At 58.7% G+C, this 56,216-nt stretch carries 57 protein-coding genes and 6 pseudogenes (1 of these 63 only partly in view); 34 read left to right on the forward strand and 29 right to left on the reverse strand.

The window, feature by feature from the left end; translation table 11 throughout:
- The 3 genes from EPK99_RS25635 to EPK99_RS04745 form a co-directional block, all read right to left on the reverse strand.
- A partial coding sequence (locus tag EPK99_RS25635; RefSeq protein WP_245455654.1) for a DUF2269 family protein occupies nt 1-187 on the reverse strand: 187 nt, incomplete at its 3' end.
- 22 nt (nt 188-209) lie between these two features.
- Nucleotides 210-425, reverse strand: coding sequence for a hypothetical protein (locus EPK99_RS04740; RefSeq protein ID WP_128441565.1), 216 nt, complete (start codon nt 423-425; stop codon nt 210-212).
- Nucleotides 425-2,356 carry a DUF4139 domain-containing protein gene (locus tag EPK99_RS04745; protein ID WP_128441567.1) on the reverse strand — a complete coding sequence of 644 codons (1,932 nt, stop codon included), beginning with the start codon at nt 2,354-2,356 and terminating at the stop codon, nt 425-427. Before EPK99_RS04745 ends, EPK99_RS04740 begins: the two co-directional genes overlap by 1 nt.
- 1,171 nt (nt 2,357-3,527) lie before the next feature.
- Between EPK99_RS04745 and EPK99_RS04755 the strand changes: the two genes are divergently transcribed.
- Nucleotides 3,528-5,558 carry a putative bifunctional diguanylate cyclase/phosphodiesterase gene (locus EPK99_RS04755; protein WP_128441569.1) on the forward strand — a complete coding sequence of 677 codons (2,031 nt, stop codon included), beginning with the start codon at nt 3,528-3,530 and terminating at the stop codon, nt 5,556-5,558.
- Between the two features lie 914 nt (nt 5,559-6,472).
- Nucleotides 6,473-6,832 (forward strand): PIN domain-containing protein, encoded by a 360-nt coding sequence (locus EPK99_RS04765; RefSeq protein WP_205909047.1) that lies wholly within the window; start codon nt 6,473-6,475, stop codon nt 6,830-6,832.
- 178 nt (nt 6,833-7,010) lie between these two features.
- Here the strand turns inward: EPK99_RS04765 and EPK99_RS04770 are convergent.
- Nucleotides 7,011-7,840 (reverse strand): annotated as a pseudogene (locus tag EPK99_RS04770) (PhzF family phenazine biosynthesis protein).
- A gap of 187 nt (nt 7,841-8,027) precedes the next feature.
- On the opposite strand from EPK99_RS04770, the gene EPK99_RS26045 reads away from it, so the two are divergent.
- Entirely contained in the window at nt 8,028-8,531 is a 504-nt protein-coding gene (locus tag EPK99_RS26045) for an Lrp/AsnC family transcriptional regulator (RefSeq protein WP_128441571.1), read from the forward strand.
- A gap of 2 nt (nt 8,532-8,533) precedes the next feature.
- A pseudogene (locus EPK99_RS25640) lies at nt 8,534-8,909 on the forward strand (recombinase family protein); the annotation flags it as partial.
- 141 nt (nt 8,910-9,050) lie between these two features.
- On the opposite strand, the gene EPK99_RS04785 reads toward EPK99_RS25640, so the two are convergent.
- The 3 genes from EPK99_RS04785 to EPK99_RS04795 all read right to left on the reverse strand — a co-directional run bounded on the left by EPK99_RS04785 (nt 9,051) and on the right by EPK99_RS04795 (nt 12,291).
- On the reverse strand, nt 9,051-9,680 hold the full coding sequence (locus EPK99_RS04785) for a TetR/AcrR family transcriptional regulator (protein WP_128441573.1): 630 nt from the start codon (nt 9,678-9,680) through the stop codon (nt 9,051-9,053).
- 24 nt (nt 9,681-9,704) lie between these two features.
- The gene (locus tag EPK99_RS04790; protein ID WP_128441575.1) at nt 9,705-11,231 is read right to left on the reverse strand and encodes an FAD-dependent oxidoreductase; all 1,527 of its coding nucleotides are present in this window, start codon (nt 11,229-11,231) and stop codon (nt 9,705-9,707) included.
- 160 nt (nt 11,232-11,391) lie between these two features.
- The gene (locus EPK99_RS04795) at nt 11,392-12,291 is read right to left on the reverse strand and encodes a LysR family transcriptional regulator (RefSeq protein ID WP_128441578.1); all 900 of its coding nucleotides are present in this window, start codon (nt 12,289-12,291) and stop codon (nt 11,392-11,394) included.
- A gap of 88 nt (nt 12,292-12,379) precedes the next feature.
- Between EPK99_RS04795 and EPK99_RS04800 the strand changes: the two genes are divergently transcribed.
- Both EPK99_RS04800 and EPK99_RS04805 read left to right on the forward strand, forming a co-directional pair.
- The gene (locus tag EPK99_RS04800; protein ID WP_128441580.1) at nt 12,380-13,306 is read left to right on the forward strand and encodes an NAD-dependent epimerase/dehydratase family protein; all 927 of its coding nucleotides are present in this window, start codon (nt 12,380-12,382) and stop codon (nt 13,304-13,306) included.
- A gap of 2 nt (nt 13,307-13,308) precedes the next feature.
- Nucleotides 13,309-14,049: an SDR family NAD(P)-dependent oxidoreductase gene (locus tag EPK99_RS04805; protein WP_128441582.1), complete on the forward strand. Its 741-nt coding sequence runs from the start codon at nt 13,309-13,311 to the stop codon at nt 14,047-14,049.
- Here EPK99_RS04805 and EPK99_RS04810 read toward each other — a convergent pair.
- Genes EPK99_RS04810 through EPK99_RS04825 form a run of 4 tightly spaced genes read right to left on the reverse strand, consistent with a single transcriptional unit; the run spans nt 14,043 to nt 16,281 of the window.
- Nucleotides 14,043-14,459 (reverse strand): hypothetical protein, encoded by a 417-nt coding sequence (locus tag EPK99_RS04810; RefSeq protein WP_128441584.1) that lies wholly within the window; start codon nt 14,457-14,459, stop codon nt 14,043-14,045. The genes EPK99_RS04805 and EPK99_RS04810 overlap by 7 nt on opposite strands.
- A 17-nt stretch (nt 14,460-14,476) precedes the next feature.
- Nucleotides 14,477-14,866 carry a limonene-1,2-epoxide hydrolase family protein gene (locus EPK99_RS04815; RefSeq protein WP_128441586.1) on the reverse strand — a complete coding sequence of 130 codons (390 nt, stop codon included), beginning with the start codon at nt 14,864-14,866 and terminating at the stop codon, nt 14,477-14,479.
- Nucleotides 14,867-14,888: 22 nt separating this feature from the next.
- Nucleotides 14,889-15,542, reverse strand: a complete 654-nt coding sequence (locus EPK99_RS04820) for an NADPH-dependent F420 reductase (protein WP_128441589.1) — start codon at nt 15,540-15,542, stop codon at nt 14,889-14,891.
- Nucleotides 15,523-16,281: an SDR family oxidoreductase gene (locus EPK99_RS04825; protein WP_128441591.1), complete on the reverse strand. Its 759-nt coding sequence runs from the start codon at nt 16,279-16,281 to the stop codon at nt 15,523-15,525. Before EPK99_RS04825 ends, EPK99_RS04820 begins: the two co-directional genes overlap by 20 nt.
- Before the next feature lie 110 nt (nt 16,282-16,391).
- Between EPK99_RS04825 and EPK99_RS04830 the strand changes: the two genes are divergently transcribed.
- The gene (locus EPK99_RS04830; protein ID WP_128441594.1) at nt 16,392-17,321 is read left to right on the forward strand and encodes a LysR family transcriptional regulator; all 930 of its coding nucleotides are present in this window, start codon (nt 16,392-16,394) and stop codon (nt 17,319-17,321) included.
- Between the two features lie 53 nt (nt 17,322-17,374).
- On the opposite strand, the gene EPK99_RS25465 is transcribed toward EPK99_RS04830, so the two are convergent.
- Together EPK99_RS25465 and EPK99_RS04835 are read right to left on the reverse strand one after the other, a co-directional pair.
- On the reverse strand, nt 17,375-17,620 hold the full coding sequence (locus tag EPK99_RS25465; protein ID WP_205909049.1) for an alpha/beta fold hydrolase: 246 nt from the start codon (nt 17,618-17,620) through the stop codon (nt 17,375-17,377).
- Nucleotides 17,595-18,116, reverse strand: a complete 522-nt coding sequence (locus EPK99_RS04835) for an alpha/beta fold hydrolase (RefSeq protein WP_205909050.1) — start codon at nt 18,114-18,116, stop codon at nt 17,595-17,597. Before EPK99_RS04835 ends, EPK99_RS25465 begins: the two co-directional genes overlap by 26 nt.
- Before the next feature lie 98 nt (nt 18,117-18,214).
- Here EPK99_RS04835 and EPK99_RS04840 point away from each other — a divergent pair.
- A pseudogene (locus tag EPK99_RS04840) lies at nt 18,215-18,547 on the forward strand (MBL fold metallo-hydrolase); the annotation flags it as partial.
- 86 nt (nt 18,548-18,633) lie between these two features.
- Here the strand turns inward: EPK99_RS04840 and EPK99_RS04845 are convergent.
- The gene (locus EPK99_RS04845) at nt 18,634-19,518 is read right to left on the reverse strand and encodes a LysR family transcriptional regulator (protein ID WP_128441596.1); all 885 of its coding nucleotides are present in this window, start codon (nt 19,516-19,518) and stop codon (nt 18,634-18,636) included.
- A 116-nt stretch (nt 19,519-19,634) separates the two neighbouring features.
- On the opposite strand from EPK99_RS04845, the gene EPK99_RS04850 reads away from it, so the two are divergent.
- Nucleotides 19,635-20,096 (forward strand): VOC family protein, encoded by a 462-nt coding sequence (locus EPK99_RS04850; protein WP_128441598.1) that lies wholly within the window; start codon nt 19,635-19,637, stop codon nt 20,094-20,096.
- 85 nt (nt 20,097-20,181) lie between these two features.
- Complete coding sequence (locus EPK99_RS04855) at nt 20,182-21,015, forward strand: oxidoreductase (protein ID WP_128441600.1); 834 nt, start codon at nt 20,182-20,184, stop codon at nt 21,013-21,015.
- 136 nt (nt 21,016-21,151) lie between these two features.
- On the opposite strand, the gene EPK99_RS04860 is transcribed toward EPK99_RS04855, so the two are convergent.
- The 6 genes from EPK99_RS04860 to EPK99_RS04885 all read right to left on the reverse strand — a co-directional run bounded on the left by EPK99_RS04860 (nt 21,152) and on the right by EPK99_RS04885 (nt 28,429).
- Nucleotides 21,152-21,556 (reverse strand): carboxymuconolactone decarboxylase family protein, encoded by a 405-nt coding sequence (locus tag EPK99_RS04860; RefSeq protein WP_128441602.1) that lies wholly within the window; start codon nt 21,554-21,556, stop codon nt 21,152-21,154.
- Between the two features lie 17 nt (nt 21,557-21,573).
- Nucleotides 21,574-23,088, reverse strand: a complete 1,515-nt coding sequence (locus EPK99_RS04865) for a sugar ABC transporter ATP-binding protein (protein WP_128441604.1) — start codon at nt 23,086-23,088, stop codon at nt 21,574-21,576.
- A gap of 1 nt (nt 23,089) precedes the next feature.
- Nucleotides 23,090-24,145 (reverse strand): NHL repeat-containing protein, encoded by a 1,056-nt coding sequence (locus tag EPK99_RS04870; RefSeq protein WP_128441606.1) that lies wholly within the window; start codon nt 24,143-24,145, stop codon nt 23,090-23,092.
- A complete protein-coding gene (locus EPK99_RS04875; RefSeq protein ID WP_128441608.1) occupies nt 24,142-26,265 on the reverse strand; it encodes an ABC transporter permease in 2,124 nt (707 codons plus the stop codon). Before EPK99_RS04875 ends, EPK99_RS04870 begins: the two co-directional genes overlap by 4 nt.
- Before the next feature lie 106 nt (nt 26,266-26,371).
- Nucleotides 26,372-27,391: a sugar ABC transporter substrate-binding protein gene (locus tag EPK99_RS04880; RefSeq protein ID WP_128441610.1), complete on the reverse strand. Its 1,020-nt coding sequence runs from the start codon at nt 27,389-27,391 to the stop codon at nt 26,372-26,374.
- 54 nt (nt 27,392-27,445) lie between these two features.
- Nucleotides 27,446-28,429 (reverse strand): ABC transporter permease, encoded by a 984-nt coding sequence (locus EPK99_RS04885; protein WP_128442164.1) that lies wholly within the window; start codon nt 28,427-28,429, stop codon nt 27,446-27,448.
- A 423-nt stretch (nt 28,430-28,852) separates the two neighbouring features.
- On the opposite strand from EPK99_RS04885, the gene EPK99_RS04890 reads away from it, so the two are divergent.
- From EPK99_RS04890 to EPK99_RS26050, 8 genes and pseudogenes are all read left to right on the forward strand, one after another.
- Complete coding sequence (locus tag EPK99_RS04890; RefSeq protein ID WP_128441613.1) at nt 28,853-29,794, forward strand: MurR/RpiR family transcriptional regulator; 942 nt, start codon at nt 28,853-28,855, stop codon at nt 29,792-29,794.
- The gene (locus tag EPK99_RS04895) at nt 29,787-30,431 is read left to right on the forward strand and encodes a cysteine hydrolase family protein (RefSeq protein WP_128442165.1); all 645 of its coding nucleotides are present in this window, start codon (nt 29,787-29,789) and stop codon (nt 30,429-30,431) included. Before EPK99_RS04890 ends, EPK99_RS04895 begins: the two co-directional genes overlap by 8 nt.
- Nucleotides 30,428-31,747 (forward strand): glutamine synthetase family protein, encoded by a 1,320-nt coding sequence (locus EPK99_RS04900; protein ID WP_128441615.1) that lies wholly within the window; start codon nt 30,428-30,430, stop codon nt 31,745-31,747. The genes EPK99_RS04895 and EPK99_RS04900 overlap by 4 nt, the downstream gene beginning before the upstream one ends.
- Nucleotides 31,744-32,496 (forward strand): N-formylglutamate amidohydrolase, encoded by a 753-nt coding sequence (locus EPK99_RS04905; RefSeq protein ID WP_164901694.1) that lies wholly within the window; start codon nt 31,744-31,746, stop codon nt 32,494-32,496. The genes EPK99_RS04900 and EPK99_RS04905 overlap by 4 nt, the downstream gene beginning before the upstream one ends.
- Nucleotides 32,497-32,556: 60 nt before the next feature.
- The gene (locus EPK99_RS04910) at nt 32,557-32,760 is read left to right on the forward strand and encodes an ABC transporter ATP-binding protein C-terminal domain-containing protein (RefSeq protein WP_245455659.1); all 204 of its coding nucleotides are present in this window, start codon (nt 32,557-32,559) and stop codon (nt 32,758-32,760) included.
- A 75-nt stretch (nt 32,761-32,835) separates the two neighbouring features.
- Complete coding sequence (locus EPK99_RS25645) at nt 32,836-33,123, forward strand: ATP-binding cassette domain-containing protein (protein ID WP_245455661.1); 288 nt, start codon at nt 32,836-32,838, stop codon at nt 33,121-33,123.
- Nucleotides 33,124-33,150: 27 nt separating this feature from the next.
- Nucleotides 33,151-33,378 (forward strand): hypothetical protein, encoded by a 228-nt coding sequence (locus EPK99_RS25650; RefSeq protein ID WP_245455663.1) that lies wholly within the window; start codon nt 33,151-33,153, stop codon nt 33,376-33,378.
- Nucleotides 33,379-33,407: 29 nt separating this feature from the next.
- Nucleotides 33,408-33,476 (forward strand): annotated as a pseudogene (locus EPK99_RS26050) (hypothetical protein); the annotation flags it as partial.
- A gap of 298 nt (nt 33,477-33,774) precedes the next feature.
- Here EPK99_RS26050 and EPK99_RS04920 read toward each other — a convergent pair.
- The 4 genes from EPK99_RS04920 to EPK99_RS04935 all read right to left on the reverse strand — a co-directional run bounded on the left by EPK99_RS04920 (nt 33,775) and on the right by EPK99_RS04935 (nt 38,418).
- Entirely contained in the window at nt 33,775-33,957 is a 183-nt protein-coding gene (locus EPK99_RS04920; RefSeq protein WP_128441619.1) for a hypothetical protein, read from the reverse strand.
- Between the two features lie 844 nt (nt 33,958-34,801).
- The gene (locus EPK99_RS04925; RefSeq protein WP_128441626.1) at nt 34,802-36,436 is read right to left on the reverse strand and encodes a GMC family oxidoreductase; all 1,635 of its coding nucleotides are present in this window, start codon (nt 36,434-36,436) and stop codon (nt 34,802-34,804) included.
- Nucleotides 36,437-36,450: 14 nt separating this feature from the next.
- Entirely contained in the window at nt 36,451-36,981 is a 531-nt protein-coding gene (locus EPK99_RS04930) for a sugar dehydrogenase complex small subunit (protein ID WP_128441628.1), read from the reverse strand.
- Nucleotides 36,982-37,020: 39 nt separating this feature from the next.
- Complete coding sequence (locus tag EPK99_RS04935) at nt 37,021-38,418, reverse strand: c-type cytochrome (RefSeq protein WP_128441630.1); 1,398 nt, start codon at nt 38,416-38,418, stop codon at nt 37,021-37,023.
- 347 nt (nt 38,419-38,765) lie between these two features.
- Between EPK99_RS04935 and EPK99_RS04940 the strand changes: the two genes are divergently transcribed.
- The 5 genes from EPK99_RS04940 (at nt 38,766) to EPK99_RS25890 (ending at nt 41,536) form a co-directional block, all read left to right on the forward strand.
- On the forward strand, nt 38,766-39,674 hold the full coding sequence (locus tag EPK99_RS04940; RefSeq protein WP_128441632.1) for a LysR family transcriptional regulator: 909 nt from the start codon (nt 38,766-38,768) through the stop codon (nt 39,672-39,674).
- 139 nt (nt 39,675-39,813) lie between these two features.
- Nucleotides 39,814-40,014 (forward strand): L-alanine exporter AlaE, encoded by a 201-nt coding sequence (alaE, locus tag EPK99_RS26055; protein WP_425374176.1) that lies wholly within the window; start codon nt 39,814-39,816, stop codon nt 40,012-40,014.
- Nucleotides 40,015-40,104: 90 nt separating this feature from the next.
- Nucleotides 40,105-40,431, forward strand: a complete 327-nt coding sequence (locus tag EPK99_RS25660; protein ID WP_245455668.1) for a hypothetical protein — start codon at nt 40,105-40,107, stop codon at nt 40,429-40,431.
- A 57-nt stretch (nt 40,432-40,488) separates the two neighbouring features.
- Complete coding sequence (locus EPK99_RS25885) at nt 40,489-41,028, forward strand: Tn3 family transposase (RefSeq protein WP_281033439.1); 540 nt, start codon at nt 40,489-40,491, stop codon at nt 41,026-41,028.
- Nucleotides 41,021-41,536 (forward strand): Tn3 family transposase, encoded by a 516-nt coding sequence (locus EPK99_RS25890; protein ID WP_281033451.1) that lies wholly within the window; start codon nt 41,021-41,023, stop codon nt 41,534-41,536. Before EPK99_RS25885 ends, EPK99_RS25890 begins: the two co-directional genes overlap by 8 nt.
- 243 nt (nt 41,537-41,779) lie before the next feature.
- Here EPK99_RS25890 and EPK99_RS04955 read toward each other — a convergent pair whose 3' ends face one another.
- Entirely contained in the window at nt 41,780-42,577 is a 798-nt protein-coding gene (locus EPK99_RS04955; protein WP_128441635.1) for an IclR family transcriptional regulator, read from the reverse strand.
- A gap of 246 nt (nt 42,578-42,823) precedes the next feature.
- Here EPK99_RS04955 and EPK99_RS04960 point away from each other — a divergent pair, with 246 nt between their 5' ends.
- From EPK99_RS04960 to EPK99_RS25975, 10 genes and pseudogenes are all read left to right on the forward strand, one after another.
- Nucleotides 42,824-43,891 (forward strand): ABC transporter substrate-binding protein, encoded by a 1,068-nt coding sequence (locus EPK99_RS04960; protein WP_128441637.1) that lies wholly within the window; start codon nt 42,824-42,826, stop codon nt 43,889-43,891.
- Nucleotides 43,892-43,924: 33 nt separating this feature from the next.
- A complete protein-coding gene (locus EPK99_RS04965; RefSeq protein ID WP_128441639.1) occupies nt 43,925-45,430 on the forward strand; it encodes a sugar ABC transporter ATP-binding protein in 1,506 nt (501 codons plus the stop codon).
- On the forward strand, nt 45,427-46,392 hold the full coding sequence (locus EPK99_RS04970; protein WP_128441642.1) for an ABC transporter permease: 966 nt from the start codon (nt 45,427-45,429) through the stop codon (nt 46,390-46,392). The genes EPK99_RS04965 and EPK99_RS04970 overlap by 4 nt, the downstream gene beginning before the upstream one ends.
- Nucleotides 46,389-47,342, forward strand: a complete 954-nt coding sequence (locus EPK99_RS04975; RefSeq protein ID WP_128441644.1) for an ABC transporter permease — start codon at nt 46,389-46,391, stop codon at nt 47,340-47,342. Before EPK99_RS04970 ends, EPK99_RS04975 begins: the two co-directional genes overlap by 4 nt.
- Nucleotides 47,339-48,280, forward strand: a complete 942-nt coding sequence (locus tag EPK99_RS04980) for an amidohydrolase family protein (protein ID WP_128441646.1) — start codon at nt 47,339-47,341, stop codon at nt 48,278-48,280. Before EPK99_RS04975 ends, EPK99_RS04980 begins: the two co-directional genes overlap by 4 nt.
- 3 nt (nt 48,281-48,283) lie before the next feature.
- Nucleotides 48,284-49,600 carry an alanine racemase gene (locus EPK99_RS04985; RefSeq protein ID WP_128441649.1) on the forward strand — a complete coding sequence of 439 codons (1,317 nt, stop codon included), beginning with the start codon at nt 48,284-48,286 and terminating at the stop codon, nt 49,598-49,600.
- A gap of 51 nt (nt 49,601-49,651) precedes the next feature.
- The gene (locus EPK99_RS04990; protein WP_128441651.1) at nt 49,652-49,996 is read left to right on the forward strand and encodes a RidA family protein; all 345 of its coding nucleotides are present in this window, start codon (nt 49,652-49,654) and stop codon (nt 49,994-49,996) included.
- Nucleotides 49,997-50,057: 61 nt separating this feature from the next.
- Nucleotides 50,058-51,071 carry a succinylglutamate desuccinylase/aspartoacylase family protein gene (locus EPK99_RS04995; RefSeq protein ID WP_128441653.1) on the forward strand — a complete coding sequence of 338 codons (1,014 nt, stop codon included), beginning with the start codon at nt 50,058-50,060 and terminating at the stop codon, nt 51,069-51,071.
- Complete coding sequence (locus EPK99_RS05000) at nt 51,035-52,687, forward strand: N-acyl-D-amino-acid deacylase family protein (protein ID WP_205909052.1); 1,653 nt, start codon at nt 51,035-51,037, stop codon at nt 52,685-52,687. Before EPK99_RS04995 ends, EPK99_RS05000 begins: the two co-directional genes overlap by 37 nt.
- Nucleotides 52,688-52,752: 65 nt before the next feature.
- Nucleotides 52,753-52,830, forward strand: a pseudogene (locus tag EPK99_RS25975) (transposase); the annotation flags it as partial.
- Between the two features lie 54 nt (nt 52,831-52,884).
- On the opposite strand, the gene EPK99_RS05010 reads toward EPK99_RS25975, so the two are convergent.
- Nucleotides 52,885-54,075: a hypothetical protein gene (locus tag EPK99_RS05010; protein WP_128441655.1), complete on the reverse strand. Its 1,191-nt coding sequence runs from the start codon at nt 54,073-54,075 to the stop codon at nt 52,885-52,887.
- Between the two features lie 379 nt (nt 54,076-54,454).
- Here EPK99_RS05010 and EPK99_RS05015 point away from each other — a divergent pair, with 379 nt between their 5' ends.
- On the forward strand, nt 54,455-54,988 hold the full coding sequence (locus tag EPK99_RS05015; RefSeq protein WP_128441657.1) for an SDR family oxidoreductase: 534 nt from the start codon (nt 54,455-54,457) through the stop codon (nt 54,986-54,988).
- 361 nt (nt 54,989-55,349) lie between these two features.
- Here the strand turns inward: EPK99_RS05015 and EPK99_RS05020 are convergent, their stop codons facing one another.
- The 3 genes and pseudogenes from EPK99_RS05020 to EPK99_RS05025 form a co-directional block, all read right to left on the reverse strand.
- The gene (locus EPK99_RS05020; RefSeq protein ID WP_281033452.1) at nt 55,350-55,781 is read right to left on the reverse strand and encodes a 4'-phosphopantetheinyl transferase superfamily protein; all 432 of its coding nucleotides are present in this window, start codon (nt 55,779-55,781) and stop codon (nt 55,350-55,352) included.
- Nucleotides 55,758-55,892 (reverse strand): annotated as a pseudogene (locus tag EPK99_RS25895) (4'-phosphopantetheinyl transferase family protein); the annotation flags it as partial. The pseudogene EPK99_RS25895 and the gene EPK99_RS05020, both read right to left, overlap by 24 nt.
- A 296-nt stretch (nt 55,893-56,188) precedes the next feature.
- Nucleotides 56,189-56,216 carry the end of a TetR/AcrR family transcriptional regulator gene (locus EPK99_RS05025; protein WP_128441661.1) on the reverse strand. 623 nt of this gene lie beyond the right edge of the window, so 28 of the gene's 651 nt are visible here — the last part of the coding sequence; the start codon falls outside the window, past its right edge — the gene reads right to left on this strand; it ends in the stop codon at nt 56,189-56,191.

The raw sequence follows: 56,216 nt of genomic DNA on the forward strand, positions 1-56,216 counted from the left end.
GCTGAATAACCACCGCGCTGGCGGTAAAGAGCGTATCCGCCACAACCACTACCCCTGCGGTCCTCGCTACAAATCCGGCGTCTCCGGAGCGGTGCGCCATAAGCATGAAGAACGCGATCCCAGTTCCCGTCCCTAGAAGAACGATTGCGCCGAGGACATGCAAATATTTAAGGAGAAAATAGTCCAAGACAGTGTTCCACTTTCTTTGCTCACACCGAGGTAGGATGCCGGTCCGGGCGCACTGCCATGCGGTCGCGCACCGCCTCGTTCTCAGGGCGAGCGACGCGACGGAAGGTCTCGGTCCAGCGTTTGCGCAGGCTGAACACAGTCGCCCCGGGAATGGTGAGGGTAAGCCAAGACGATTGTTGACGACACTTACTCTGGTGTAATTGCGCCGCGGCCAGTCGATTAGCGACGATACTCATTAGAATGTCCTGATGATCGCTTTAACCTCGGCTGTAAAACCATCAAGAGCCTTGCGCAGCTCAACTCGCTGACCCTCGATTGAACCGAGCCTGTCTTCAAGCACGTTCAGCTGCTTGTCGAACCTGTTCTTCGTATCGCCATCGCCAACGGCGTGAAGATTTTCACGAACCCGCGCCTGCTCCTCTGACGCCCTGTTGTAATCTTGATCCAGCGCCTGCAGCTTCAGCTGAGCATCGTTTTGGCTACTGCGGGCTTTTGCAAGTTCTTCAAGCTTTGTTTTTGTTTCAGCGTCCACCGCCGCCTGCTGCCAGCTCTCCAAGGTGAAAACATCTGCATCGATCAAAGAGATCGTTTCGTCGTTCACCAACTCGAACCGTGTTTCGACAGTCTTCTGTTCACTGGCCATCAGTTTGACCTTGATGCGATAGTCGCTGGCCGTTGCTTCGTCCTGCGCGTCGGCCTTGAATGTCCATCCGCTTCGCTTTGGAACTTCCACAACGACCGTGCGCTCGCCGTCCTGAGCCCCGGTAATGTTGTAAGCCGCTGTTTCGACGGTCATTGACTTGGTGTGGATCATCCCATCGACCACTTTGAGGCTGACGATCCGCTGGTCGGATTTGATAGACGAGCTGACGTTGACCTTCTGATCTACTGCGAAGCTAACCGATTGCTTTTCACCACGCGGCAAGCCGTTGATCTGTGCGTCCCCGACATATCCAGCCGTGCCATCGTAAACGGTCATGATCCCAGGCGGCAGGCTGATCCCCGCATTGTTTTCGATCAGGGCGGCAGCGACCGGATGCTCGCTTGCCATGCCGGCCCGGTAAAGCGAGACCATCTCCGCCTTCACGCTTTGATCTATGATCGGGACTGAGATCGTATCGCCGTTCTTGATGTCATAAGTGCCCTTGAGAGCAAAAATCGAAGTCACATCATGCTCGGCAGCATTGGATTGCTCCCCGCCTGCCATTGCGAAGGGAGCCGGAGCGGGCATGCTATCTGTCATCAGCCTCGCCTTAGGCATGTTCGAAGCGTTGAATTCGCGCCTCGCGTCCATCGGCTCTGCGGTCGCGACCGCTGGCAAGCTCGCCGCCGCAGTGTCGACCAAGACTTCGGTGCGGTCACGCATGAAATGCTGATGCAGAGCTTGTTTAAGCGTGACCGGTTTGCCAGAAGAGAGCGTCACGCCGACGCCGTTCCAGTCTTCGCCCGAAGCATTTTCGAACACGGCCCAAGCCTGTAGCCGAACCTCACCTTCCTTACCGGTGACTAGGCGATATGACGTCTTCCAGATCGGTGCCGGAACGACATAGGAGATGTCGACCTCGCGGGCAGTCGACCCGTCCAGTTTCAGGGTTACGGTTCGTGCGCCATCGGTATTACCTTTGGCGATGACATCCATTGCTGTCCTGAGTTTGGCTTTAACGGTAGCGTCGAGGATTTCGACTTTCGTGCCTGGTACCGGGGCCATGGCAATTTCACCGGCATCTGTCATCAAGGAGAGCTGCCATGTCTTTGCAGTCTTTTCGCCCTCGCTGGCAGTCACTCCGAGGACAATGCCTTCCTTGTCACCGGCCTTGACCCGCGTTCCCTTGATGGCATCCAGCAGCTTTGGCATCGATGACAGGTCCGGCGCTTTGAACGGCAATGTTCGGAAGGTTTCTTCTACCGGATTAGGACCGGCAAGTGACAGGTTCTTGACCCGCCCTTTGCTGTCACGGACAATCAGGCTCTTGAGGACGTCATCAATCTGATCAAGCGGGACCTGAATGGTAATTTCTGAGTCGTTGCCGACCTCGGCCGACCTGACGATTTCGGCAAGGCCGCCGGACGACAGGGTCACGGATTTCACTGGACCATTCACGGCCGCAAAGGCAGTTGTTGAAACGAGGGCGATAAAAATGGCGGTAAGAACGCGCTTGGTAATCATGAGAAATCCCCGGCTGGACCATGGCGAAGCGCCAGGCAGCTCGTGGCTGCCAATTGACGATCATAAGTGTAGTTTTGCGTAATTTGAGGCACCGCCGCTGAACACGCTCCTCTTAAAAGGCATTAGGCGCAGTCTGGACTCGCCATTTTTGTTTGAGTTTGCAAAACCGGCACGACCGTTTGAGCGAACCCGCATAGTTGAAAAGCGGAGCATTCGCTGTTAATTTTCGTGGGAGTTTGATCCATATTCCGCTTCCTCGTGATCCACTTACGCCGAATAAATTGTTGTCGGATAATTCGTTAGACCGGATTTGGTGGGCTAACGCGAAATATAAACCGGGGTTAAATCCTGCTGAAACTCAACAGGCTGGCCGCAAGGTGCACGGCGAACCTGATTTGGACGCATCACCATCATACCAATCCAAGCACTCGTATTCAGTAATTGACCGATGTTCAATTAAAAAGTACAAAACACGAGATCGGAGGGGCAGCCGGCCAAACAGCCGCCTCGATCAACTTCTTTGCCTCTCAGCCGTTGGAGGTTTGGTCACACCAATTGCCCGCATCACGCATCGGTTCGGCAAAGACCATCGCCATCCGCATACTGGCTGAGAGGACGGGATCGTCAGTTCCGCGAAGGCATGAGGGGCGTCCCCGGCATGCTGCCATATCCGCTCCGAAACCACCTTAATCAATACGTCGCCGGCCGCGTGTCCGAAGGTGTCGTGACCAGTTTCAGCTTGTCTATGTCAGCCAGCAGGATCCACTGCTCCCGTAATGAGCCCAGATGCTTCAAGGGCCGTGATAACCGACCCCATCGACTGGGATCGCATACCCTCGGACCTGGCAAGGTTGGAAGTCGTCATTGGACCTCCCCTCTCCAGCCGCAGCGGCACCGATATCTGCGTCAGATCGCCGACATCCGCTTGGTCGCGCAGTCGACGTTTGAGCTTGCTCACGACGCTGCGCGATGATGGCGGCGGGTGGTCGGCTCGATCGTTCAATGGGGAGGATCTATAGCCAGATGTGAACAATGCGACGGCGCAGACATTTAGAAAACGGCAGCTATGACACGCTAAACGCCCCACAGTGTAGATAGAACGACAGCATCGTTGTAATTGCCTTCGCACATACTAGATTTACGTGTATCCGCCCTCTGCAAGGATAGATTCGTGCTCAGTCCGTTTGAGATTATGTTGACGAACACGACACAGGGCGTTGCGCTTCTGGATGCGGACCTGCGGGTCCTCTTTGGGAACGACCGCCTGTCGGAACTGCTGCAAATCTCAAAGTTGGCAGTTGGGGTCGACGCGAAGACGATCGCAGCGCAGATACCCATTTCTGACCAGCAAAAATTGGGGCTGACGAATTGGCTCACCGAAACGAAATCACTGCACCAGGAAATAATGATCGGCGACGGTCTCGTCTCCCTTGCCTTCATTCCTGTAGGTGACGGCGGATGGTTGATCCAGTGCGAGGATATATCGGCACTCGCCCGTCTAAGAAAAGAGCTTTCTGACCAGGGCAGCCTTTTCGATACCGCGTTAGACAACATGCCGCATGGTTTGTGCATGTTCGACGCCGATAAAAACCTGATGTTGTGCAACGCGGCCTATGCGCGCCTATACAATTTGCCGGAGCATCTGACACGACCGGGTACGCCCCTGGAGCAAATTCTCGGCCATCGGGTGACAGCGGGCAATGCGCCTGTTCATCGTGAAACCTATTTCGACGTGGTGGTCGAAGCCGCTTTGAAAGGGTCTACGGCCAACCAGAACACGTTGCTGCTGGATGACAGGGTTATTAAGATTTCACATCAGCCGATGGACAATGGCGGATATGTCGCCACCCATGAAGATGTCACCGAAGCGGTGCGCGCCGAAGAACAAATTAAATACATGGCTGGCCACGATCCACTGACCGGCTTGCCCAACCGAGCGCTGTTGCGGGAGAAGATCGACAGAGAACTCGCCGTCAGTGGAAAGACCACCGCGTTGCTATGTCTTGACTTGGACCGCTTCAAAGAGGTGAACGATACCCTGGGACATGCCGTTGGCGATGTCCTGCTCAAAGCGGTAGCAGACAGGCTTACGGCCTGCTTGCGCAAGGGCGACAGCATCGCACGACTTGGCGGTGATGAGTTCGTCGTCTTCCAGACGGATGTCGAAAGCAGAGACCAGGCCTCAGCCTTGGCCCAGAGGATCATTGACGTCATCGACGAAGTGTTCATCATTGATGGAAAACCCGTTCGCATCGGCGTCAGCATCGGCATTGCGATAGCCCCGGACGATGGCGACGTGGCCGAGTCTCTTCTGAGACATGCCGACACTGCTTTGTATAAAGCGAAGGCAAACGGCCGCGGCACCTATTGCTTCTTCGAAACCGCAATGGATGCCAATAGACAGGAGCGACGCGAACTCGAAATTCTCCTTCAGCAGGCCGTCGAAACCCAGCAGTTTGAAATTTACTATCAGCCGCAGGTAGATACAAACAGCGAACGGGTTGTGGGCTTCGAGGCGCTCTTGCGATGGCACCACCCTGAACGTGGCATAATCTCGCCGACTGAGTTCATCCCATTGGCGGAGGAAACCGGGTTGATCGTGCCCATCGGGGAATGGGTTTTGCGTCAGGCCTGCAAAGACGCCGCAAGTTGGCCGACAGATATCAGTGTTGCCGTCAACCTTTCTCCTGTTCAGTTCAAGAGCCAAACGCTTGCCCACGCTGTTATCTCCGCGCTTAGCGATTCGGGGCTGTCGGCCTCGCGTCTTGAACTCGAGATCACCGAATCCGTCCTGTTGACCGACAATGACACCGCCCTAGCGACCTTGCACCATATCAGGAGCCTGGGTGTGCGGATCGCGATGGATGACTTCGGTACCGGATATTCGTCGCTGAGCTATCTACGGCTCTTCCCATTCGACAAGATCAAGATCGATCAGTCTTTCATTCGCGAACTGGGAACCTCCAAGGATTGCGCGGCCATCGTGAAGGCGGTGGTCGATCTGGGCGCAAGCCTCGGTATTACCACCACCGCCGAAGGGGTCGAGACAACCGAACAACTCAGTCGCGTCAGGGAGCAGGGCTGTGGCGAAATCCAAGGCTACCTGTTCGGGAAGCCGCTGCCCCTGAGCAGTGTCAACGAACTATTGCAGCGGCAGTTGCCGGGGCTGCCTGATATGCTCGATTCCACATTTCGCAATTAAATACTAGGTAGAGGCCAAGGGCAAACGCTCGAACTATCGAAATGGGCTAGTGGTGGCCTTGCTGATCTATCCGGTCCGTTGCCGGCGGGTTTTCGACAAGTTCGGCCTCACGGATGCGGGCGCGGATAACTATGTCGCTCCGACAGAGCGGCAAGAATTTTGTCGTATCAGAGATCAATCCTCGACCCTGATACGAGCTCGTTTGATGGGGTGACGTTGCTCCATCCGCCAGCACCAACAACGGGACAGACTTAGTTTTCCTCTTCAACTAAACCAAGGACCGGAAGCCTCGGCCGGGCCACTCAATTCGTTCGACGTCGAGCCGACTCGCAACCTCCAGAAAGACGCAAGCACACCTTCCACGGGCGCGCGGCACCCGACGTGACCTTGAGTTTTTTCGCGATCATGCCGGCCGGGCCGCGAGATCACAAGCTCGATCAACCCGGCCGCGTGGTCGGAGCCGCCTGCGGATAGGTGGCCCAGACGCGAGTACAACGTGTACTCGGTCGAACCGGTACAGCGGCAAGCCACCATCTTCGGGACCAGTGACCACGCAATGCCAATTCAGGATCAACGCTGGTTGAACGGGAAGCAACCGATAGACTTGAGGCCGCCGGCACCGGCGAGGAGCTCATCGATTGCAGCCTTGCGGCTAGGGACGATGCTTAGGATTTGCGCCAAGCGATCACGCGCACCGGAGATTTCATTGGTGAAGCGGGCGGACAGGTCCTTTAAGGTCGGCGATGCCGGGTCTTGGGAAAGCGCGCGGCTTAGCCAAGTCGTCGACGTCCACATGCCGGCGGCCCCGCGAGGACCGAAAGTCGCAGCATTGCTTTCGTTTTGCAGGAAGCTCGAGTAGGCCTTGTTGGCCGCACTGAACCTTTGGGTAACATATCGCCGTCAAGAGTCGCGGCGTGAAGAAGAAGGCCTCATCCCAGAGGACCAGATCAGGGTATGAAGCGATGAGCGTTTGCGTCATCGATACTTCTGCGATCATGGCCTATCTCAATCAGGAGAAGGGAGCGGACACAAGCGAGGACTGGCTAGACCAAGGTGCTGCGATTTCGGCTCTATGCATCCACGAAACGATGGCGAACTTGGTTCGCAAGAACATTGATCGAGAATCAGCGCTTGAGATGATTGAGGCTCTTGGACTCGATACGTTTCCCTTGGATTTTATACTGGCAGTCGAGGGCGGAGCCCTAATCGCTGTGACGCAATCGAAAGGCTTGAGCCATGGGGACAGCAGATCGGGTATGGGCGGAGATCGCTGATGATGTTGGTGTTGAAGTGGTTTTGGTCCGGTAAACGATCACCGCCTATTTACGCCATTTGTCGCGATTGCCGTTGAAGACGGATCGTTGTCCGATGTCGCCGGACACGAATTTGAAGGGCAAGTTTTGGCCAGGTCAGGAAACGGCTTTTTGGACGTCGCGCGCGGCGGGTCGCACATCACATCGCCACGGATTCGCCGCTGACAAGTACCGGTGTGCCGACCGGTGTGCCGTAACGGACATGGAGCCGTGACGGACGCCCCATATCGCTGCCTTGCAGAATGGTGATCTCACCTTCGGTCAGAATGCCTGTGTCGCGCAACATCCCCGTCAGGGCTGCCGCAGCCGCAACGGTCGCCGGATCCTCGAGGACGCCGCCCGAGGCAAAGGCGTTACGCGCATGAAAAAGCCAGCCCGTCTCGCACCAGACGAACGCCACCGTCACAAATCCATGACGCCGCATAAAGTCACGGCCGGCTCCCAGATCATAGCTCATCGCGCTCAGCCGTTCGCGGCTATTCAGCGGGACGAATAGGTGCTCGGCGCCAGCGTTCATGCGTCTAGGCGGAAGGCTCGTGTCGAGGTCGTCTCTGGAATAGCCGAACAGCGCGAGGGTTTCCTCAATAATGGAATCGGGAACGGCCCCGTTGCGGGTCGGAAGCGATCGAAGCGTAGAATGCCCCCTGCCGCCCTCTTCGTCTGCTTCTACCTCAATCTCGCCCTCTGCCAGGAACAGTCGATAACGTCCGGGTCCGTTCGCTCTCGCGAGCGCGGCACCTAAGGCGATCGTCGCATGTCCGCAGAATGGAACCTCGGTCTCAGGCGAGTAATAACGGGTTTTCCAGCCGCTCCTTGCGGCGCCGCGAATGCGGTTTCGGAAAAGCCGACCTCCGCCGCAATGCGCTGCATTTGCTCAACATCCGGGAGCACGTCGCCGATAACGACACCGGCCGGATTTCCACCTGCTCCATAATCGGTGAGCGCCGCTATCCGCTGGATCGTTGTCATTGAATATCTCCTTAATTTCAAAGAATGATAGTGGTCTCAAACCGAAAAGTACCAACGTAACAAAAGGCCAAATCACTATATTTAGATGATTTTGGAAAGCTTCAGGGCGATAATAGCTTACATGAGCAAATCAGCCCTGGATGACATCGACCGCCGGATCATCGATCTGCTGATCTAAGATTGTCGTATGAGCTTGCGTGCTATCGGGGCCGACGTAGGTCTCACCGCACCCGCAGTGCGCGACCGCATTCTCAGACTGGAAGACATTGGGATCATCGAAGCGTTCAGTGTTCGCTTGAATGCGAGGGCGCTCGGGTTTGTGCTTGAAGCCATCCTGACCGTGGAACCGTTGCCGGGGAAACTTCGAGCGGCAGAACACGCCTTACGCGATATACCGGAGGTTATAGATTGCGTTGTCGTTACGGGCGAGGACTGCTTTGTCGCGCGGCTCGTGCTGAATGACGTGAGCGACCTAGACCGCCTGCTGGGGCCACTGCACGATATCGCCCGTACCAAAACAAGTATCGTGCATCGCAAACCCATACCGCCGCGCCGACCCCCCGTTCTAAGCCGCTCTTCGCCTACAAATCATAAGCGCCCAAACCCAAATCGGCCAGTTGCCCTCGTTGCGGCCGTGCTCCCACCGGTGGACGCGAAATCAATCGTTCAGACAAATCTCGAAGCCAAGTGATGATCTCCTCTGCACAAACCTGGCTCCCGACCGTCCAACTTCGCCCAAAACACAGCTGGGACAATGTCGTACGGGTCGTCAATCGCAGAGGCCATGACTGAACGGTGGAAAGGCTACGTCGCCGGGCATCGTATGGTCCGTGAGACGCTGGCCGAGCCTGAGCTGTTGGTCCGTTCTCCGCGCCGCGCGCCAGAAGATCACCTCATGAAGCTTGTCGCAGCGACTGCCATTGCCGATCCTAGCCTATCATTGCGCGACATTGCCAGCCAGCTTGATCAGATAGGAGAGCGACCGGCGCGGCGCGGACACAAAAGGCAGCCATCGTCCGTTGGTAACCTGCTGGATGAGGCGCATCGGTTCGGTCTTATCCGTCGTTGAGGGCACGGAGCTTTCAGGTGACGGCAAGACTGAAACCGGTCTGAGATTGCCGCCGGTACGAACCAGCTCCAGCAGGAAGATCGAGTATGTCCGCTCCGTTTTTCTGCTCTGTCCTCGAACAAAGGCGCACGCTCAATTCGTTCACGACCTGACGAGTAGGCCATGCAACACCGTTTCGGCATGCTGGGTGGCCAGCATGCCGAGCTCGGGAGCATGCTGGCTGTCCGATCCGAACACCTCCTGGAACAGCACGCCCAGCACCATCGGCCCGACGATCGATATGGCGAACAGGCCCGGGTCCCCAGCTCGCACTTCGCCCCCCGCCTGTGCCGCTGACACCAGCTCCGTCAGTCGTCCGAGGATGCGGGCGACGACCTCGTCGTGCCAGATTCGCGCCAGGTCCGGAAAGGCCCGGCTTTCCGCGAGAACCATCCGTACGATGCCAGGAACGCGCCCGTCACCCATCCGGCCGGCGGCCCGTTTCAGCAGCATGGGCACTAGGTCGGCGATGGAGCCGTTGAATGCGGCCGAACTCTGCTCGAGCGCCTCCAGATTGGCGGTCAGCGCTTCACGCGCCGTGGCGCGGAACAGGTCTTCCTTGGTCTCGAAATAGAGATACAGCGTCCCCTTGGCGACGCCCGCGCGTTTGGCGACGTCGGTCAGCTTGGCGTTGGCGAAGCCGTGTTCAACGAACACGTCCATGGCTGCGTTGACGATCTCCGCCGGACGGGCATCTTTACGGCGGCGCCTTTTGGGTGTCGTGTCAGTCATGTGCTGTCCCCCTGACCTGGAAACCTAAGCTTTCAGGGTGATGCCCCGATCGAACAGGTATTTGTCGAGCGTGGCCGCCGATCCCTGGGGGTCTGCGATGGCCACGTACGTATCGGGGCGTAGCAGATAGGCCGCATTGTGCGCCAGCCCCGCCTTTTTTTGCTCCGGCTGCCAACTGAAGACGTGCAGCGGAATCCCCTGGTCGCGGCACCAGGTGCTGAGATCGGCCTGGGCTTCCCCATAGACGTGCACCTGCCAACCGATCGCCGCGAGTGGCGCGTAGTTATCGGCACCTACAACGGGCGCCCATGGCAGACGATCGCCGCCCTGCACACTTCCCGCCTTGCCCACACTCAACGGGCTGTCGTCATAGCTGAGCGTCGTTTGGGAAACAATCCGGAACATGTATTCGCGCACATTCTCGCTGCGATAGGCAACGCTGATAAAAGTCGGCGCGATGCGCGTCCGCACGAACTCCGCAAAGCTGCCTTCGGCGGTGGCGAAGGTGAACAGCTTGTCGGTGGTTTCGACGAGTTTGCGGGCAAACGCCTGGCGCTCCACCGCGTAACTGTCGAGCAGGCTGTCGGGCGCCTGACCCTTGACCACTGCCGTAAGCTTCCACGCCAGATTGATGGCGTCCAGGATCCCCGTGTTCATACCCTGGCCACCGGCTGGGCTGTGCACGTGGGCGGCGTCGCCGAGGAGGAACACGCGCCCGCGCCGGAACTGGTCCGTGACGCGGTGGTGGACGCGGTACGTCGAGAACCAGTTGACCTTGTCCACCGTGACGTTGAGGCCGCGAATAGCTTCCTGGCCCACGTCTTCGAAGCTCAGCGCTTCAGGGTGCTCGGCACGCTCGCCGCGCACGGTTCCGATCAGACGGTACTGGTTAGCCTCGCCGTAGGGCATGACCAGCACAAAATCGGACTTGTCGAGCGCCACGTGTGCTTCGCCCGCAGGGTTTACACCGCTTGCCACAACGTCGGCAACGTAGAACAGCTGCTTATAGGTACCGCCCTTGAACCCACCGCCGATCTGATGGCGGACGGGGGAGCGTGCCCCGTCGCAGCCGGCAAGATAAGCAGCCGTGCAGGTTTCTTCCTGACCATCACGAAGTCTCAGGATAGAAGTGACGTGGTCGCCCTTGTCTTCAAACGACAGCAGTTCGGTCTGGCGTTCGACCTCAATCCCGAGGGCGCTAAGCCGTTCGACCAGCAGCCGTTCATGCCGGTCCTGGGGGAACACCAACACAAACGGGTAAGGCGAGATCTCCTCGCCCGCGTCAGCCAGCGGGACCTGCGCCTGCCGCTTGCCACGCGCCCACATGTTCATGGCCGGGGTCTTGTAGCCCGCCTTCACGACGGCATCCGCCATGTCGAGCTGGCGGTAGAATTCCAAGGTGCGAGCCTGCACCGCCATGGCCCGTGAAGTTTCGCCCGGCCCGCTGCTCTTGTCGATGATCCGGATTCTAAGGCCCTGCTTGGTGAGCCAGAGTGCAAGGGCCAGGCCGGTCGGGCCTGCCCCGACAATGAGAACGTCTGTCTGTGTCATAGCTTTCTCCATTTAATGACTTTCGGGTCATTAGATGGTTAATCCAGCAAGAGTCAATGTTCTAGGATTGCGCCAGCTGTTTGACTAAGCCCTGTCGCGTGTTTCCGGCGCAGGCCTTAGTGGCAAAGCGAATAAGGAGCTGTATTCTCTCTGGTCCGATCTAACTACTTCCGCTTCCCGCGGCGCCTATGCGATCCAGTAGCCAACGCCCGGCCGGACCAGGCATAGCGTCTGCCTTGTAGATGGCCCGCATTGGAAGAATGCCTGGGCCAGGTCCCTCCAGCTTGATCTGTACCAGTCGTCCCTCCGCCAGATCACTTGCGACCATGGGCAGCGGCATATGCCCCCACCCTAGTCCCGCAACGAGAAATGACTGCTTCGCACCAAGGTCTGAAAGACGCCAGGTGTTCTTGCTTTGAACACCAAGGTCGATGCCTCTGGTCAACTCGGACCGATCCGTCAGCACGAGCTGCGTTTCGGCCTCGGCCAGCTCAAGCGGGATTGGCCCTTGCCATCTGGCGAGTGGATGTCCAGGCGCCACGACGGTCGCCATTTCCACCGCAAACAGACGCTCCGACGTCAGCGAAGGCGGGATCAGGGGGTAGGTGCCCATCACACCAGCACTGCATCGACCGTTGACGACGAGCTCGGCAACTGCGCCGAGCGCCTCGACGTGAAGACGAAGTGGCGTTGTGGGGAATTGAACGGCAAAGTCACCAACCACCTCGGTCAGCAGGGCTTGCGGAAACATCACGTCGATCACGATGGACAAGAATGGCTCGAGACCTTCGGAAAGCCTGCGAGCTGAAGCTTTTAACGTATCTGAGTCGCGGACGATCTGGCGCGCGCTGGCAAGAAGTCCCCGTCCCGCTGGCGTCAGTTCCGGATAACGACCGATCCGCTCAAAGAGGGACAGACCGAGCTGGCCTTCGAGATTGGCGATCGCCTGACTGACGACCGATTGCGCCCTGCCAATCTTTCTGCCAGCCGCAGAGAAGCTTCCCTCGTCAACGGCGGCGACAAAGGTTCGGAGATGATCGAGCTGAAGACCGTCGAGCATGTATCTGCCTTTCCGATAGATGGTATCCAATCATATAGGCTACACGGTGAGACGTGAAACCTCCATCTGTCGGTGGAAGGAGTTTCATATGCCTCAGAAGATTTTTGTCATCGGTGCGACCGGCTATGTCGGCAACGGCATTGCATTGTCCCTGCAGTCGAAGGGTCATGGTGTTAGTGGGCTGGTCCGATCCGAGCGTTCGGCCTCGCAGCTTCAACAAGCCGGCATCAGACCTGTGCCCGGAGACGTGCTGGAAGACCTTCCATCCGTTCTGGAATGTGCAGTGGTTGCCGATACCGTCATCTACGCCGCACAGATACCGCTCGACAGGGAACCCGACGTCATCCGCAGCCTATGCGACAGGCTTGCTGGCAGCGGTAAGACCCTGATCTTTCTGTCCGGAAGCGGCGTCTTGATGCAGCGCACGACCGGCGCCTGGAGTTCGGACAGCTTTGCCGAGGAGGATATGTTCGTCCCCGAGCCGCTGGCGCTGCCACGCGTTGAAGCGGAGGGGCTCGTGCGGGCGGCGGCCCATCATGGCGTCCGGTCGATGGTGGTTCGGCCGCCCGTCATCTGGGGGCCAGGCGACAACGGCCCCGTTGCCAGCACCTATCGCTCGATCGCGACGACCGGCGCCGCCTGCTACATCGGCACTGGCCTGGCAACCTACGCAAATGTCCATAGCGCCGATCTTGCTGAACTCTTCTCGGTCGCCCTTGAACGCGGCAAGGCCGGCGCGCTTTATCATGCCGTCGGTGGCGAAATCCCCTTTCGCTGGATCGCCGAGGCCGTCGCCCGCGATATGAATGTTCCAAGCCGCAGCCTGACCATGGATGAGGCAACCGAGGTCTTCGGGCCGTTTGGCGCCCTGATGCAATCAGCCTCCAGTCGCCTGCGCGACGCGAATACGCGCCAGGAACTTGGCTGGACCCCCACTCATCTCGACATGCTGTCGATGATTGGAGAGCCGCGATTGCGGGCTCTCGCGCAACCATCAATCACCAAGGAGAAATGACCATGAAAACGCATGAAAACAAGGTGGCGATCGTCACCGGGAGCCGGCTGGGCATCGGACGCGGCATCGCGGAGCTTCTCGCCGAGCGAGGCGCGACAGTCGTTCTGGTGAACCGGACGGATAGTACCGAGATCGCCCAATCAATCGGCAACGGTGCGATATCCATTATCGCGGACGTCGCCACCGAAGCGGGTTGGGACGAAGTCGCTGCACAGGTTGGGCAACGCTTCGGCCGTGCCGACATTCTCGTTCATGCGGCGGGTATCTATCCCATGGCCACGCTGGGACAGATGACGCCGGACGAATGGCGGCGGGTCATGGCCGTCAATCTCGACGCCCACGTTCTCGGCGCCCGCGCAATCGTGCCACTGATGCGCAAAGCCGGCGGCGGCTCGATCGTCGCAATCGGCTCCGATGCGGTCGGCATGGTTACCCCGCCGGGCATGGGCTTCTCGCATTACATCACCTCGAAAATGGGTGTGGTCGGTCTGGTCCGGGCATTGGCCAATGAGCTGGCAAGCGACAACATCATCGTCAACGCGGTCCATCCGGGGATCACCGATACCGAAGGCGCAAGCGGGATGCCGAATGAACAAAAGGCTCAGGTCTATATGATGCAGGCGATCAAGCGCCTGGGAACGCCGGCCGATATCGCCGGGCCCGTCGCCTTCCTGACGAGCGATGATGCGCGTTTTGTCACCGGTCAGACGCTTGTCGTCGATGGCGGATTGCTTCGTCACTGATCTGAAGTCGAACAGTGGGTTGCTGGGACTATTGCGACCAGGATGCGACACTCAAGGCGGCCGGCATCTACCCATGTTTCGGTAAATCGCGGCCCATACGAGCCGCGATTTTTTGATATCAACACTGCAGCGTTGGCTAAGCCTGTCTTGCGCATGAATATCAACGACACGGCGCGCGCCGAGTAAGCGCTCCACTTCGCCGTCGTGTCGCCATTGCCGCGGGTATCCGTGGTAATGACGGGGTAGCCGGCCTGCTGCATCTGGGCTGAGGTAGTGATATTCGGAGCGCAGATCGTCATGCCGGGGGATTTCCAGGATAACAGAGCCATCGCCACCGGTATCTTCATCCGCGACGCGGCCGCCTCTGTTTCGATGAACTGTGTGTGTGAAAAAATCGCTAACTGGCTCAAGGAACGCGGGACCCACTTCATTTTTTGATGAGGTCAAGCTGCCGTGCAAAGTCAGCGGGGTCGAAATAGTCCCGCCAGACGGTGATCACACCGCCCTCGACCGTTATTGTGCCCATGACCGGCAGCGTGATCGTGCCGCCGCCTTTACGCGTGAAGATATCGACACGTTCATTGAGCACAACGTTGCCGGCGGCTGCGATATTGATGACTTTCCAATCCACTGTGAACGCCGTTCCGACGCCGAAGTCCCGGTGGAATTTGCGTACGTTCTCACGTCCGACGATGTCAGGGAACGGGACATTGTCGTAGAGGACGTCGTCCGAGAGCATCGCAAGCGCATCGTCGATGCGGTTGGCGCTCCAGTGGTCGAAGAATATTGTTGCGATATCGATTGGGGTTGCGGACATGGTCTGTCTCCAGGCTCGAGGTTCAGGCGAACTTGACGAGATTGATAGCAGGCAACGGCCCGCCGGGAAATTGCGTGAGCTTGGCACCGACCGAGATCGGTCCGAGGTCGATGCCGGCAAAACCCAGCTTTGCGATCAGTGCAGCGACTTCGGCCTTCGCCTTGGCATCGTCGCCGGAATAGAAGAGGACACGTTCTCCGCCTTCGGCATGCGGGTCGGCGGAGAGAAGATTGGCCAGAAGATGATTGAAGGCCTTCACGACGCGCGCACCCGGCACTAGGTCGGTGAAGATCTCCGTCGACAGACGGCCGTTCAGGTCGGCAGGCTTGAACAGCGGCGCCTCGATCGGGTTGTTGGCGTCGATGACGATCCGCCCGTTCCACTCCGACAATTCTGAAAGTGCAGCCGGAAGCTTTGACCACGGTACGGCGACGAGGACGATGTCGGCCTGCGCCGCGGCTTCGATGGATACTGCCGCCGAGATGTGAGGTTCCAGTTCCTTGACGAGGCCGGATAGTGTCTCCGGGCCGCGACTATTGGCGATTGTGGCTGCAATGCCGTTGCGAGCAAGGGCCTTCGCGAAAGCAGAGCCGATATTGCCCGCGCCGATGATACCGATGGTGGTCATGTGTCTTCTCCTTGATATCAGTTGAAATTCAGGCGGATTGGCCGCCATCGACATTCAGCGTAGCGCCGGTAATGTAACCCGCGTCGGGGCCGGCGAGGAATGCGACTGCAGCGGCAATGTCCTCCGGCTGGCCGTAGCGACCGAGCGCTGCGAGCTTGATCAAAGTTTCGGCAAACGGCCCGTCCTGCGGGTTCATGTCGGTGTTGATCGCTCCCGGCTGGATGATGTTGACTGTGATGTTGCGCGGCCCAAGGTCGCGGGACCAACCGCGGGTATAGGCAGCGACCGCGGCCTTGGTGGCGACGTAGTCCGCAGCGCCGGCGAAGGGAACATGCACAGCGCCTGTCGTCCCGATCGATACGATCCGGCCACCATCGCTCATCAACGGAACTGCCGCGCGAACGGCTGCGACCACACCTTTGACGTTGATGTCGATCTGGCGATCGAAGGCTGCGAGATCGGTTTCAGGGTCGCCAACCATGCCGGTGACGAAGACGCCCGCTGAGTTGACGAGGATGTCGAGCCGTCCAAGGAATGCGTGCGCCTTGCGGACCAGCGCGGAAACTTCCGCCGCTACGCCCTGATCCGCCTTGATGGCGAGCGCCCGGCCACCGCTGGCTTCAATCTCTTTCACGAGGCTGTCGGCGCCAGAGGCGGACGCGGCATAGCTGAACACGATATAGGCGCCATCCCTAGCAAGACGCCGTACGATGGCTGCCCCAATGCCGCGCGATCCGCCCGTGACGAGGGCAGCCTTACCGGCCAGTGGTTGGTTTGTTACGGTCATTATGTTCACTCCACACGTCGTTCGATGAAGAGAAGATGGCTTCATTATTCCTCTATGATTAGCCGGTAATGCGGGATATCAATTTCAAGCAATTCTTGAAGGCGATAGTTGTGGAAAGTCTCGCGAATCTGGAATCTTTTGCCCGAAGCGCCGAACTCGGCAGCTTCTCGGCTGCCGCGCGACGGCTTGGACTCACGCCTGCAGCCGTGAGCCGCAACGTGGCCGCGCTGGAGGCGAGCCTGCAACTGCGTCTCTTCCACCGCAGCACGCGCAGTCTGAATCTCACGGAGGCCGGCGAACGGTTCCTACTGTCCATCAGGGATCATCTGGAAAATCTTCAGGGCGCGATCGCCGATATCGCGCACTCAGGGGGAGAGCCTGCGGGCGTTCTGAAGCTTAGCATGGGACCGACGTTCGGGATCGGATACATTCTGCCGATGCTGCCCGAGTTCATGCTGCGATATCCGCTGATCCGCCCCGAATGGATGTTCGAGAACCGGCAGGTCGATCTGATCGCAGAGGGATATGACGCGACGATCGGCGGCGGCTTCGAACTTGCGCAAGGCATCGTCGCCAGGACGCTTGCTCCCGCCCATCTCATCGCCGTGGCTTCGCAGGATTATCTGCGGGGTCGTCCCCTGCCCGCCTCTCCTGCAGACCTTTCAGCCCTGGATGGCATCGCGATGCGGTCCCTGCGCACTGGTCGGATCCCCCAAAGGCTGATGAGAAATGCATACGGGGACGAGCAGGCGGTCTCGCTCAAGGAAACGATTGTGGTGAACGATCCGGCCGCGATGCGGGCCGCATCCCTGTTAGGACTCGGAGTCAGCCTGATCGTCAAGGCGGATGCCCTTCCGCATCTCGAAAGCGGGAAGCTCATACGGCTGCTGCCGTCATGGTGGGTCGATGCTGGGCCGATATCGATCTACTACGCAAGCAGACATCTCGTCCCTTTAAAGACGCGGGTATTCGTCGATTTCGTGGTGGAAGTCTTCCAGCGGGAGAGATATCCGGAACGGTTTGCAGGAAGCCTGGGGTAGAGAACACGAGATGTTTCCCGCCTTGATGAAGAAGCCTGTCTCGCGCATGGCTCTCAACGGGCGGCCACCTCCTTGGCGAAAGCGAGGAGGTGCCTGGCCAGCTGAGCGGGCTGCTCCTGTTGGATCCAGTGACCTGCGCCTTCGATCATCTGGATGTCGCCCATCCTCGTCGTCGCCATCGTCTTCATCTGGTCGAGCGCGCCCGCCCCCTCGATGATCATGGTCTCGGCCTTGAGCTTGTCCGCCAGCATATGGGCTTCGGCGACAGCATCTTTAAAGTCGGGGTCCTTGGTGCCCATGACAATCAGCGCCGGCACGCTGGTCTTTTCCAGTATCGCCGTGGTATGCCTTGGAGAGGCCGATCATCGCGCGCAGGGCATCCATGCGTCCCGGCTCCCGCAGGTTCCGCGTGATTGCGGCCTTGACCTCAGCGTGATCGACGGGCTTTTTGGTCGGAAACAGGCTGTCCCAATACATGGTCCAAAACCCGACACGCCAAGGTCCGGCAAAGCCGACGCCCAAAGCCAACTTCTGAACGAAAGATACTTCGAGATCGCGCACGATCGGCCCAAGCAGTACGACGCCGTTGACCTGTTCCGGCGCATCCTGCGCCGCCCAAAGGGCAGAGCCTGCCGCGAATGAATTGCCGAGGATCGTGGCTGGACCGACACCGAGATGCTTCAGCACGGCGATGGCGTCACGGCCGACGGCACGTGCCGAGTAATCGCTCCACTTCGCCGTCGTCTCACCGTAGCCGCGGGTGATACCGACTTCTGGTTGTCGCCGACAACGCAAGGTAATCCGACATGATGAAGAGCTTCCTGCAAGGCGCAAAGATATCACTGGCCCCGTAGGTCGCGGCAGGCAAAGTCGCGCCGTTCAACGGCGACAAAGAGATCGTGCCAGGAATAAAATCATGGGCGAGCCATGGTCACACGCCAGGTCATTCTTCATATGTGGTCGAAAGCAAAGGGCAGAAACTCGTGGTGGTCGGCGATCTCATTCATGTTGCTGCCGTCCAGTTCAAGGACCCGTCGATTACGATCGATTATGACGCCGACGACAAGGAGGCGGCTGCGCAACGAACCAGGATCTTTACGCAGTTGGCAAAGGAAGGTGGTTGGGTTGGGGCTTCTCACCTCTCCTTTCCAGGCCTTGGACATTTGCGCTCTAACGGCAAATCCTTCGCGTGGATACCGGCGAACTATACGACGCAGTTGAAATAGCTAGACGAACAGGATGCCGCGTCTTTTGGTGCGGCATCCGGGAGGCCGACGTAGGCCTCTCCGCAGAGAAGAAGCCGCGAACGGCACTATACGCGAAGCGCATCGATGACGGCGCGCAGGCCGGCGGACAGATATTTCCGTGTCGGATAATAGAGATAAAGCCAGTCCTCGGGCGCACTCCAGGATGCCAGGCATTCGATCAGGCTGCCATTCTCGATATAGGGGCGCGCCCGTTCTTCCCAGACATAAGCCAGTCCCACGCCCGACAGTGCTGCCTCGACCATCAACTCATGGTCATCCAGCGACAGAGAGCCATTCGGCTCAAACTCGATGATCTTGCCAGCGCGGCTGAACTCCCAGGCATAGGGCTTGCCGCTCGGGTAGATATTGCGGATGCAAACATGGTGACGCAGATCATCCGGGGTCTTGGGGAGCGGATGATGCTCGAAATAGGCCGTGGAGCCCACGACGGCAAACCGCAGCCGCGGTTTGATCTTCACAGCCGTCATGCCATCGCGCAGGCTTTCGCCGCGACGTATGCCGGCATCGAAGCCCTCCTCCACAATGTCGACAAGCCGGTCGGTGGCGACGATTTCCAGCTGGAGACCGGGATTTTGTGCGATGAGCGGACCAATGACCGATCGGAACACGAACGGTGCCACCGAATTGGGCGCGTTGATGCGAACCTTGCCAAACGGCGTGTCGCGAAACTGGTTGAGCGCATCCAACGCGGAGCCGATTTCCCCGAATGCCGGTGACAGTTGCGCAAGCAACATTGCGCCGGCATCGGTCAGCGACACGCTGCGGGTCGTCCGGTTGAGCAGGCGGATTCCGACACGTGCCTCGAGATTCCCCACCGCATGGCTGATCGCCGACGCCGTCACCCCGCGCTCTTCGCCGGCCCGGCGAAAGTTGCGATGACGGGCAACCGCATCGAAGGCGGCCAGTTCCGAGAGATCCGTACTGCGCATTGTCAAATTTCACTCATCATTGAGAGGAGGATTATCTCTCTAATTCTTAATCTCGAAAAGATCCAGATTGCTCCTCGCAAACCGGCGCTGTGCCGGACCAAACAGGAAACAAGACAATGGCCGACTTCATTCCTCCCGCCCGTGACACGACATCGCCCTTCGCTGACATGCGTGGTCATCACGTTGCCGTCCGCACGCCGGACCTGGAAACCGCGAAACGCTGGTATGTCGAGAAGCTCGACTTCCGTGTCGTGGCTGAATGGGACTATGCCGACGAGCATCTTGCCTATCTCGCCCCTGCCACGGACGATCATTTCTATGTGGAAATCCTGGGTGGCGGTGATCCGTCGCCGGCAGACGTCCGCCCCTATACCGATCTCGGCGATAGCCTTAAATATGCCGGCTACCACCATTTCTGCCTGAATGTCGCAAGCGTTGACGCCACCGTCGAGGCACTACGCGCGCGCGGCGTCACCATCGTCACCGAGCCGTTCGAGCTTTTGGCGATCAGCCGGCGCCTTGCCTTCTTCTGCGATCCCTTCGGCAATCTGATCGAGCTGGCAGAAGTCCTGCCATGAGCGTTTTCCACCCGGCTGGCCGCCACGGAATCGCGGTGGCCAGACGTCCCGTCCCTTATCTCCTCGAAAATCAAGGAACATCCTCATGAAAATCTGGTTCATCACCGGCGCCTCGCGTGGCTTTGGCGCCCTCATCACTACGCGTGCTCTTGCACAGGGCGACGCCGTCGTCGCCACCGCTCGCAATCCAAAGGCGATCACTGATCGGTTCGGTGAGCACCCCAACCTGTTACCTGTCGCACTGGATGTCACAGACGACAAACAGGCGGCCGCAGCGGCGAAAGCCGCGATCGATCGCTTCGGCCAGATCGATATCCTGCTCAACAATGCCGGGTTTGGACTGATGGGCGCTATCGAGGAGGCGACGGTGTCGGAAATCGAGGCGGTCTACCGCACCAACGTTTTTGGCCTGCTCAACGTGACCCGCGCCGTGCTGCCCTTCATGCGGCAGGCGCGCTCCGGCCGCATCCTGAATATCTCATCGATCGGCGGCTATCGCGGCGCAGCAGGCTTCGGTGTCTATTCCTCGACGAAATTTGCCGTCGAGGGCCTGAGCGAAGCCCTGCATGACGAACTCGCGCCACTTGGCATCCATGTCACCGTCATCGAGCCGGGTTATTTCCGCACCGATTTCCTCGACAGCTCGTCCTTGTCGGTCAGCGGCAATATCATCGGCGATTACGCAGAAACTGTCGGCAAGGTGCGCACGATAGCGGCCGGGCTCAGCCATAACCAACCCGGCGATCCTCAAAAGCTGGCGGAAGTGCTGATCGCCTTCTCTGATGCCCCCAGTCCGCCGGTACGCCTGCCGCTCGGTAGCGACACGGTCGCCGCGATCGAGAAAAAGCACGCACAAGACGCTGCCATCCTCTCCGAATGGCGCACTGTCTCGGTGTCGACTGACTTCGCCGCTGACTAATGAAGACGGTCGTCCGGTTGAGCTTCGGTGCGACGGGAGGTCGCTGTCGGGCCTCCCTCCGCCTTGAAAGGACCGGAGCCGCAAACCGATTGATCGGGTCGCAGACCCAGATTAAACGACGTCGCCTGCCCGGTGATTAAATCAGGAACTCCACATCGACAGGGATTTGCATTGAGGTAACAAGATGATTTGTCTGGCCCGCCAACCCAATCACCGCCAACAACTCCCCGTGCTGCTGAGGCGTCATCCCTTTCGCCTTGGCCGCGGCGGTGTGTGAATGGACGCAGTACGAGCAGCCGTTGGCCGTCGAAACCGCGATGTAGATCATCTCCCTCACCAGAGGATCGAGCGCACCTTCCACGGTCATGACCGCCTTGAGGGCCTCCCAAGTACGCTTCAACAAGGCGGGGTCGTTTGCAAGACCCCGCCAGAAATTGTTGATGAAATCGGAATTGCGGGTCGCCCGAATGTCATCAAAAACCGACTTAACGGCAGGAATGGCTTCGGCTTCTTCGTTGGTCAGCAACGGAACGGTCGACATGTTTTCTCCAATGGCAATTAGTGAACTGCAGCATACATGATCTTCTCTTCAGTGGACTCACTCGGGGAAAACTCTTCCACGATGCGCCCTTGGCGGCAGACGAGAATGCGGTCCGACAGATTCAAGATTTCCGGCAGGTAGGATGATATCACCACGACGGCGAGACCCTGGTCCGCGAGTTCGTTGATGATCTGGTGGATCTCGGCGATAGCGCCCACGTCGACCCCGCGCGTCGGCTCATCGAAGATCACAAGACGCGGCTTTTGGACCAGCCCCCTGCCGATCACCACCTTCTGCTGATTGCCGCCGGAGAGTTCGACGACGCGTGCGTTCTCATTGATCGCTTTGATATTCAGCTTCTGCGTCCATTCGGAAGACAGCTGGTGCATTTCACTCATGCTGATGACCGAGCTCTTCTCCCGTCCGGCCGCAAGCAGACCTGAAAACAGGTTCTCGGCGATCGACATCGTCTCGAAAAACCCTTCGCTTTTTCGATCTTCCGTCACGTAGACGATACCGTCGTTGACAGCGTCGCGAGGAACGGCATAGCGAACCGGCTTGTCATCGAGTTCAATCGTACCGCCGCGCTTGAAGTCACGTTTGTAGATGCCGGAGACCACCTTGAATGTCTCTGTTCGCCCCGATCCAATCAATCCGAAGACACCGGTGATCTGACCCTGGAAGATCGAGAACGAGTTGTTTCTGACGACATTGCTCATCGACAGGTCTTGTACGGACAATACCTTCTTACCGGCCTTGCGAAGCTGTGTCCCGTCGCGCTGGCGATACAGTTCTCCGGATAGTGTTCGACCAACCATAGCGGATATGATCTTGTTGCGGTCGTAGCTGGATGTCTCGCCCGATGAGACCAGTTCGCCGTCTCGCAGAATCGTAATGCGATCCGAGAGCATCAGCGCTTCTTCAAGCGCGTGACTGATGAAGACGATCGACACGCCTTGCGATTTTAAGCGCCGGATGAGAGCAAAGAAATGGCGCTTCTCCTCCGGCGTAAGCGTGGCCGTCGGTTCGTCGAAGATAATGATTTCGGCATTGTGGTGAACGGCTCGGGCAATTTCGACCATCTGCCTTTTTGCGGCGCCGAGCGTCTCGACCATTGCCGTTGGATCAACCGGGAAATTAAGCGACTGGAGAAATTGCTGTGCCGAGATGTAAATACCGCGCAAGCGATTGAGGAAGCCCTCTGTACCGAGATAGAGGTTCTGAGCCACGGTCATCGACGGAACCAGACTGGTCTCCTGAAACACCATCGCGATGCCCGCATTAAGGGCAGCGTGTGGTGACGCGTAGCTTATCTCCTTGCCGCGGTGGAACATCTTCCCGGAAGTCATTTCGACCACGCCGGCGACGATTTTCGTCAGGGTGGACTTACCCGCCCCATTCTCTCCCAGCAGGGCATGAATTTCGCCTCGGCGTAGATCGAAACTGACATTCTTGACGGCGGGCACACCACGATAGGCTTTCGTGACGCCTTCGAGGCGGATGATCGTTTCTTTGGTAGCATCAACTAGCATGTCAGTGAATCTCCGCGACGTCGATTGCAACGATGCAGTCACCGCCCTTGGAGGCGACGAAGAGCTTTCCATCGACCTCCACTCCACTCGTTGTTCCGTGCCTCAACCCATTGGCTCGGCTATGAAGGCTTGCGAGCGGCTGCAGGTTGGCGTCGAGTTTCACCACGAGCCCATAGGACCGGCTGGGGGACCAGGGTTTGTGTACACCCATGGTTTTGATGCCGCCACACTGAAGCGGCTCCAGGAAGCTTCGACCGGACGACAATGCCGGTGCGATCCAGAACTCCGAGGGAACGTGTTGGATCATGTCGCGCCGGTAATCTGTCTCGGCCAACACGAACTCGATCAGGCGGTTTCGCGGCGCAAACATCGAAAGCCATGCGCCGCCATCCGATGACGGCATCAATCTCGCGGGGTAGCATGGGAGGTGATCTAGAACGACTGTCAGTTCGCCAGACGACGTCAGACGCAGGATGCGATGCTTCCAGCTTTCCGTGAAGGCGACGCCATCCGGCTGCGGGAGAAGACCATATGGGAAAGCCAAGTTACCGACCACCTTCTCAAATGTCGCCTGCCCTCCACTTTCCAGCTTCCAAATGCTTCCGGATGCTCCCTTACCCATGAGATCGGCCGTCCATTGGGAGGGCCGGAGGCCGACAGCGCCATTTGCAAGCCAGAGAGAATTGTCCCGGTCGAAAGCGAGTGCAGTGATGCAGCCAACCTCGGCCGGCATTTTGATATCAACGTCACCAAGCCGCAACTTGCCTGAATCCAGACCGACAGCAAATGTGCCGGCGGCCGACACCGCCAGTGCCGTGATCGGAGAAGCGAATGACTGAAGCAGGACTGGTTGAGTGTCACTCAATCTGATCTCGTAGATACCCGGGCCGCTGCTGCCGACGAGAACGCTCCCTCGCAACGCCAAATTGTCCACTGAGGGAAGACCGACCACGACGTCTGCTTCATCCAGACGCGAATTCGGCCTGAACGCGCCGTCCAGCGGTGGTATCGTGATCGCCTTGCCACGGAAAATATCCAGTATCGGATCGAGGATCATTGTTGGCCTCCCCAGTACGAAGACGGTCCGGTCCACGTTTCGTCGCTTCCAGCGATTTCAAACCGACCGATACGGTTGTTCAGGATACCGCCGACGAAAAGAAATCCCCTATGCTCGCGCATGGAGGTGACCATTGGATGCGAAACGCCGGAGAGATCGGCCATGGCATCTCGAATTTGGCCCTGGTCATCGAACTTGACGACACCACCGGTGTTGATGTTTGGGAACAGCCAATCATCCTGTGGCAGACGGCGCGTCATTCGCTTGCGCATCCCCGGATGCCGCAGCGACAGATCGAAGCTTGGAGTTCTCATGCCGAGCCACGCCATCCAATAGGTGCCGTCCGAGGCCCTATTTATGTTGTCTGGATATCCGGGCATATCGGAAATGACGCATTCAGCGATGCCTGCCTTCGGGCCGCTCAGCCAATACCGATGAACGCGGCACGCCCAACTCTCGGCGAAGAAGAGCGAGTTTCCATCGTGGGCGACGCAGACACCGTTCGTATAGCGATATCCATCCAGCAAGGTTTTTGTCGAACCGTCTTTCGGGTCGTAGACGAGGAGGCGACCCGTGGCGCGGTTCTCGATTGAATCCAACGCCCAGTCATGCGCGTCGTAGCGCTTCGTGGAGTCCGTGAAATAAATGCGTCCGTCTGGTGCGATATCACAATCATTGGGATCGCGAAGCCGCGCGTCATCGACGACCGATGTCCATGACCGCGAGGTCTCTGCCGTGAGTTTTCTGACCGACCGGTCCGGCGAGATTGAGTACAGACCCATTGCGCCGACACAACTGATGAGGTTTTCATCCTTGTCGAATGCCAGGCCCAGCGGGAAACCGCCGATGTGTGCGAACACCTCCGATCGCTGGTAGTCGGGCGCGAAGAAACGGACGATCTCGCCATGCCTCGTCCCACAATAGAGGTGATCATTTCGATCGAGGATGACGTCCTCGGGACCTTCGAGCTGTCCCAGTCCAATGTATTCGGTCCGAGAAAGTCGGTCATCCAGCGCATAAGACGTGCCCGAGCCCGGCACGGCAGACTTCGCCTCTCCCATGCGCAGATAAACAGGTGCCACATAGACCTCGTTCAGGACCTTGTGCCGATTTTTGAGCCAGCGAATATCCACGGTCACGGCGACCGCGAGCATCAATCCGAGCACCATCTGGTTGGTACCGGTTCCATAGCCGAGGCGAATGAGCCCATTCGTCATGACCAGGACGATGATCGCCCCCATCAGCCCCTTTACCACCGATCCGCGTCCGCCACCGAGACTGTTGCCTCCGACGACCGCCGCAGTCAGCGCCAGAATTTCAAGGTTCAGCCCGGTGCCAGGCCCTGCGCCGCTCAGGCGGCAAGCGATCAGGAAGCCGGCGATCGAGGAGCAAAACCCGGAGAACACATATGTGAGGAAGACTGTCTGCTTGACCTTGATGCCGGCGTTGTGGGCGGACCGCCTTGAGCCGCCCACGGCCAACACATGCCAGCCAGGTCGAGATCGCGTCAACGCGATGTGGGTTATCACGACGAAGATCAAGGCGGTGAGCACGGAGATCGAAATGTCGAGGAAGGTGCCGTCGCCGACGAAATCCCAGACATCCGACATGGCCATCGACATCTGGATTTGTGCGGCAAAATTCACGACCAGAATGTCATAGACCGCCCTGCCGATAATGAAGGTAACCAGTGTCGTCAGAAATGCCCGGAGCCTCAGGAAGCCGACGAGGTAGCCATTGATCGCACCGAAAGCGACCCCGGTCAGAATCGAGGCCAGAAGCGCGATCCACACGGGTTGTTCGAAGATGAAGAATACCGAAACCGCGGCAAAGCACGAAAGAGCGAAGATCGATCCGACGGAAAGGTCAATGCCGCCGCCGAGCATGACGACGGTGAGCCCAGTCACCACAATCGAAAACTCGCCGAGTTGCCGGGTAGAGTCCTGCAGGGAGGTCAACTTGAAAAAGCCGGGGATCGAAGAGCCAAACCCCGCAACCACGATGACAAGCGCAAGAAAAGGAATGGCGTTGTCAGTCCATCGCTTCGTCAGGATCTCCCCGATGAGATGATCGGGAATGAGATTGTAGCGCCATGCCTGCAGACGGTCTCGAAATGCCATTTATGACCCGAACAAAATTTAGGAAAAGGAAAGCGATGGGCACGAGTACCCCTTCCCCAAACGCGGAGAAGGTCACGTGTCGTTGTTCAAAGAAGCGGTTCAATTGTTACTTGGCTGCGGTCTGAAGTGACTTGAGGTCCCAGCAGCTGTCTGGCTTCAGATCTGCTTTCGTCGTCGCCTTTTCCAACGTGTAGATGTAGGTTTTCGACGTTCCGGCGGGCTGGCCGCTCTGCAGCAAGAACTTGATGATCGCATTGATGTCACGCGACTGGTGGTGAAGGTCGGTCATCACCACAGCGCCGTAGGTGCCATTCTCGAGGTTGTCGCAATCGGCCGCTTTCTCGCCGCCGCCGGTCGTCACGAGAAACACTTTATCCTGCAATTTCGCGTCACGAATTGCCGCCGCTGCTCCCGTGGCATCGCCATCCCAGAAGTCAATGATGCCGCAAACATCAGGATGCTGCTGAAGCATCGTGGTCGTAACATTCCGCGACGTGGTGGCGTCCCAGTTTGAGTCCGGCTTGGCGACAATCTGGAACTGTGGGTTCTTTTCCATCACCTTCATGATGCCGGCATACTGATAAAGGCTGGAGGCGTTGACCTGGTCACCCTGGACCAGGCCGACTTTCTTCGATGACGTCGGGCCGCAGCCTTTGATGACCGCCTCAGCCTCGAGCTGGCCAAGCCGGTCCCAATCGCTTCCGACGAACGCATCTGCGGCAAAATTTGCGGGATTGTCGATCAGGACGACATAGGTACCGGCCGCCTGCGCCTTCTTCAACAGGCGTGCATACGAGTTGAGGTCCGGCGAATGTACAATCAACACGTCCGGCCTGGTGTCCGAGGAAATGGCTTCGGTGATAGCCTGAGCACCCGCCTCGACACTCCAGTTGGGATCGCGTGTCTCGAAGACGCCACCGAATGCCTCGACTTCCGTCTTGATGTAGCTCGACCATCCCTGAGCGAGATCGAAGCCCATCGCCATTGGAACAAGCATCACCCGCTTGCCTTTCAGCGATTGGGAGTAGGCTGCCGGACCAGGATCTTCCTGCGCAGGCGCAGGCAGAGCCAAGAGAGAGATGGAAAGCGTGGCCGCTGCGGCCAAAAGCATCTTTGCGTATTTCATTGGATTCCTCATTGCTGTTGACGGTTCAGATGTTCGCCTGCGCTGGCTGTATGCTTAGATATCTCCCTGCTGGGCGGTCTGCTCGTCACGTGGGTTCAGAAACCCGTCGATGATGATTGCAGCCAGGAGGATCGTGGACTTGATTAGGTTCTGATAGATCAGCGGAATGTCGATAATCGTCATTGCGTTCAGCATGATGCCGATCAAAGCGGCGCCGTAGAGCACGTTCCGCACGCCACCTTTGCCGCCCGACAACCCTATTCCGCCTATCACCGCAACAAGCACGATGTCGTAGAGCAGGGTCGAATTGACAACACGGGTGTTGATCGAATGAAGGCTTGCGGCAGTCAGGAGACCGGCCATCAGGGATATGACGGCGGAAATGACGTATCGAAGCACTAGCATTGGCCGAATGGGCATTCCCACATTGCGAGCGGCCACGGGATTGTCCCCCGCATAATAAACGTAGCGGCCCCACTTGGTGTATCTTAGGAACAGGAAGACAAGGAATGCCAGGCCTGCAAAGATGAAGACTTCGACAGGTATGTCTAGAAAACGCAATCCACCCAGCGATTGGAGCCAATGGCCACTCGGCACCGGCACCGCGTCCTGGGTGATGAGTTGCGATCGGACAAATCCAAAGACAAACGAGCCACTCGCTAACGTAACGAAAATGGCTGGAACGTCTGCGTAGGCAACCAGAAAGCCGTTTAGCAGGCCGATGCAAAGGACACCGGCCAACACCAGCATTAACGCCGCGCCGTCGGATGAGCCGTCATTCAGCAGTTGAAGGTACCAGGCCACCGACATCGCCATGATTGCGACGGCGGAGAGATCGATGCCGCGCCCGATTATCACGATCGCCATGCCAAGGGCGAGAATCCCCAGAACCGAAATAGAGCGCACAATGGATACGATGTTCTCGGGCGTGAAAAATCCGGGCAGTGCGAAGGACGCCGCCGCAAATATCAAAACGGCAATAGACGCAACGATCTGCTCCTGGCTTAACCTCATCATACGCGATCCACTTGGCTGCATTCGTCCATGTCCCTTCGAGGCACTAAGCTGCAGTGTTTGCGGAACGTCGTCAAAATACGCGTTCTCGAAACCAGCCGTAATCGTAGAACGAATTTCGCCGGACCCGCGCCCGGCTGAAAACACCTATCCGACAGGCCGCGCAAGCACCGGCAGAGCGCCGACCTGTCAGGCACGTCATTGCAGTCTGATTCTGAAAATACGTCGTTCCCGACAGTCTTCGCTGCGTTGGCCTGAGGTTAGGCCTGTCACCTTAATTATGTCAATCGGTTTTCAGTGCCCGATACATCGGCCACAAATGAAAAAATACATTCATAATCATGGCGGCGCGGAGATACCTCCCGGTCTTGGCGATTTTGAAATTATTCTTTCAATTTGCAAATAAATTTGGTATTCTGCATAATCAAATCCAGAGTGGATAGGTCTGTGGCAAGCGACGTAAGAAGGCTGCTGCTCGGTGGCGAACTCAATCTGACCCCGTCGGAGGAGAGGATTGTTCAGATTTTGCTTGCGGATTATCCCGCATCAGGGCTGGGCACGGCAAGCAATCTAGCACGGAAAGCCGGCGTTAGCGATGCAACTGTTGTACGCCTTGCGGTCAAGCTTGGCTTCGAGGGATTTCTCGACCTGCAGCGCAATCTTCTGACTGAAGTGGAAGCCCGCCTACACTCGCCGCTGCTGATGATGGAAACGAAACGGGCGAGCGATTGTGCGCCCGGTATAGCCGAGGAATACCTGCATGCAGTGTCCGAATGTGTGGATAGGACCATCGGTGCAACTCCGGCCAATACGTACGACCGGGTGGCAAGAATCATCACGGAGGCAAAAGGTCGTGTTGGCCTCGTCGGTGGTCGATTCAGTCGCCACATTGCCGGTATGCTTTCGGGTTATCTGTCTCAACTGCGCGCCAATGTGCATGATATCGGCCCATTGACGGCACAGGCTTTCGATACGCTAGTTGAATACGGCAAGCGTGATGTGCTCATCGCATTCGACTATCGCCGCTATCAAAACGACGTTGTGGCATTCGCCAACCAGGCCGCCGAGAGGGGCGCGACGGTCGTCCTTTTTACGGACCAGTGGCTCTCTCCCATATCAGAACGGGCTGAGGTGGTGATCATCTGTCCGCTCGATGTTCCCTCGCCCTACGATACTTTGGCGCCTGCAGTGGCGCAGATCGAAGCGCTCATCGCACAGATTCTGTCTTCACTCGATGACGTCACCCGCCGACGGATTGAGAACGTTGAAGCGATCCGGGCGCGGAATTTGGTGACATTGGACGGCAGAGATGGCGTTCCAGCGAGATCCGAAGCGAACCCCATTCAACCCGGACCAAAAAGAAAGAAAGGTGACGCTTCCAATGCCTGATCAACTTCCTCGCCGAGATGCGCCCTATGTGGCAGGCGAAACGGCGATCCTGCTTGTCGACATGCAGCGCATATGGCTTGAGCCGGGCTTGGACCCTGATCACCCGGAGCGGGGACCGGAGCACTATTTCTATCGCCAGACTGCATCGGTGACGGTACCGAACAACGAGCGGCTCTTGGCTGCGGCGCGTGCCAGCGGAATCGAAGTTGTCCATACGATCATCCAAAGTCTGACCGAGGACGGCAGGGATCGGTCACTCGATCACAAGCTGACCCCCATCCACATTGCGCCAAGTTGTCCCGAGGGACTGCCACTCGAAAACCTTGCTCCAAAGGGCGATGAAATCCTCATCCCCAAGACATCATCAGGCGTCTTCAACTCAACAAATATCGACTACGTTCTCAGAAATATGGGTGTCCGCTACCTCATCATCACGGGCATCATGACCGACCAGTGCGTCGATATGGCCGTGAGGGACGCAGCGGACAAAGGATATCTGGTCACCTGCGTTTCAGATGCCTGCGCAGCAACCACGCAAGAACGGCACGACACCGCACTCAAGGCATTTGGCGGCTATTGCTGGGTTTCAGATACCGAAACAGTGATCCGCCGCCTTGAAATGAGGGCGGCTGCATGAGCGACTACCAATCGCTGACCGGTATTGTCACGACGGACATCGCGGCCGTCACGAGAGGCCGCTTCGTTTCGAGTGAGCGGCTTGAGGCCACGACATCCAGCGGGGTTGGCTGGCTTCAGGCGAACCTCTCGCTGACACCTTTCAATTCCATCGCCAATCCCAATCCGTGGGGATCATCCGGCGATTTGCGCTTGCTCCCCGACGGCGGTGCGCGATATCGAACGACGAAGACCGGCTCCACGACACCCTTCGACCTCATTCACGGAAACCTGGTCGAATTGGACGGTACGCCATGGTCCTGCTGCACGAGAACGATACTTCAAGACGCACTGGCGGATCTCAAGTCTGCGACTGGACTAACGTTAAAAGTCAGTTTCGAGCATGAGTTCCAGATCCTGGACGCGGACCTGCCTGCCGAGCACGTTCTGTCTTTCGCAGGTTTGCGGAGGGCTGATGGCTTTGCCTCACAGGTGGTGTCCGCGCTTGACGAGGCCGGCATATCTCCCGAAGTGATCATCTCGGAGTTTGGAGTTGACCAGTTTGAAGTGACCTATGCGCCCACGGATGGTGTCACAGCGGCAGATCGCGCCGTGGCGCTCAGAGAAATCGTTCGCGAGGTTGCCCGCAACAAGGGATGGCGCGCGACATTCGCACCAAAGACGACGCCGTCCTCTGTTGGCAACGGCGTTCACATCCATTTCAGCCTGATCGGCCCGGACGGAGAGCCCGTGACGTATGATGGGGCGAGAGAGTCAGGCCTTTCCGTTCAGGCTGGCTCGTTCTGCGCCGGGATTCTCAAGCACCTGCCGGCGTTGACCGCTCTCAGCGCCGCCAGCGTTTCTTCCTACTACCGCCTCAAGCCGCACAATTGGAGTTCCTCGTATACCTGGCTTGGTGACAAGGACCGCGAAGCGACCTTGCGGATATGTCCAACTGTGACCCTCGGCGGACGCGATCCGGCTAAGAGCTACAACGTCGAATATCGCGCCGCCGACGCCACAGCCAGTCCATACCTCGCATTGGCTGCAATCGTGAGGGCTGGCCTTGCCGGCCTAACGGATGCGCTGTCCTGTCCTCCGATTTTCTCCGGCGATCCGTCAGCAATGACCGAGCAAGAGCGGCGCGAAAAGGGATTGCGCCGGCTTCCTGAAACTCTCGATCAGGCGCTCATCGCGCTGCAGGAGGATCAGACCGTCACCTCATGGTTCTCGGGACTATTTCTTGAGACTTACATCGGCATGAAGCGCTTCGAACTCAAGATCTTCGAGGGGCTCGATGAAGACGCTGTGTGCGAGCGCTATAGAGCCGTCTATTGACATCCACCCCCGGCATCGACGTTGCGGAATGGCCAGAACCAGTTGAGATCGTCAACGAGGCCGGTCGGTCCGAGATTGTTCTGATCTGTGAGCACGCGTCAAACTACATCCCTCCATCGTTCGATGGCCTCGGGCTGCCAGACGAAGAACTTGTCCGGCACATCGCTTGGGATATCGGTGCGGAGGCCGTGAGCCGCCTGTTGTCAGAGATGCTGGATTCACCGTGCTTCCTCGGGAGATATTCGCGCCTTCTCATCGACCTGAATCGTCCACTCGATAGCCCTACGAGCATCCCTGTCCGATCTGAAAGCACTGCCGTTCCTGGCAATATGGGCATAACCGACGAAAACCGGCAGGTTCGGATCGAGCGGATATTCGAGCCGTTTCAGTCTGCCGTGGAGCAACACCTCGACCAGAGGCTGGCTGAAGGAAGATCGACGAAGATCGTCGCCATCCACTCATTTACGCCGGTCTTCCTGGGCATCAGCCGTCCATGGCATGCAGGCATCTTGTTTGATCGCTCCGCGAAATTTGCGGACAGGACAATCGGACTGCTGTCTGGCGAGACCGGGCTGACGGTTGCAGCGAACGTGCCGTACGTAATCGAGCGCAGCAGCGACTATGCGATACCAATCCACGGCGAGGACCGCGGATTGGAAGCAATCCTCATTGAATTGAGGAACGACCTGCTGGCGACGTCTGACGCCCGGCACGAATGGGCAGAAAGACTCTACCGGGCTCTCGGTTGACCAGACGCGAGCGACCACCAGGCGATCGCGAAAGCGATCGGCGAAACCGACAAGCAGACTGTGGCCGACCTTATCAGGCGGATTTCGGAGCGCGGTGTCACGATCGTCCTGATCGAGCATGTCCTGACGTTTCTGATGAGCTTGTCGCAACAGCTCATGGCTCTTAACCAGGGAAAGGTTCTGGCGGCAGGTGATCCGGACGCGGTCCTTGCCGATCCACGCGTGGTCGAAGCCTACTTCGGCACCAGAAAGCACGACGCATGAGCCAGCGCCTTGATATAACGGGCCTCACAAGCGGCTACGGCCGCATCGACGTTCTGCACGATCTCAGCCTCTCAAATGGGTGCCCATGGCAACGTCGGGCTCTTCGGCCCCAACGGTCACGGCAAGATGACATTGTTGCGAACGGTGTCGGGTCTGATCAAACCCAGCAAGGGGTCCATCGCGTTCAATGGCGTGAAGCTCTCGACGTTAACGCCCCGCGCCATCGTGGAGCTCGGCATCATCCATGTATCACAGGGAAACCGGCTATTTCCGGACCTTATCGTCGGTGAATGTCTATCGCTCGGGAGCTTCACAAAGGCCGCGCTGGAGCTCGATCTGCCAAACTCCACAGTCAGCGACTGAATCTCGGACCTCGAAAAGGCCCTCGGCGTGAGCCTCCTCATTCAAACAACAAGGAAGCTTCATCTTACTGATGCGGGAGAGATATTCTTCAGGAAAGCGGAGGCGGCGGTGGCGGCACTCGTGAGCGCTGGCGAGGAAGCGTCGGTGTTCCAGAAGCGCCCTACAGGCACCCTCAAGATCACGGCGCTCGCAGACTTCGACTTCACTCCTATCTGCGAGGCAGTGACGGAATACACGAAAAATTCCCCGAGGTGAAAGTTGAACTGCTTCTGACGGATCGGCTGGTGGACCTGATAGGCGAGGGCTTCGATATCGCCGTCAGGGCCGGTCCTGTCGGAGATTCGACTTTGAGCGCGAAACCATTGGGTGCAAGCGGACTAATCTTGGTCGCCAACCCCCATTATCTGAAGACTTCACCTGCCATCGCCCACCTCGTCAGCTTCATGCACTATGATCTCGGTTATATCTAGCTGGAGCAGAAGACTTTGCAGACCATCGACAACCCGTTCGGCACGAAGTTGTCACCCATGTCTTAGGACAATCTGTTACCTATGTCTTCGGGTCGGACATAGGCGATCCTTTCGCCTTGAAAGAAGTCGAACCGCCGACCACCGGCGATTAACTGTCTTATGTTCGCCTTAAATCTTCCAATCAGGGCAACTGCTTGCTCTCCGAAATGGCCAGTAGGGGCGGCGCGCAGACCATCCGGTCCTGGAAACCGGGGATGAAATAGCTGCCATTGAGCGCGGGCGACCGCCATGACACGTCCCGAACCCATTCCGGTCCGCCAGTCTTGCTACAGGCTGACCTGGAGGCGAACGTAAGGCTCGTCATTGCCGCCTGCTAAAGCTCGGCCCGGCACTCGCAAGAATGGCGGCCTGCGTGTCCACGATCCGTCCTCCATCGCCGGCCTGGGCGGCCACCCACGCCGGCGCTTCTTTTTCTCACCAAGGAGCAAGGAAATCATAAGACAAGCGTGTGAGCGCTGGCGCGTCGAACGAGCTCATCCACAACAACACGGACGGTGGGGAGTATCACGCGGGTCGCGGGCCACACAGCGTTGAACGGCGATTGCACCTGGCACCGATCCAGCGCTGATCAATCTATTGATGAGAGGTTTCGGCCTTATGCAGAGACCGGTGTCCTCGCAGCTCTTGAAGGAATGCGGACCTTGACCCCTTAATCTAAAATTAGACATGCTAGATCGAGATCGGGCAAAGCCGACAATGACGACGCCCGTCGCATGCCTGATCGGTGCGAAGCGTCTTATTTGGGGCAGGAGCCGTTTATACTGGCTGAGGCCTCGCCCGCTGGATTGCTCGTTGCTCCCTCAGGCCCATGCACACAGTCTGCGTTTAGATGGCTGCCCCCAAGCGAAGGTTTCTCCCCTGCATTGCTGGCACTACCACTAAGCGTTTTCCCGTTCGACTGACCACTGTCAGGCATGCCGTCGGCTGAATTTCCTGAGTTACCCCCGCCGGTCTCAACCGTGCCGCCGGTTAGGCTTCCGCCGTTGGTCTGCGCAAGTGCAGTCCCAAACAGTGCTAGCAGGAAAATGGCTAAGCATGCGATTCTGTTCATCATTTGATTGCTCCATATTTTTGATGAAGACAAGCGAGTCGGGAGCACTACTCCTGGCGGCATGAGCCAAGGAGATAGCAGAACTACCTGCTCCCGCTCAGACTTCCCTGAGCAACTGCTCGGCGATGCGCACGCTTAGGGCGGCGCCGGTTAGGGTCGGGTTCATGCACGAAGCCGAGGGCATCACGCTGGTGCCGGCAATGAACATATTGTGGTGGTCATGCGTGCGGCAATCGCGATCGACGACCGAATCATTCGGATCGTCGCCCATGCGCGTTGTGCCCATCACGTGCTGGCGGTTCTGCCATTTGACGTCAGTAGACAGAACCTCTGCGTCTAGCAGTTGCGCGATCTTGTTGAGATCCTGAAGTCCGCGGTCGCGGCCCGCATTCCAGTAGTCGGTAATGCTGTAATAGAGGCTCGGCACCGGAATGCCGAGCGCATCGAACTTGGTCTTTGACGGAGTAACGCGGTTTTCAGCGAGCGGCAGCGGTTCGAAATCGATCGCCCAGTTGAGCGAGCGGGCTGAATACTTGCGGATCTCGGCGTCGAGCTTTGAACCCAGAATGCCCTTCTTGATGAAGCCTTCGGTCATCTGGGCGGTCGGCACGGTGTTGCGCACCTTGATCTTGTAGCTCGGGTAATCCTTGCGGAATTCGCCGTCGCGCTGGTTGAGATACACCAGCAGCTCAGTCGGGCCTTCGCCCGGCCACATGTCTTCCTTGGTCAGCATGTTCATGCTGATGCCGGTATGGTCCATTAGGTTACGGCCAACCTGGTCGGAAGAATTGGCGATGCCGTTCGGATATTTGGCCGAGGTCGAAATCAGCAGCAGCTTGGCAGATTCGATGCCGTAGGCGGCGAGCACGAAATACTTCGCCGTCAGCTTGTGTTCAGAATTGTCCGGCTTCTTGTACCAAATTCCTGTGATTTTGCCGTCGTCGCCGGCCTCGATCTTGTAGACGACCGAGTTGTCGAGCAGCTTGGCGCCATGGCGCTCAGCCTCGTCGATATGCATCGAGCCGTCATATTTGGCACCGATCGGACAGACCGGATTGCAGTTGTTGTTGCCGGCGCAGACCGGGCGGTTGCCATAGGGACGCGAGGCGCGGCCATGCGGCTCGAGCACCGGATTGAAGCCGCCAACGGCGAGCTTTTCCGCAAGCGTCTCGAACATGTAGCTGGAATTCAGCTGCCTCATCGGGAAGGGCATGGTGCGCGGCGGCATTGGGCCGCCGCCTTGGCCGCTCTCGTCCTGGCCGTCGAGGCCGGTGACACCGAGTTCCAGCTCCGCCTTGTTGTAGAAGGGCTCCAGATCGTCATAGCTGATCGGCCAGTCGCGGCCACGGCCGTAGAGTGACTGCAGCTTAAAGTCGTTGGGGATCATCCGCCACAGAGCCGAGCCGAAATGCCAAGTCGTGCCTCCAACGACGCGCAGGTAGGAGGTGTTGTATTTAATCGGTCCTTCGAACTGAAGATAGTCGCCATAGGTGGACGGCGCATGCGGCAGGCTGGGGAAGGGCGAGCCGGCGCCCTGCAGCTTGGCATTGGCGAGCGAAAGCTTGACCGGCGCGTTGCGGAAGGTCTCGACGATCTCGCGTCGGTCGACCCGCGGTCCGGCTTCCAGAATGATGACCTTCTTGCCGGCTTTGGCAAGATTTGCGGCGACGATGCCGCCCATTACGCCCGAACCGATAACGATCAGGTCCGCATCATATGCGTCATTAGCCATTGTCTCAGTTCCTGTCAGATCTTGCTGTCGGGCTTCGGCCCCCAGGCGTTCGGGCCGGGACCGTAGGTCGGGACGGGGAGAATGCCCTTGGTCGGGCGATACATCAGCGCTTCTTCATAGGTGATGAGTTCCGCATCGGCCGGTTCGCCGACGACGCCGAGATACCATCCGGAGACGATCAGCGTCGCCGTTTTCATCACGTTCGGATCGGTCGGCTTCAGCGCCAGGAAGGCGTCCATATTGGATACGCCCGACTGCCTGATGATCTGCTGCAGAACGGCAATATCGGCGTGTAGCGTCTTACTGCGCTTGGCGAATGCCGCGAGGTAGCGTGCGCCGAGAACCGGGTCGAGCTTGTAGCCTGTCAGGAATTCCGACAGCTGGGTGAAGCTCTGGGCGTCATCATTTGCGGCGGCAGCCGACAGCGACGTGGCGAGTCCGGCAAGTGCCGCCAGCCCGCCGACGGCAACAGTCGCGCGCAGGAGATCACGCCGGTGAAAGGAGTGGCTCATTGCGGAGCCTGAATTGCGAGTGTCGATTGACATGCTGATATCCTCAAGGAGGCAGTCAGGACAGGGATGGGATCAGGCTGTGACCGTGCCACGGCGGCGACGCGCCACGAACAAGGCAAGCACGAGCAGCAGGATGATGACGACAACAACGATGACTGGAACAATGAACGGCGCGACTGCAGCGAGGATCGGCTTTTCGCCACCATCACGAACCCGCACCACATCCGCAGGCGTGACCGTCACCGATGCATTGCCGAAGTGCTGCAGGACATAATTGCTGACGTCGGCGATATCCTTGTCCGACAGCCTGTCGGTGAAGGCAGCGTTCGGACCGAAGGCCGGCATGCCTTTGACTGTACGCGTCAGGCCAAACAGGATCGTCGCGATTAGGTTGTCCGGATTATCGCCGCCGGTTGTGGTGCTGTGAAAGAGCGAAGGATAATGCTTGGTGCCCTCGCCACCAACTTGGTGGCAGGCGGCGCAGGCACCGCTGAACACGTGGAAGCCGTTTTCTTGAATGCTTTGACCCGGCAGGCCGCGCAGGCCGGCTTCCGCTGGCGACGGCGTGCCGAGCGTGTAACGCGGCGAGGCTTCGTCGGATGCGATCGGCTTGGTGTCTTTGAGATAGACGACCAGCGCCTTTAGATCGTCGCCCAGGAGATATTGCAGGCTGTTCTCGACAGCCTCGGCCATCGGGCCAGCGGCCTGGGCCTTGCCGGCCACATGTCCGGTGCTCAGATATTGAACGAGTTCGTCGTCCGACCAGCCGCCGATTCCAGCGATCTTGTCGGAAGTGATGTTGGGCGCATACCAGGAGCCGACCGAGCCGCCAGCCAACGATTTGGTTCCGATTTCCGCCATCAGGTCGTTGCGCGGCGTGTGGCAGGTGCCGCAATGTCCGAGTGCCTCGGCGAGATAGGCGCCGCGATTCCATTCCGAGGACTTCGACGCATCCGGCTTAAATTCACCCTTATCGAGAAACAGCACGTTCCAAGCTGCCATGGAGGCGCGAATGTTAAACGGAAAGGGCAAAGCGGTCTTCTGCGGCGCTGTGTCGACTGCTTTGACCTCATGCATGAAATAGGCGTAGAGCGCCTCCGTGTCCTCGTCCGAGATTTTCGCGTAGGCCGTGAAAGGCATGGCCGGGTAGAGATGGGTGCCGTCCTTGGCGATACCTTCGCGCACAGCCCGGGCAAAGTCCTGCTCGCTATAGTCGCCGATGCCGTTCGCCTTGGATGGCGTAATGTTGGTCGAGAAGATTGCGCCGAGTGGCGATTCGATGGCATAGCCACCGGCAAAAGGCTGGCCGCCATGCGGAGCAGTATGACAGGCGGCACAATCGGCGGCCATCGCTAGATACCGGCCGCGAGCGATCAGATTGAATGAGGCGCTGGGCGCATCCTGAGCGAGGGCAAAACCTATGGTGCCGATCAACGCCCAGAGACAGAGTAATGTCTGGCGTAGCGGCATGCGAAGATCTCTAAAAACAGCGCGTCGGTTCGGCTGCGGAACGGTCGGAGGAGGCGTAGGCATTGGACCCGGGCTTTCACGAAGCATGAAACGTTAGGGCCAGACCCAGCTTCTCCTCCACGAGCAAGGCTGATCCGCATCGCCGCGAACCACCGCGGCACATCAAACTGCCGTCATACCCAAAGCACTGCCCCGCGAAAAGACTGTGATCTAGGATTCCAATAAGGAACACTGAAGCGTGCCTGCCGATGTACCGCGACTGCGACTTGTTTCCGCTCTTAGCGTCTAGCCGGCACGAATGAATATCAGTATGTCGTAGAGGCTGACTTCATGGAATGTGAAAACTCATGTACAAGTTCGACCTGATTGATCTGAAAATTTTCGTGGCTGCTGTTGATCGTGGAAGCCTTTCCGCCGCTGCCGCTGCAAATAACATCGTCGTGGCCGCCGTAAGTACACGGCTTAAACGGCTGGAGAAGGCGTTCAACCTTGAGCTTTTTGAACGTACTGGACGCGGCATCCGGCCGACGCTGGCGGGCGACATGTTCGCAAGGCAAGCTCGCAAAGTGCTTGACGACGCCCGGAGGATCGATGTGGAACTTGATGCTTTTGCCGAAGGACACAGTGGCACAGTTCGGCTCCTATCAAACACAAACATGCTCTCCGAACATATGCCCCAAGCCCTCGGGCCGTTCCTGCAGCAGAATCCCGACATCTTCCTCTCGGTAAAAGACAAGCCAAGCCATGAGGTCGTCAATCTTCTGAAAGACGGCGAAGCGGACATCGGCATCGTAGCTGCTTCAGCGGATATGTCCGAACTCCAACGTTGGAGATTTGTGTCCGACCGGCTAGTACTTATCGTTCCGACGAACGTCCTAATGGAAGGCCCAACGTCTTTCTCATCGATCCTCGACTATCCGGTAATAGCGCTTCAGGAAAAGGTAGCGCTGTCTCAATTTCTGCGACGTCTTGCCAACGAACTCGGGCGGCGACCCAACATTCGCTTCCGGTGCGAAAGCTTCGAAGCACTGTGCCACATGGTTTCATTTGGCGCCGGCGTTGGCATTGTTCCAGAGAGCGCTGCTGAGCGTTACGGCCAACGGATGGCGTTCCAAACGTTTGCCATTGTCGATGCTTGGGCTGAACGTGAACTTTACATCTGCGTACGCAATGAAGCGCAACTTCCAGGTTTCGCAAGAAAGCTACTTGAGCATCTGCTTATCTACGTTCACGAGTATAACCTGCGACCGGCTTAGTGATTCAAGAATGCTGGGACTGGCGATGAGACAGTCGCCTGATCTTCTCCAACGGTAGCGTCCGCAGGCAGGCGATTCTGGCGGCCCTTTTACTGGCATTCATCACGCCGTTTGCGGTGATCAGTCCGATATCGCAGGAATAACTTGGGAGCAGTTCTTTCATGCCCGTCTCATCGGAGAGGTCCTGATGGTTCCGGTAGAGCGGCCTTACGGCATGTGGCGCGACTGGATGATGCGCCATGCGAAGGAAACACGAATTTCTCAACTTCTATGGGACAGCGGGACGCTGATGAGCTTTCAGGTGCCGATTTACGCTGTACGCTGCGATCGTCGCGCTTAGCGGAGCCACCTGCGGGATGCCTTCCGATCCGGTGACATCTGGCTCGACCTTTCGCGCCGGTATGGCGATCTCAAACAGGTATTGGTGCCGATGATTGCAGCACAAGCTAACACCAGACTGGCGGTGCCCCTCGATCCGCAGGTATGGCTTACTGATCGAAAGGCTCGGCTTGCCGATGCCCTGAAGAGACTTGCACGCGCCACGCGCGACGGAACCATCCCTCGTGGCAGCATCGAGGATGGAACGTTGCGGATCGACCGGCTGACGGCTGACGTTCCAGACAGTGCCGAGGAACTGATTCTCGATCTCTATCGCCGGATGCCGCCAGTTAGGATCACCAACATCTTGTTGGAGGTTGATACTACGCTCGGCTTTACCGAGGCCTTCACCCATCTGAGACCGGGCTCCATGCGGTGACCAGGTCGGCCTGCTCAATGTCCTGCTCGTAGAAGGCTCAACCTGGGACTGCGGAAGATGGCGGAGGCCACAAACACGTATGATTATCGGCAGCTATCGCGCCTTGCCCGGTGGCATGTCGAAAGTGACGCAATGGACCAGGCGCTGGCGATCGTGGTGGCCGCGCAAGCAAAACTGCCGATGTCCCGGTTCTGGGGCATGGGAACGACCTCATCGAGCGATGGCCAGTTGTTCCCTTCGGCCCGGCAGGGCGAGGCGATGAACATGGTCAACGCCAATTATGGCAACGAACCCGGCCTCAACGCTTACACTCACGTCAACGACCAGTTCGTGCCGTTCGCGTCACAGACTATTCCCGCGACAGTCAGCGAGGCGCCATACATCCTCGACGGTCTGCTGATAAATGAGGCCGGTCGTAAGGTTAGCGAGCAATATGCAGATACGGCCGGCTTTACCGATCAACTGTTCGGTACCAGCGGCATGCTCGGATACGCCTTGTCTTGCGCATCCACGATTTACCTTCGAAGCGTCTTCACGTGTTCAATCCCGGAGGGACACCCAAGGATTTGCGCAACTGGTCGGTGGCAAGATCCGTGAGGAATTGATCATCACGAACTGGCCCGACCTGTTCCGCTGCGCCGCGACCATGGCTTCCGGCAAGATCAAGCCGAGCCAGTTGCTCCGTAAGCTCGCCTCCTATCCACGCCAGAACGATCTGGCGGTTGCGCTGCGTGAGGTCGGCCGCGTGGAGTGGACACTCTTTATTGTAGAGTGGATCCTCGACACGGACATGCAGCGGCGTGCCCAGATCGGCCTTAACAAGGGCGGGGCCCACCATGCTCTCAAGAATGCGCTGCGTATCGGCCGCCAGGGCGACATCCGTGACCGAACCACCGAAGGCCAACATACGGGATCGCCGGACTCAACCTGCTCACCGCAATCATCATCTACTGGAACACCCTCCATCTCCGGTCATACAGTCGCAGAGCGCCGGAATGAAGGGCTTGATGTGGCGCCCGAACTTCTGGCGCATATCTCTCCGCTGGGTTGGGCGCACATATTACTGACCGGTGAATACCTCTGGCCCAAGGAAGCAACGGCTTAGAGTGTCATTCCGCCCCCAGCCGGAACCTACCCCTTAACGCCGTCGAGTGTCGTCGGGCGGACGTTACCAGTCATCGAAACCGCGATCCAATCAATAGCGCGACAGTAAGCCTCGAGTCGGACAGACCTGCGGAATCGAAGACGAGTTGACAGCAGAACTGAAAAATACTCTCGGTCCGGGCTTGGATGCTATTGTCCGATGGCTCAAGGCTGTCGACATAATCCGCAGCAAAATGTTGCCGGATCAGGAAAATAGCGCCGTCCCGGTTCGCCGGGTCTTGTTGTCGGCGAGTGACAGGGCCGCCGATTTCAAACAGGCGAGGTATTCGGTTCGCTTCTTCAGGCCGTCTTCCCGCGGGGAGACAAGACACAGAGTAGCGACGCAGAGGTCATTGTCGCCCTTGATCGGCACGGCAAAGCAATGCGTAAAACTGTCCACGATGCTGTTGAAGGTGAATTCTCCGCTGCGCCCCGCCTGCCGAACCTCGGCGATGAATGTATCCGGATCGAGCCATTCGCCATTCGGCAGGGTAAAATCCCCCGCCGGTATAAAGTCGCGGATTTCCGTGTCTGAGAGATGACCGACCAATAGCCGACCGGACGCTGTCCAGGGGATCGGCACGGAAAGACCGACATCGGAGGAAATGCGGAACGGTCGCGCGCCTTCCTTCATCCGCACAACGGTATATTTATTTCCGTCCAGCATGCAGAACTGCGCAGTTTCACCGGTGTCGCTGGCCACATGGGCCAGCGCCGCCTCGCATTCCCGCGTGAAGTCGTAGTGTTCTTCATAGGCGCTGCCGAGAAAATAGAGTTTCCGGCCCAGAAAGACCCGGCCTTCGCCACCTGCATAATCGAGAATGCCGTTTCTCAATAACAGATTGACCAACTCATACACGGATGAGCGCGGCGCGCCGATCTGGGCCGCGATTTCGTTCGGCTTCATCGGCTCGCGCTTGACGCGCAGGAAATCGAGAATTTCAAAGGCGCGATCAAGCCCGCGCGTGCGTTTGCCAATCGCGTTGTCAATGATGGCGTCCATGTGATGTCGGATCCTCTTCGAATTCAGCTGCGCTTGTTTCAACCAAATGGGCTTCTTGTCAACGCTCCCTTCATTCCGGCTCTTCAATGGAAAACGGATGAAAATTCATCATGGGACTTGTTGGCTCAAAAAAATGGCATATAGTCAAAATGTCCATTATTTAGATCATTTGTCTATTATATTGGACATATGTCATTGCCAGAGATTTTTCAAGGTTGCGAATGCAATCAAACAGGGGAACGCCACATGAAGACCGCATTTTTGAAGACGATGCCGCGCCTTGGAAGCTTGTTGGCTGGTGTCAGCGCCGCCGCTTTTTTGATGGTTGGCGGCACAGGCACGGCACTGGCTGCCGCAAACTGCGTCAAGGGCGACCGTAAGGCGCCGTTCACGATTGGCTGGGCCAATATCTATTCCGTGCCGACGTGGATGAAGCAGACCGAAGGCACCATCACCGCTGAAGTCGAGGAACTGAAAAAGACCGGTCAGGTCAAGGATCTGATGATCACAGATGCGCAAGGCAACGCGCAGACACAGATCCAGCATATCCAGTCGATGATCGATGCCAATGTCGACGCGATCGTCGTCATCGCCGGGTCGTCGAACGCGCTGGACCGCGTCATCGCCGATGCCTGCGACAAGGGCATTGCCATCGTCAACTTCGACAGCCTGGTTAACACCGACAAAGTGACTGCGAAGATCAACACGGATTCCTCGCAGTGGGGTGCGACGGCTGCCAAGTGGATGGTCGATCAGCTCGGCGGCAAGGGCAAGATTATCATTATGAATGGCCCGGCCGGCATTTCCGTTAGTGACGACCGCCGCAAGGGTGCGCAGCCTGTGCTCGACGCCAACCCCGGCTTGCAGGTCATCACGGAAACCAACACCGATTACAACGTCGCTCCCGCACAGGAAGCGATGACCAGCCTGTTGTTCGCGAATCCGGAAATCGACGGCGTTCTCTCGCTCGGCGGCGCGCTTTCAGCCGGGTCCGTCATGGCCTTCGATCGTCAAGGCCGCGAGCAGGTTCCGACCACTGGCGAAAATGCCCGCCAGTTTCTGGAGCTTTGGAAGGAGAAGGGCCTCAAGGGTTGGGCAACGATGCAGCCGAACTGGCTGGGTGCGTTTTCAGTCTACACCGCCGTTCAGGCGCTAGAAGGCAAGGATGTCAAGCCGAAGATCACCGTGCCGCTGCCAGTCATCGACGACAGCAATGTCGACAGTTATCTTGCCCGTGCCGACAAGTTCCCGGCCGACGGCTACATCTATTCCGACTACGACAAGGCATTGTTCGACAAGCTGCTGGCCCAGTAAGCCGACATCCGAACAGACAAAGGCGGTCCTGTGATGATTTCATCCATGCCTCTGCTGGAGGCGCGCGGTATCTCGAAGGGTTTCTTCGGTAATCCTGTGCTTAAAGGCATCAGCATTTCGCTGCAGCCGGGCCGTGTTCATGCGCTGCTCGGAGAAAACGGCGCGGGGAAATCGACTCTGATCAATCTTCTGTCGGGCGCTCTCCAGCCCGACGGCGGCGAGATCGCGGTGGATGGCAAGGCCGTCTCCAGATTCAACCCCGGTGCCGCACGCGCCGCTGGGGTTGCCGTGGTCCAGCAGGAGCTGAGCCTAGCCTCCGAACTGTCGATTGCCGAAAATGTCGGCCTCGGGGCATACCCGCGACGCTTCGGGCTTGTCGACTACAAGGCGCTGGCAGAGCAGGTGAAAACCGTGTGCGACATGGTCGGCCTCACGGAAGCACTGGATACGCCGGTCGGAGATCTCTCCCTCGGCCGCCGCCAGATGGTCGAGATTGCGAAGGCCCTTTTCCTCAAGCCACGCGTGCTGATCCTCGACGAGCCAACTTCGTCGCTCTCGGCGCATGAAGCCGGCATTCTTTCCGCTCTCATTCTGAAGCTGCGCGATCAGGGGATCGCACTGCTCTATATTTCCCACCGCCTGAACGAGGTGCGCGCGCTGTGTTCGCATGTGACAGTTCTGAAAGATGGCGTCGTCACCGCCGATCAGCCGCTGGCCGGCGTCGATGCCGAAGGTCTGGTCAAGCTGATGGTCGGCCGGGACCCTGGCGATCTGTTTCCGACCTGGGAAGCCGTTCTGCCTGGTGAGGAACGCATTTCTGTGACCGGGCTGTCGGCCGGCATGGTGCGCGATATCGATTTTTCTGCGCGTGCAGGCGAAATCGTCGGCATCGGCGGTCTTGTCGGGCAGGGGCAGGAAGATTTTCTGCTCGGCCTTTATGGTGCGCTGCCGGGCTCTGTGAAGACGGCGCGGCTTTGCGAGCGCGATGGTCTGTTTTCCGATGTCGGAGCGGCCAATGCGGCAGGTCTTGCCTATGTACCGGCCGACCGCAAGAAGGAAGGTCTGGTGCTGCCGCATTCGATCGCCACCAATCTGCTGATGCCGTCTCTCGGAAAACTGACGAAGAACGGTTTTCGCGACAGGGGTGCGGAGAAGAACACCGTGTTGCAGCTTGCCAGCCGACTGATGATCAAGGGCGATACCGGTCGTCCGGTGCAGGCGCTCTCGGGCGGCAACCAGCAGAAGGTGGCGCTTGCAAAATGGCTGCCGCTCGACCCGTCCGTGCTTCTGCTGAACGACCCGACCCGCGGTGTCGATATCGAAACCAAGCGCGAAATCTACCTGATGCTGCGCGGCTTTGCGGCCGAGGGTAAGCTGGTGATCCTGCTGAGTTCGGATACGCCGGAACTTGTTCATCTATGCGACCGGGTTCTGGTGTTTCGCGATGGCCGCACGGTCGCCGCCCTCCAGCGCGCGGAGATTACTGAGGAAGCCATCGTCGGCGCGGCCATGGGCCTGACGTCCAGGGAAGCAGCATGACCACCCGTTCCATTTCCTCTTCCGGCCTGTATCGGGCAATCCAGAGCCGCCGCAATCGTGGTCTTGGCGGACTTTACATCGTTGTCGTGGCCTTCCTGCTGCTCTACGTCTGGCTGTTTCCGGGTATTGTCAGCATCGGTGGCTTTTCGAAATTCACCCAGAACTGGTTTCCGTTGGCGCTCGTCACGATGGCCCAGGCGCTGCTGATGCTGAATGGCGGCATCACACTGTCGGTCGGCCCGCTGGTCAGCCTCGGGGCGGTCATTGCCGCCACAAGCATGGGCGGGTTCGCCGGCACATGGGGCGGCATCGCAGCTGTCGCCGCTATCGGCCTCGGGATCGGTGCCATTACCGGTATCATCGTCGCGCATCTGCGTTTGCCGGCGATTATCGTCACGCTTGCCGGGTCCTTCATTATCACCGGTATCGCCCTTCTGATCCTGCCTCGTCCGGGTGGCTTCATTCCTGGCTGGTTCTCGGATCTGCTTGCGGGGAATACGCCCGTCGCCTTTTGTCTGCTGCTCGTTGCCATTGCCGGTTGGAAGCTGTTCATGGCGACGCCAGCGGGTCTTGGAATGTATGCCGCGGGTGAAAATCCGGTCGGCGCCTTCCGCTCCGGTGTTTCCGTCGAAAGGGTCAAGGTTGCGGCTTTCGCTATCTCCGGGTTGCTGGCGGCACTGGCCGGCCTGTTCGTTGCCGCGCAAACCGGCTCGGGCGATCCGTTGATCGGCAATCCCTTCACGCTGAATTCGATTGCAGCGGCCGTGCTTGGCGGCGTCGGCTTTCTCGGTGGCAAGGGCACGATGCGCGGTGCGATCTGCGGCAGCCTGCTGCTCTCCGTCATGATCAATGTGATGTTCTTCCTCGGCTTCCCGCCAGTCGCGCAATATGTGGCGCAGGGACTGATCATCGTTGGCGCCGTCGCCATTCCGGAACTGACAGCACAACGGAGAAAAAAATGAACCCCGTTTCAACAGCCGTCCGTGGTCTGTTTCGCAGTCCGCCGCTGCTGACATTCCTGCTTGTCGCGCTCGTCTGGCTGGTGGCAAGCCTGACGCTGAGAGGCTTCGGCGCCTACGGTCATCTGCGCTATCTGCTCGAACTGTCGGCGGTCATCGGCATCGTCGCTGCTGGTCAGACGCTGGTCATCATCATGGGTGGCATCGATCTCTCTGTTGGCGCGATCATTACCGTCACCGCGATCCTGTTGCCGCTGATTTCACCGGCCGCAGACCCCAGCGGGATCGTCGGCATTGCGCTGGCGCTGGCAATTGCCACCGGTATCGGACTGCTAAACGGCGCCGGTGCCGCCTATCTGCGCGTGCCGCCCATCATCATGACGCTGGCGATGGCGACCTTTCTTCAGGGGCTGCTGGTGATGGTGGCCGGGGGCAGCGCCGTTTCCGTCACCAATGCCTCGGTGATCTGGCTCGGTCAGGCGCGACCGCTCGGCATTCCGGCCGGCGTCATCCTTTGGATCGTCGTCGCCATCTCGGTTCTTCTGATCCTGCATCGCACGCCGATGGGATCGCGGTTTCTCGCGCTTGGCGCCAATCCGGTCGCCGCCCGCCTGTCCGGCATCAGCATCACCCGCAACACGCTTGTGCTCTATGCGCTGTCGGGCTTCTTTTCGGGTGTTGCTGGAATCCTCATCCTCGGCATGAACCGTCAGGGATATGTCGGCATCGGCGATCCTTATCTGCTGACCTCGATTGCGGCCGTCGTACTGGGGGGCACTTCCATTCTCGGCGGTCGTGGCACCTATGCCGGCACGATCCCCGGTGCCATCCTGCTGGTGACGACGACTGCGCTGATCACCATCGTCAATGCCTCGCCGGGTTGGCGCAGCATCATGTTCGGGTCGCTTATCCTCGCTCTGCTGCTGATTTCGGGACGCGAGGCACGCCGATGAAGCCCTATCAGGGGCCGGTCATCGACCCACACCATCATCTCTGGGATTTGACGATGGACCGTCATCCGTGGCTGCGCCGGAAGCCCGATGTGGACGGCGAAATGGTGTTCGGAAGCATCGCTGCGATCCAGCGCGACTATGGCGTCGAGGACTATCTGGCCGATGCCGCGGGCCACAATATCGTCGCTACGGTTCATATCGACGCCGGCTGGGCGGATGAATTTCCACTGGAGGAGAGCGGCTGGCTGAGCGGACTGGACAAACGCCAGGGTGTTGCCCGGCGCCTCGTTGCGCATGTGCCGCTCGACGGGCCGGACGCCGAGCGTTGGCTGGAGACAGAGGCGGCCAATCCGGATGTCGTCGGTATCCGCGATATCGTCAGCTGGCATCCGGATCCGCCCAAAAGCTTCGCACGACGGCAGGGCCTGATGAGCGATCCCGTTTGGCGCGCCGGTCTTACGCAAATGACGCGGCTTGGCCTGACATTCGATCTGATGCTGTTTCCCTGGCAGATGAATGAGGCCGTAGGGCTGGCGGCCGATCACCCGGAGACCCTGTTCATTCTCAATCACTGCGGCAGTCCGGCCGACCGCAGCCCCCATGGCATGGCACTGTGGCGCGCGGGCCTGCGGGAACTTGCGCATGCCGACAACGTGCTGATCAAGATCTCCGACCTCGTGGCCTATGACAACCACTGGACCCTCGACAGCCTGCGTCCGGTCGTCGAACACTGCCTCGATTGCTTCGGAAGCCGACGCTCGATGTTTGCCAGCGATTTTCCCGTCGCCGGCCTGCATGCGTCCTTCGGAGAGATTTATGATGCCTTCCACACCTTCACTGCGACGTTAAGCACCGACGAACAGCGCGATCTTTTCTTCACGACGGCGAACCGGACCTATCGCATGGATCTTGGCGTCGACGGCAACCCATTGGAATAGGCAATGTCCGATCTGTTTCTTTCCACTCCTGGCGACGCCCTCCTGCTTGACGACCGTATCCGTGGCTTCCCGGCCGGGCATCCGCCGTTGCCGCTCGCCGACATCGCGGCCAGGGGCTGGAAGCCTTACGATGGCGAGATGTCGCTGCCGCTGATCTCGCTCGACCGCGCCGCCTTTGCGGCCAATACGGACCTCATGATGCGCTATGTCAAAGCGCACAATATCGAGATTGCGCCGCATGCCAAGACGCCGATGTCGACGGATCTTGCAAAGAGTCTAGTCGCTGCCGGTGCCTGGGGTACCACGGTTGCCGACATCCGTCAGGCATCGGTAATGCTCAAGGCGGGTCTCAAGCGGTTGATCCTTGCCAACGAGATCGGCGGACCGGCCGCAGCCAGACGACTGGCGGCGCTGCTGGCGCGCCATCCGGAAGCGGAAATCTCCATCTTCGTGGACTCTCCCGAGCTGGTCGCAGCCCTTGCGTCCGCCTGGAAAGGCCGCACGGATCTGCCGGTTCTGGGCCTTCTTGTTGAAACAGGTGCCGCCCGCGCCGGCGCCCGTTCGAAAGCGGCGGCCGAAGCCATTCTCGACGCTGTTCTCGCCGTCGAGACGGAAACCTTCGGGCTGGCGGGTATTGCCTCCTATGAAGGTGCCGCTGCCACGACCGACCCCGCGGAAACCGCGACGCGCATCGCGAACCTGATGCAATTGACCGCGGATTTCTATGCTGCCGTGCGTGCCCGCGTCGGTGTGGAGCGCAAGTTGCTGGTGACGGCCGGCGGTTCCGTATTCTTTGACATGGTCGTCAAGGCTCTGAAGCCGATCCTGGATGGCGACGCCAATGCGCAGCTGGTTCTGCGCAGCGGCGCCATCTTCTTTCACGATCATGGCGTCTACGAGCGCGGGCTCTCCGGTCTCGACGCGCGGCACGGTCTGGAAATCGCCGGCGTGGTGGAGTCCGCCTCGAAGGGTTTCAAGCCGGCTCTGAGGCTCTGGGCGGAGGTCCTTTCACGTCCCGAGCCAGGTACAGCCATCTGTGGCATGGGCCTTCGCGACGTGGCGATGGACCAGGGGCTTCCGCGCCCGCTTGCCCTTTATCGCGAAGGCCGGTCCTTGCGCTCTATCGGTGCGGTAACGGTAACCAGGCTCAATGACCAGCATGCTTTTGTGGATCTTGCCGGCGACGAGGCGGTCCGGATCGGCGATGTCATCGAATTCGGTATCTCGCATCCCTGCACCTGCCTCGACCGGTATGCCGTCCTTTACGGCCTGGACGCCGGCGATGTGGTCACGGCAGCCTTTGCCACAAGCTTCGGCTAGGCCGAAACAAGTAAAAAACCTCCCAACGAAACAGTAAGGAAAAGACACGACATGATCATGCGCTATCAGAAGGGTTCCCGAATGAGCCAGGCCGTCAGCTACGGCGGACTGGTTTATATCGCCGGACAGGTTGCTGAAAACCGCAAGGCCGGTATCGAGGAGCAGACGCGCGATGTGCTGGGAAAGATCGAGCAGTTGCTGAAAGAAGCGGGCACCGACAAGTCGAAACTGCTGGCGGTGAATATTTTCCTTCCTGCTATCGTCGATTTCGACGCCATGAACGGCGTTTACGATGCATGGCTCGATCCCGAAAATCCGGCGGCCCGCGCCTGCGTCGAGGCTCGCCTTGCCGATCCGGACCTGCGGGTCGAGATGACGGCTGTCGCGGCACTCTGAGTTTGCCTCGAACCGGCGGATCCAGCCGCCGGTTTCCCTTTCCGACGCTTGGGAGAAAGACATGCATACGGGTCTCGTCCATTCGATCGATTTTGCCGCCGACGGCCGGCAGGAAGGCTTTCTCGCCATTCCCTATTCGATCGACCGTTCACCTTATTATCAGATCAAGATCCCCTTTCTGCGGGTGAAGAACGGCAACGGCCCGAGCCTGCTGCTGATTGCCGGAAACCATGGCGATGAATACGAAGGCGAATTGCAGCTGGGCCGGTTGATGCGCCGTCTTGATCCGGCGAAGATCAGCGGCACCGTCACCGTCATCCCGATGGCGAACCTTCCGGCCGTCATGGCGGCGAAACGCTGCTCGCCTTTTGACGGCGGTAATCTCAATCGTGCCTTTCCCGGCGATCACTCGGGCACGCCGACGGCGCGTATGGCCCATTTCCTCGAGCACGAGCTTTTTCCGCGCCACGAGGTGGTTTTCGACCTCCATTCCGGCGGCACCTCGATGGCGCATTTGCCCTGCACACTGATTGAGCGGCAGGCGGACGCCGCCCGTTTCGATCGTGCCGTTGCGCTGATGCGGGCAATGTGCGCGGCGCATGCCTTCATCGCCGACAACGGACCGGCGGCTCCGACATCCATGGGTGCGGCGTCCCGCGCCGGCTCCATTGGCCTGTCGGGTGAGTTCGGCGGTGGCGGTACGGTGACGCCGTCGTCCATGGCATTCACGGCGCAGGCGCTGGATAATCTTCTCCTGACCCTCGGCATCGTCGATGCACCATTGCTGCAACGGAAGATGGCCGCGGACAAACCACTTCTGCAACTGCTCTCGCTTTCGCGTCACAGCCAGGGCATTTATGCGACCCGGCGCGGCTGGTTCGAACCTGCCGTCGAGCTTGGCGCACGCGTGACAGCCGGGGATCTTGCCGGCTGGTATCACGATCTGGAACGTCTCGACCAGCCGGAAGAGCCGCTGTATTTCGCCGAGGCAGGAATCGTGATCTCGCATCGGCTTCATTGTGACAGCCAGTCCGGCGATTGCCTGATCCAGGCGGCAGAACCAATCGAACTGTAGAAGGAACACCGGTCATAATCGATACGCTCATCCGCGAAGCGCGCATTATCGATGGCACTGGTGCGCCTTGGTACCGGGGCGATGTCCTGATTTCGGACGGTGTGATCGCCCGGATAGGTCATGCTCTCGCGGTTGATGGGAATGTCGCGGTGGTCGAGGCCGAAGGCCGCTATCTGGCGCCCGGCTTCATCGATGCCCATTGCCATGACGATCTGATCTTCCTGCGCGAACCCGATCGGCCGGAAAAGGCATTTCAGGGAGTGACCAGCATCGTCGTCGGCAATTGCTCCTTTTCGCTCTATCCCGCCGACCAGCACTCGCGTGAAAACCTGCGACAGCATTTTTCCGGCCTGCTCGGGGAAACGCGGGATTCCGAAATCTTCGAGGATCTGAATGGCTATCGCGATGCCCTGATGGGCGAGGGTGTGGCGCTGAATGTCGTCTCTCTTGTCGGCCACGCGGCCCTGCGCCTCGCCGTCATCGGTCATGACAGACGACCGGCGACGGAGACGGAGACGGAGATCGAACGCATGTGCGATCTGCTGGCTGAGCAACTCCGGCAGGGCGCCGTCGGCCTCTCCCTCGGTCTGGTCTATCCGCCAAGCGCCTTTGCCGGGGACGCCGAACTGTTTGCCATTGGCCGCACCCTGCAGCGCTACGGCAAGGTTCTGGCCGCGCATGTGCGTTCCTATGAGGCTGGCCTGATGGAGGCCATAGAGGAGTTCGGCGCCATACTTCGGACATCCGGTTGCGCCGGACTGCTCTCGCATCTGCAATCGGCCGGCCGGCCGAACTGGGGCCAGATTCCGGCGGCCATCGAGCGTCTCGAAGCCATGCGCGACGAGGGCATCGATATCAGCTTCGACATGTATCCCTATCCGGCCGGCAGCACCTGGCTCTTGCAGCTTCTTCCAGCCGCCGCCATGGATGGCGGACTGGACGGTCTGAAGCAGCGGTTGAGGGACCCGGTTGCCCTTTCGGTCTTGCGTGACTGGGTGGAAAATGGTGGAGACAGGTTTCATGGCCAGAGCAAAGTGTTTCTGATCGGCTGGGAGAACGTCCGCCTGTCAGCTGTCAGCGTCGATGGGCTGAAGCATCTGGAAGGACTCGACATGTGCGTGGCCGCGGCCATGCTGGACCTCGCCCCTTTCGATCTGCTGCTGCGCTTCATCGAAGAGGATGACGGACAGACCGGTATCATCCTGTTTCAGCTGGATGAGGATGATCTTCACGCCGCCTGCTGCAACAGGCTCTATATGGCGGGCTCCGATGGACTGCCCCGACCGGGATCAAAGCCGCACCCGCGCGCCTTCGGCACGTTTCCGCGCATCGCAGGGCCTCTGCGCCGGGACAAGAAGTGGTTTACGCTCGAAGATGCGGTTCGGCGGATGACCTCCGTCGCCGCCCAGCGGTTTGCGCTGGTTGATCGCGGTCTGCTGCGCCCCGGTCTCGCGGCAGATCTGGTCCTATTCGAGGATGCAATCACCGACAGGGCGACATTCGAGAACTCGAGGGAACTGCCATCCGGGATCACGCATGTCTGGGTAAACGGTATTGCCGTCATTGCCGAGGGCCGGCAGACGGGCGCAAGACCCGGCGCACTTTTGTCAGTATAGGGTCTCCCGGCCGGCGTCGCTTGAGTTTCGTCTTGCCGGGGAGAGACCTTGCTGGTCGGCTCGACGTAAAAAAGACCGACAAGGCCAAGGGCTTCGAGGTTCTGCCGCGTCGCTGGGTCGTGGAGCACACCTTCGCGTGGCTCAAGCAACAACAATCGAGGAAACCTGGTTTCCTCGATTGTGATGTCAGGAGGAGGTCAGTCTTTCGTCAGGGCACCCACCGCATCACGCACCCAGTCCAGCCTCTTGGCGGGGATCAGGCCATAGTTGTAGAAGTTGATGCCATCGGCACCCGCCTCGATGGCAGCCTTGCTGCGCGCGGCAAGCGCTGCGGGCGCGGGAACCTCAGGGTAGAAAACCCGAAAGCCGACACCGAGATACTTATCGGCGCCAAGAACTGCCCGACCCATTTTCATCACCTCGGCAATGGCCTCGGGCTCCATGAAATAGCAGCAGAGAATGGCGCCGTCGCAGACTTTGCCGACGGCTTCCAGATCAACGCCGCCGAGCCAGCCGTCCTTCAGGTCAATCAGCACGATTTTCGTGGCTGGATCGGCCTTGGCGCGAATGTCGCGGATCAGGCTGGTAACCGGTTCAGTACGCCAGACGAGGTAGGCGTGAAGCTCGGGCCATGCCTTGAAAGCATCGATACCGGCAGCTGGAAAATCCGGAAACTGCTTTTCGGGGATTTCGCGTTCGCACATCTCGGCAATGAATGTCCGGGTGACTTCGCGTGCACCGGTCGCATTGACGCCGGCCGCGGCGGCGCGTTCCATGCAATGGTCACAAAAGCACAACGACAGGATGAAGTCATCCTCTTCATGGATGCCCACACCGTCTTTCTCGTGATGGTACTCATGCGCGAAGCCCATGAAGTTGGGGCTTTCCAGTTCCAGAACATCGGGTCTGTAATGAGTGGTGATATCCTGCACCAGCGTTATGACATAATCGCGCGCGGCAGGGCTCGACGGGCACAGATTATAGAAATTGGCATTGCCGAAGGCATTGCGCGTCACATGAGACGGATGCAGCATCCCAAGGCGGGTGTTGTGCAGGCATACCGTCCAGCACGAGACCTTCATGCCGCCCCTGTCACGCTCGTTCACCAGCGCCCGGAGCATATCGCCGCGCTCGGTGACGTTCTGCGCCATCAGGGGCCGGATTTCCATGTCGGACCAGAGATATTCGTCCGGCTTGAAATAGACCGTGCCGTCTTCCGGGAAATACGTCTTCTGCTGCGGGCTGCGCGGCTGGAGAAAACGGCCGGCATGGTAGGATGTTGCCAGACTGATGGTGTTGAGACCGGCCCGGTCGCGCAGGTCGGAAATCGTTCCGTCGATACCCTGATCCTGAACGTCCCAAGGGTAAGTCCACATGGAAAGATGCATAGAACGCTCCCGTTTTTCCCTCTCCTGATAAATCGAGGATCTCACCTTGTCCATATTTGTAGCCGAGATTGCAGGCCTTCACCGGTAGACTTTGTCACTGCCCTGCCGATGCTCTTGTGTCACCGCATTGAAGGGGCCTTGACCTGGCCGTGCTCACGATCAGGGTCCGCCGCAGACCAAAACTACCAGGAATGCCTTGCTGTTATCATTTTTCTATAAGCCCGCCCCGTCCTGCGGAAACCTTGGTGGATAACTCCTGCTATACTCTCGGCATGGAGCCGAACACACGATTGATGGGGAACGGTGCCCACATTATGACGCCTGTAACCTTCGCGAGCCCGCGACTGCCTCGTATCGCCGGTTTAATCAGTAACACGCCTTGAACCGAGTTTGCGCGCCTTGCGGCGATAAATGTCGAGGGAGCGAAGGAGGTATTGCGGCTGGCGGCAACCGTGTCACGCCTGTCCATTTCGTGTCGACCGCATCGGTGGTCGCGCGGCGCGGCTCCAACCCCTCCGTCATCAAGGAGGACACCCGGCTGACGATCGGCGAGGTGGAAGACACCGGCTACGTTCAAAGCAAATGGGTGGCCGAGGAACTGATGCACGCGGCTGCGGCAAGGGGCCTGCCCGTGACGATCCATCGTCCCGGTCGCGTCAGCGGGCATGGTCAGACGGGAATCGGCAGCACCAGCATCGGCTTCTGGCATTTCATCCGATCGATGCTTCTGCTTCAGGCGGCACCGGACCTCCGGTCGGACCGATTGACCCTCGCGCCCGTCGACGATGTGGCACAAGCGCTGGCCGCGCTGATAGAACGCGGAGAACCCGGCGCGACTTATCATCTGTCCAATCGGATGCAGACGAGCATCCGTGCGGTTGTGGAGCGACGCAAAGAGCTGGGCATCATCTGAAGGTCATGCCATTTGAGGCCTGGCGCGAGCGTCTGACGAGGGCAGCGGAGGAAAGAGCCAGACAGGGCGACCCACTCCTTGTCCTCCATCCTGCTCCTGACAGATCATCTCGACAAGTACGATGGCTTGGAGGTGAAATCGGCTCTAGATCAGCAGAGGATCGAGGCTGCATTGGCCGGGACTGGATTTGCGCCGCAGCCGATTACCGACGCAGTGCTCGTCGCTACGTCGATTATTACATGAAGGTCGGCTTCTTTCCCGCTGTAGACGGGCAACACAGATCGGCCGCCGGTGTTTAACCGACAAGGCCGACCGACACTCAAATCCCTGTGCCGCCAGTATTCGCTGGCGACACGAAATCTCAGCGAAAAGAATGCAGCGTGCCGCGCTCGATTATCGCCCAGGTTTTGACGAACTCTCCGCCGATCTCGAACTGGATCAAGATCTCCTGATTGCGAGGAATGGCATCATGCAGCGCGTGCACCATGGATAATGACAGAGTCTCGTCGCCGCGAATTCCGTTGAAGACAACCGCATCGAATCTGAGAAACTCCAGGACGATCGGGTATAGTGCCTTGTACAGGGTTTCCTTGGCTGAAAAAATCAGCGCCGCAAGTATCGGGGCATCAAACATCGTCTGCCGAAAAATCCGATCTCGCTCTTCGGCGTTCAGGGCTTCCTGCAAAATTGCCTGCAATGAAGCACCTGCCGGCACCTTTTCGATATCAATGCCAACCAGCGTTGCGTCGTCGGCGACGACAAGGCGGGCACATTTGCCCTGCGAATGGCTGATCGAACCCGATACTCCGCTTGGCCAAATGGGAGCACCCCATTCTCCGATGGCTATCGAAGCACTCGGATGATGCAATATCTCCAGAGCGGTACGAGCAAGAACACGGCCGGCAAGAAACTCGCTTGGCGTTTTGGAACCGCGTTGATCAGTTTGTGAGGAAAGTCGATATCATAGGCATCGAACAAAGACCGATCGTAGAGCTCAACCGCATAGTGTGCTTCCAGTTTGACAAGCTCATCTGCCCTCTCGCTCAATATCGCGATCTCGCCGAGGAAAGCACGCGGCTGCTCGGTCAAAAAAGATGGCAATCAGGCATATGAGATCAAGAGAGCGCTCGATTCAACTCAACGATCAAGATACCGAAGCAATAAACGGCATATTGCCACAGAGCTGTATTCGGTAGGTTACTACATATTACCCCCACTCACGCCATTG

It is taken from the genome of Neorhizobium lilium, from assembly GCF_004053875.1.
Classification (GTDB): domain Bacteria; phylum Pseudomonadota; class Alphaproteobacteria; order Rhizobiales; family Rhizobiaceae; genus Neorhizobium; species Neorhizobium lilii.

Bases quoted from the DNA above. Each gene is read 5' to 3' on its own strand.
- EPK99_RS04880 (WP_128441610.1), bottom strand. From the start codon at position 27,391: ATGAAATACGCAAAGATGCTTTTGGCCGCAGCGGCCACGCTTTCCATC.
- EPK99_RS04745 (WP_128441567.1), bottom strand. From the start codon at position 2,356: ATGATTACCAAGCGCGTTCTTACCGCCATTTTTATCGCCCTCGTTTCA.
- EPK99_RS04900 (WP_128441615.1), top strand. From the start codon at position 30,428: ATGAGCGACTACCAATCGCTGACCGGTATTGTCACGACGGACATCGCG.
- EPK99_RS04925 (WP_128441626.1), bottom strand. From the start codon at position 36,436: ATGGCTAATGACGCATATGATGCGGACCTGATCGTTATCGGTTCGGGC.
- EPK99_RS25660 (WP_245455668.1), top strand. From the start codon at position 40,105: ATGATTGCAGCACAAGCTAACACCAGACTGGCGGTGCCCCTCGATCCG.
- EPK99_RS04870 (WP_128441606.1), bottom strand. From the start codon at position 24,145: ATGATCCTCGATCCGATACTGGATATTTTCCGTGGCAAGGCGATCACG.
- EPK99_RS04955 (WP_128441635.1), bottom strand. From the start codon at position 42,577: ATGGACGCCATCATTGACAACGCGATTGGCAAACGCACGCGCGGGCTT.
- EPK99_RS04805 (WP_128441582.1), top strand. From the start codon at position 13,309: ATGAAAACGCATGAAAACAAGGTGGCGATCGTCACCGGGAGCCGGCTG.
- EPK99_RS04895 (WP_128442165.1), top strand. From the start codon at position 29,787: ATGCCTGATCAACTTCCTCGCCGAGATGCGCCCTATGTGGCAGGCGAA.
- EPK99_RS04815 (WP_128441586.1), bottom strand. From the start codon at position 14,866: ATGTCCGCAACCCCAATCGATATCGCAACAATATTCTTCGACCACTGG.
- EPK99_RS04970 (WP_128441642.1), top strand. From the start codon at position 45,427: ATGACCACCCGTTCCATTTCCTCTTCCGGCCTGTATCGGGCAATCCAG.
- EPK99_RS04800 (WP_128441580.1), top strand. From the start codon at position 12,380: ATGCCTCAGAAGATTTTTGTCATCGGTGCGACCGGCTATGTCGGCAAC.
- EPK99_RS04940 (WP_128441632.1), top strand. From the start codon at position 38,766: ATGTACAAGTTCGACCTGATTGATCTGAAAATTTTCGTGGCTGCTGTT.
- EPK99_RS04855 (WP_128441600.1), top strand. From the start codon at position 20,182: ATGAAAATCTGGTTCATCACCGGCGCCTCGCGTGGCTTTGGCGCCCTC.
- EPK99_RS04740 (WP_128441565.1), bottom strand. From the start codon at position 425: ATGAGTATCGTCGCTAATCGACTGGCCGCGGCGCAATTACACCAGAGT.
- EPK99_RS04980 (WP_128441646.1), top strand. From the start codon at position 47,339: ATGAAGCCCTATCAGGGGCCGGTCATCGACCCACACCATCATCTCTGG.
- EPK99_RS26045 (WP_128441571.1), top strand. From the start codon at position 8,028: ATGAGCTTGCGTGCTATCGGGGCCGACGTAGGTCTCACCGCACCCGCA.
- EPK99_RS04850 (WP_128441598.1), top strand. From the start codon at position 19,635: ATGGCCGACTTCATTCCTCCCGCCCGTGACACGACATCGCCCTTCGCT.
- EPK99_RS04845 (WP_128441596.1), bottom strand. From the start codon at position 19,518: ATGCGCAGTACGGATCTCTCGGAACTGGCCGCCTTCGATGCGGTTGCC.
- EPK99_RS04920 (WP_128441619.1), bottom strand. From the start codon at position 33,957: ATGACGAGCCTTACGTTCGCCTCCAGGTCAGCCTGTAGCAAGACTGGC.
- EPK99_RS04875 (WP_128441608.1), bottom strand. From the start codon at position 26,265: ATGGCATTTCGAGACCGTCTGCAGGCATGGCGCTACAATCTCATTCCC.
- EPK99_RS05010 (WP_128441655.1), bottom strand. From the start codon at position 54,075: ATGCATCTTTCCATGTGGACTTACCCTTGGGACGTTCAGGATCAGGGT.
- EPK99_RS04960 (WP_128441637.1), top strand. From the start codon at position 42,824: ATGAAGACCGCATTTTTGAAGACGATGCCGCGCCTTGGAAGCTTGTTG.
- EPK99_RS04825 (WP_128441591.1), bottom strand. From the start codon at position 16,281: ATGACCGTAACAAACCAACCACTGGCCGGTAAGGCTGCCCTCGTCACG.
- EPK99_RS25645 (WP_245455661.1), top strand. From the start codon at position 32,836: ATGGGTGCCCATGGCAACGTCGGGCTCTTCGGCCCCAACGGTCACGGC.
- EPK99_RS04985 (WP_128441649.1), top strand. From the start codon at position 48,284: ATGTCCGATCTGTTTCTTTCCACTCCTGGCGACGCCCTCCTGCTTGAC.
- EPK99_RS04860 (WP_128441602.1), bottom strand. From the start codon at position 21,556: ATGTCGACCGTTCCGTTGCTGACCAACGAAGAAGCCGAAGCCATTCCT.
- EPK99_RS04795 (WP_128441578.1), bottom strand. From the start codon at position 12,291: ATGCTCGACGGTCTTCAGCTCGATCATCTCCGAACCTTTGTCGCCGCC.
- EPK99_RS04790 (WP_128441575.1), bottom strand. From the start codon at position 11,231: ATGACACAGACAGACGTTCTCATTGTCGGGGCAGGCCCGACCGGCCTG.
- EPK99_RS04975 (WP_128441644.1), top strand. From the start codon at position 46,389: ATGAACCCCGTTTCAACAGCCGTCCGTGGTCTGTTTCGCAGTCCGCCG.
- EPK99_RS04995 (WP_128441653.1), top strand. From the start codon at position 50,058: ATGCATACGGGTCTCGTCCATTCGATCGATTTTGCCGCCGACGGCCGG.
- EPK99_RS04865 (WP_128441604.1), bottom strand. From the start codon at position 23,088: ATGCTAGTTGATGCTACCAAAGAAACGATCATCCGCCTCGAAGGCGTC.
- EPK99_RS04885 (WP_128442164.1), bottom strand. From the start codon at position 28,429: ATGCAGCCAAGTGGATCGCGTATGATGAGGTTAAGCCAGGAGCAGATC.
- EPK99_RS04935 (WP_128441630.1), bottom strand. From the start codon at position 38,418: ATGCCGCTACGCCAGACATTACTCTGTCTCTGGGCGTTGATCGGCACC.
- EPK99_RS25885 (WP_281033439.1), top strand. From the start codon at position 40,489: ATGGCGGAGGCCACAAACACGTATGATTATCGGCAGCTATCGCGCCTT.
- EPK99_RS25465 (WP_205909049.1), bottom strand. From the start codon at position 17,620: ATGGGCACCAAGGACCCCGACTTTAAAGATGCTGTCGCCGAAGCCCAT.
- EPK99_RS04990 (WP_128441651.1), top strand. From the start codon at position 49,652: ATGATCATGCGCTATCAGAAGGGTTCCCGAATGAGCCAGGCCGTCAGC.
- EPK99_RS04930 (WP_128441628.1), bottom strand. From the start codon at position 36,981: ATGTCAATCGACACTCGCAATTCAGGCTCCGCAATGAGCCACTCCTTT.
- EPK99_RS04965 (WP_128441639.1), top strand. From the start codon at position 43,925: ATGATTTCATCCATGCCTCTGCTGGAGGCGCGCGGTATCTCGAAGGGT.
- EPK99_RS04785 (WP_128441573.1), bottom strand. From the start codon at position 9,680: ATGACTGACACGACACCCAAAAGGCGCCGCCGTAAAGATGCCCGTCCG.
- EPK99_RS04820 (WP_128441589.1), bottom strand. From the start codon at position 15,542: ATGGCGGCCAATCCGCCTGAATTTCAACTGATATCAAGGAGAAGACAC.